Genomic DNA, 57,671 nt, shown 5'->3' on the forward strand with positions numbered 1-57,671 from the left:
CTGGAACTGGACACGGATTTTGTAGTTTCCATTAGCAGGAACAGGGCAGAAAATATGTTCTACACTATCAACTTCACTAATAGAAGCACAAACAACAGCAGAATCTGTATCGTTGGTATCCGCTTTTACTAAATAAAGATCCAGATTATTTAGCTGGCGATCGCGGAAATTTTCACCTACATCAAATTGCTGATTTTTATTAGTATCATTTAATTCTACCAAACGGTTCCAACTAAGAGTAATAGCAACAAAACTATCTTTCTTGAGTGGCCTTGTTAACCCATACTCAACAGACTTCCCTACATCTACTTGTCGATAATCCCAGCCAATACCTGGAACTGGTGCTGTTGGTTGCCATTGACCAGCGCTAAATTGCTGATAAGCACGAAACGCATTTAAATGACCCGTTCCCATTTGGGCATCCAAGGGAATTTTCGGGTCTTGATAGGCATCAGAAGACAACCAATCTTGGCTTTGTTTATCAATAAGTGTGCGAGTCATGCCCAAGCGTAAACCATCACCACTATCTTGAATCTTTTCGGCTGAATTGAGTAGTACTGCTTTCATCACTTGCTGACGACGGCTATCAATGCTCCAATTTGGTTTTTTGGTGCGTAACTGTCTATCACCAAACTCTTGTAGCAAAGCCACGGTAGCGGTGAGATGCGGCGCAGCAAAACTTGTACCTGTAACTTTGTTCAACTTGCCATCAGGATTGAGCAAGTTAATATTACTACCAGGCGCTACTATACTCACAGCGCGACGACCATCTATATTAAATTCCTTACCAGCCAAGCGACCGCTAACACCTTGGTTAACACCTGCTAGGTTAGAAACGTCAACTTTATTAAAAATTCCCCCTCTCCGGGATGAAAAAGCCACGTTGATTCCGTTAAAATTATCTGTAGGGATAGGAATACCACCTTTACCCTGATTGCCTGCGATCGCATACACGACATCATGAACACGACTCGACCAGTCAACACACAAGGTAAGTAAAGCATTCCCATCTAAAACAGCCTCTGGTCGAGGGTCACGGTTAAGAGGTTCACCAAAGCTAAAGTTAATAGCGCGGACATCACCACCATTTTGTAATGCTATGTGCTGGGCCGATAAACACTCTTCCGGTTGACCCATATTTTTAGTAGAACCTACCGCCGATGAATATAATCTCGCGGCTGGTGCAACCCCAGGTAAACCTTTGTCCCTACTGACCATCACACCAGCCACATTATAAGCATGGGGGTCAACACCATTATTAGATTTAGCTGGGCCATTGCGTAAAAAAACAGCCGCCAGCGAAACGGCACGATTTTTAGACACAGCCTTATCCCAACCAAACATCCCCGGACGACCAATTTCCACCTGACCGATAGCAATCTTTCTACCAAGCAAATTATAAGGAGGTTGGTGTAACTTCAAAGCATCAATACCGTTAGTTCCCAAAGAACTTTGTAAAGCCGCAGCCAACACAGGCACACTTAAACAAGAAGCACTTAATCCGCAAATTATCCAAGTTAGTTTTTTCATTGTTATTAGTCAGTGGTCAGTTGTCATTGGTCAATAGTCAATAGTAATTCTTCCCCTACTCCCCAGTCCCCAATCCCCAATCCCCAGTCCCCAATCCCCAGTCCCCAATTTCTAAAAATCCTCAATATTTTGTTACAGTATTTTGTTACAATGCTTACAGACGAGGACGCTTAAAAACCCACCAGCCATGACCCAAAACCGATCTGAAAAACCCATAGTAATCTCTCCATCTATCCTATCAGCCGACTTTAGCCGTCTAGGTGATGAAATTCGTGCTGTAGATGCAGCTGGAGCTGATTGGATTCATGTTGATGTAATGGACGGTCGTTTTGTACCTAATATTACGATAGGTCCTCTGGTAGTGGAGGCAATTCGTCCAGTTACAAAGAAACCTCTGGATGTCCACTTGATGATTGTGGAACCAGAAAAGTATGTAGAAGATTTTGCTAAAGCAGGGGCTGATATCATTTCTGTTCATTGTGAACATAATGCTTCGCCACATCTGCACCGCACCCTGGGACAAATCAAAGAATTAGGTAAACAGGCAGGTGTCGTACTCAATCCTGGTACACCTTTAGAACTCATTGAATATGTTCTAGAACTGTGCGACCTCATACTAATTATGAGCGTTAACCCCGGCTTTGGTGGTCAAAGCTTCATTCCTGGCGTAGTACCCAAAATCCGCAAGTTGCGTCAAATGTGTGATGAACGCGGTTTAGACCCCTGGATTGAAGTAGATGGCGGACTAAAAGCTAATAATACTTGGCAAGTTTTAGAAGCAGGCGCGAATGCAATTGTGGCTGGTTCTGCTGTATTTAACGCTAAGGATTATGCAGAAGCGATTACCAATATTCGCAACAGCAAGCGTCCGACACCAGAATTAGCTAAGGTTTAATTTAGTTTCTCATCGTTAACAAAAAAAGGCGATCGCTTGTGCGATCGCCTTTTTTTTATGATGGAAATTTATAACTCAAAATCTATTTGCGGCTACCCAACCACTTAGCGGCGGCGATACCAATTAGCCCTGCAACTACCGGATTGCTGAGGAATTTCATAATTCCTGGTTGTTCTGCGAGGACTTCGCGGAAAATGTCGGGGTGGTTGTGATAGGCGAAGGATGCAAGTTTGCTGACATCATCAGCATTCATACGGCTGGCGTGGTGAGTGCTAAGTCCTAGTTGTTGTTCTAGGTGCTTATCATCTAATCCCCTTTGCTTGAAGTGTTTGAAAAAGGCGCGGGCGACATCATCCCGTTCGTTGGGCTTGATTTGGGCGATCGCTTTTTGTAATTCTGGTTCCATTTGGCTGGAAGGGATCTGATCTGGCTGAAAAGATCGACCAAACAATTGACGACGCTGATCTGTGGTTGTCCGTTGAGCGAAATCGTCAAAGGTTTCGTATTCAGTCGCAGGATCACCCGTTGGGCTATCTAAAGATTCGACATTACCTTCACCCAAATCTCTTAGGACTTGCCGTCTATATTCTTCGCTACTTGTCACTTTTCTCTTCTCCTTATTAATGCCAATTCAGCGATTAGGTATACTGAATTTGGTTAGTCTGAACGTCGTACTTAGCCGTCAAAATCAACTTTTTATCAGGCCCATACACGAGAACAGTTAAATCTTGATTGGGAAAGTTTTTGCGGAAACCTTGGGTTAAAGATTTGACTAGAGGTCGCACTTCATTAGGACGTACTTGACGCGAAATCACAACTCCTAGCTTGTTGTTATCACGCACATACGCATCTTGAATTAATCCTTGAGAAGTCTGTACAACCCAGTTACCAAAAGTTTGTCCAGATGGCGAGTTTCCCCTCTCTAATTGGGAATAAGCTGTACCACTACCAATCGCTGATGGGGTGCTTGTCCGGTCAAGCTGAGCTACGTTTCCGCCACCGCAAGCAGTCATAAGCATCAACATAAAAACTAAGACAACAGTAGTCAAGATTTTCCTGCTCTGCTGAACCCAAGTCATTTTTTATCCCTCCCATTTACATACGATTTATAACAAGCTATTTATTAAGGTTATTGATGTGATATTTATCAAATAATTAGCTCAGAGAAACTTTTTGAAAAATGTAGAGATATGACGAATCAAATCTCTACAACAGCCTTATAGATTAGCCTCCATCTCCCAAACTAAACCTTTCACCAATAGGTAATAAAAAGACTATTGTCTTTTGTCAAATCACCAGCTTTAGTCTATCTTTTTCTTTACGTTGTCCTTGACATCTTCAACAGCATGACGGACTTCACTTTCGGCTTGTTTAGCTTTGCCTTCAGCTTTATCTTTAGGGTCACCAGTTACATTACCTAAAGCTTCTTGAGCTTTACCTTCAATATTTTTAGCAGTGGCTTTTGCTTTATCTTCTAAGCTCATTTTCCTCTCCTTAGTTTTATAGATTTTAGTTGCAAAGTTATTAGTAAACTTTGAATTGTTTGTTATCACATTTACAAAGTAGCTTAAAACTTTTGCCATAGCCTTCTGTCACAAGACATATTCATCTACTATGCAAAAAGAGTGAAAAAACGAAAGCAAAACAAAAGATCCCCGACTTTTTAGAAAAATCGGGGATCTAATTTATCACCTATAAATTAATAGAATTATTTTCTGGACTAATCTATAAAACCCATCAGACTATCAGAATCATCAATAGTATTTGATGCAACCGGACGATCGCCCATCGACGAGTAGGTGCTAGACAGAACCAAGGAACTGGAAGCAATTGGACGAATTCCAGATAGGTTAATACTGTCTACGATATTGAATGTATGGGCTGTAATTGGACGAAGTCCCATTATATCAATTGTTTCAACTACTTCCAAAGTACTAGTACTAATTGGACGTAAACCAGCAATTGAGATTGTTCCAGCTATCTCCCAGTTACTACCGGTAATGGAATGCGCTCCAGCAACAGCAAGTTTTCCGTGAATCTGTTCTTGCTCTGATGCTTCCACTGACAGTTCAGCATTTGGCTCGACTTGCTCTTTATTCAAGCTCTGACCCTGATTATTTTCTACTTCCACTGTTGTTTCTCCTTTGAGCTTGGCGCGTTTTTGCCGAGGACTGACCGTTTTGCCGGTACTGCTAATGGTCATAATTAAACACCTCTGGGTTTTAACTTAACTTTACAATACTTAAGGAAAAATCAAATTATTTCCTATATAAGTGAGTTTACCCTTAAAGCATCTTGCATATATATAAGTATCTTCAAAAGTGACATATAAGTAAACTTAAATTCTGAAAATTTGTAAAAGAAAATTGCTAATTGAAAAGGTGGGGGAGCAGAGGTAAGAACAATTACTATGGACTGTTGACTGCTGACTGTTGACTGTTAGCTGTTGAATAGGAACTCAGTACTTAGCACTAGCCTTATTAATTTATCGCTAACATGAGATAGGGTATCTTTAGTACAGATGTATGACAGAATTTGGTCTGCAAGCTCCCTTTAGTCCGACAGGCGATCAACCAAGCGCGATCGCCCAGTTAGTTGCTAGCATCGAAGGTGGCAACCGTTACCAAACCTTATTAGGTGCTACGGGAACAGGTAAAACATTTTCCATCGCCGCAGTGATTGAGAAAATTGGGAGACCAACGCTAGTTCTGGCGCATAACAAAACTTTGGCGGCGCAGCTTTGTAATGAATTGCGCGAGTTCTTTCCCAACAACGCTGTTGAGTATTTTGTCAGTTATTACGATTACTATCAACCAGAAGCCTATATTCCCGTTACCGATACCTATATTGAAAAAACGGCGGCGATTAATGATGAGATTGATATGTTACGACATTCAGCTACGCGATCGCTATTTGAGCGTCGTGATGTGATTGTTGTGGCTTCTATTAGTTGTATTTACGGCTTGGGTATTCCCGCCGAATACCTTAAAGCTGCTATTCCTCTGCAAATTGGGATGGAAGTAAATCAGCGTGAGATTTTGCGGGATTTAGCCTCTGTACAATACAGCCGCAACGATGTGGAAATGGGGAGGGGACGTTTCCGTGTCCGGGGTGATGTATTAGAAATTGGCCCCGCTTACGAAGACAGAATCATTCGGGTAGAATTTTTCGGCGATGAAATTGACGCAATTCGCTACATTGACCCCGTGACAGGGGAAATTATCAACAGTTTACAAGCAGTAAATATCTATCCTGCACGTCACTTTGTTACACCAGAGGAACGTTTAGAGGTAGCTTGCGAAGATATCGCCTACGAATTAAAACAGCGCAAAGCAGAATTAGAAGAAGCTGGCAAATTGGTAGAAGCACAACGCATCGACCAACGCACCCGCTACGATTTAGAAATGCTGCGGGAAGTGGGTTATTGCAACGGTGTAGAAAACTATTCTCGCCATTTAGCAGGAAGACAAGCAGGAGAACCACCAGAAAGTTTAATTGATTATTTCCCTAAAGATTGGCTGTTAGTAATTGACGAATCTCACGTTACAGTTCCGCAAATTCGCGGAATGTATAACGGTGACCAAGCTAGGAAGAAAGTTTTAATTGAACATGGATTTAGGCTTCCTAGTGCTGCCGATAACCGTCCTTTAAAAGCAGAAGAATTTTGGCAAAAAGTTAACCAGTGCATTTTTGTTTCTGCTACCCCAGGAAATTGGGAATTAGAAATATCAGAAAATCGCATAGTTGAGCAAGTAATCCGCCCCACAGGTGTAATTGATCCAGAAATTTCCGTGCGTCCCACAGAAGGACAAATTGATGATTTATTAGGAGAAATTAAAGATAGAATCGACCTTCATGAAAGGGTATTGATTACCACTTTAACTAAGCGGATGGCGGAAGATTTAACAGAATATCTGCAAGAACACGGCGTAAAAGTGCGGTATTTACATTCAGAAATCAATTCTATTCAGCGTATTGAAATATTGCAGGATTTACGCCAAGGTAGCTTTGATGTGTTGGTGGGTGTGAACCTACTACGGGAAGGTTTAGATTTACCAGAAGTTTCCCTAGTAGCGATTATGGATGCTGATAAAGAAGGTTTCTTACGCGCGGAACGTTCTTTAATTCAAACCATTGGCAGAGCAGCAAGACACATCAGAGGACAAGCAATTTTATATGCTGATAATATGACAGATAGCATGATTAAAGCTGTTGAAGAAACTGACAGACGGCGCAATATTCAAGTTGCATATAATAAGCTGCATGGAATTACACCACAACCGATTGTCAAAAAATCTAGTAATGCGATTTTGTCTTTCTTGGAAGTGTCTCGACGGTTGAATGCAACAGACTTAAAAGTTGTTGAAGAACATATTGATGAATTGCCATTAGAGGAGATTCCCAATTTGATTGACAAATTAGAAGCACAGATGAAAGAAGCATCGAAAAAACTGGAATTTGAAGAAGCGGCAAAATTGCGCGATCGCATCAAGCAATTGCGAGATAAATTAGTAGGCAGATAATTTGTAACTCAAGTATCTGTAGGGTGGGTAATGCCCACCATAACCCAAGTGCCAAGATTGTGAGTGTGCCAAAATAAATATCAGTAAAACTACGGTTTTGAGCAATGGTGTGGAATCCAGGGCGGCATTTATTTGGCAGCCGCTACATAATCGAGAGAAAATTGGGTGAAGGTGGCATTGGTATTACCTACCTGGCTAAAAATCCACAAGGCAAACTGCGGGTAATTAAAACCCTGCGTGAAGAAATACTCAATCATCCAACTTGGATACCCCATCAAAGTAGACTTAAGCAAGACTTTAAAGAAGAAGCATTACGCTTGGCTTTATGTCGCCATCCCCACATTGTAGAAGTAGAGAATGTTTTTGATGATGGTGACTTACCCTGCATGGCGATGGAATACATCGAAGGGGAAGATTTAGGTAAGCGGATAACTGAAAAGGGAGCATTACCAGAAGCAGAAGCACTGCAATATATTCGGCAAATTGGCGATGCTCTGATGCTGGTTCACGACAAAGGCTTGCTGCATCGGGATTTAAAGCCGAGTAACATTATGATGCGTGCAGGTAAGCCAGGCCAGAAGCAGTGCTGATTGATTTTGGACTGGCTAGACAATTTATTTCTGGTACAGTGCAACAACATACACAAAGCTTTACCCCTGGTTATGCGCCACCGGAACAGTATGCACCCATAGAAGAACGGGGAGAATATATTGATGTTTACGCCTTAGCTGCCACATTATATTCTTTGCTGACTGGGCAATTGCCAATGCCAGCACCAGCTAGACTGCAAAATTTTACCCTACAACCACCAAAGGATTTGAATCCCAGTGTGAGCGACAGGGTGAATGAGGCAATTATGAAAGGGATGGCGTTAAATTACAAATTCCGTCCCCAGTCGGTGCAGGAGTGGTTGGATTTGTTGGGTGCGGGGATAGTAGTACCAACACAACCTGTAATATCTTCATCTAATACATATTTATCTGCGAAAATATCACCAACACAACCTATAACATCCGTATCCCAGATATCCTCATCGTGGGAATGTATCCATGTCATCCCTGCTGTGTCTGGAAAAATAGCTTTTAGTCCCAAGGAAAATATATTAGCGAGCGTGTCTAGTGGTGGTTGGGACAGCAATATCAAACTATGGGAAGCCCTAACAGGTAGAGAGATTTACAGCTTAACAGGACATTCTTGGTCAGTTTACGCGATCACCTTCAGTAATGATGGACAAATCCTCGCTAGTGGGGGTGGAGACGGAAATATTAAACTATGGGAAGTTGTTTCAGGACAAGAAATTCGCACATTGACTGGTCATTCTTGGGCGATTTATGCAGTTACTTTCAGTAGTAATAGAGTAGTTCTAGCTAGTGGTAGCGGAGACAAAACTATCAAACTTTGGGATTTGGCAACAGGTCAAGAAATAAGTACCCTGACTGGTCATGCCGAATCAATTAATTCCCTAGCATTTAGCAATAATGAGTTAACCTTGGCTAGTGGTAGTGTAGACAAAACTATCAAACTCTGGGATTTGGAGACGGGCAAAGAAATTTATACACTAACTGGTCATTCTGGAACAGTTAACTCTATTTGTTTGAGTAATGATGGACAAATATTAGCTAGTGGTAGTGTAGACAAAACTATCAAACTCTGGGATTTGGAGACGGGCAAAGAAATTTGCACCCTTATAGGTCATTTAGAATCGATTGAATCTGTAACTATCAGCAGCGATGGGCAAATACTGGCTAGTGCTAGTGTGGATAAAACTGTGAAAATTTGGGAAATGGCAACAGGTAAAGAAGTTTTCACACTTAGTCATTCTAGCAGTGTTAATTCTATCGCCTTTAGCCCTGATGGGAATTTACTTGCTGCTGGAGATTCTGGCGGAAATATCAAAATATGGCGACGCAGCTAGTCTGGCAATAACAGCGTCAAAATAGTATTAGAACTACCGAACAATAAAAACAACATAAAAGCATATGAATTTCCTGCCAATGTCACCGATGAAGGCGAAATAAAATTACCGAATGCTGTTTTGCAAAAGTTAGTAAATAACCAGCAGGTAAAAGTAATTATTCTTGTCAATGAACCCACAGAAGAAGAACAAGAAGAAGCAGCTTGGCATTGTCTTGCAGCCGAGCAATTATTAAAAGGCTACAGCGAAGATGATGCTATCTATGACACGATTTAAGTAATGCAAAATTATTAATCTGGTTCTGTTATATTGCTCAAACGGCTATTTTCCGATACCGTATCATGGTTGTGGTGGGCAATGCCCACCCTACTTGGGAATGCGCCCACTAACATTCTCAAAATCCACGTTAAAAATTAATAATTTGTCTGTAAAAGGCTCAACTGTCAGGTTCAGAGGTTCAACCGTCAGCCTCAAAGGTTCAATTGTCAGCATCAGAGCCTCAACTGTCAGGCTCAAAGGCTCAACCGTCAGCCTCAGAGCCTTAACTGTCAGCCTCAAAGGCTCAACTGTCAGCCTCAGAGCCTTAACTGTCAGCCTCAAAGGCTCAACTGTCAACATCAAAGGCTCAATTGTCAACATCAAAAGCTCAATCGTCAGCCTCAGAAGCTCAATTGTCAGCCTCTAAACCTCAAAAATATCTTGAATATGGGCAGTTGGAACTATAAAAACAAAATTTGCCCGTGTGGGCTAAAAAAATTTGTAGGGAATATATATAAGAGGGACACAAAAATTTTGTGTCCTTATCTCAATCATTGGTGCGATCGCCTATATTAAATCTTATCCAGCGACAACCTCGGCTTTCTTTTTCTTAGAACGGCGGGTAAACCTACGTCCCATCTCGTCAATCACTGCATCTAAACCAGCCACATCACCACTAGCTTTGGCATAGTTATAAACTGCTAATGCTGCTGTGTATGCTTCACTACCAGATGCCATACAGGTATCATCCACGAGTTCTTGCAGTTGGGTTAAAGACAATAGCACTGGATACAACGCTTCATACAGTGTTAAATCCCGACGCATTTCTTCTATATCAAAAGAACGGGGTAAAAAATTGGGGTTTTGTGTGGCTACTTCCAAAGCTTTGCTCACAAATGCTCGACTTTTATCTCCCATTTTGACTATTGTGCGGCGATCTTCCGTTGTCAAATCAATTAAAAACGGTAATTTTTCGCGGATAGTAGCAATCGCCTGCATAACTGCATCCCTATCGGCTGCGGATAGGTTGGCACTGATACGATTTTCTGGCATATTTAGTACAATCTTATATACTATTAATTTCAGTATTCCCCAAGTTAATTAGTACTCTATAGTTACTTTTAAGCAATTAAGGAAAATTATTTATACTAATGAAAACACGGCATTTTGCTTTTTACCAGCCTTAGGAGGCGTTTGGAAAGTCCTTGGCAATGTATCAAATACTTTTAGCTCCCCTAAATCACCCTTTTTAAGGGTGATTTAGGGGAGCTAATGACTTGTGTGTACACCGTAGGTTCTGAAGGAGAGGAGTCCTAAAGCAATCTAGGCATCGGCTCTAATCACTGCTAGGTTAAATTACTTGCTTTCTTAACTGCTTTCTTTAACTCTTCAAAGGTAATACTACCGTCTTGGTCTGAATCATACTGTACTAGCAACTCTTGGGGGCTATTGGTATTCGTTTCTGATGAGATGACTGCACTTAAACCAGGACTTAAAAAAAGCTCATTAATGGAGATTTTGCCGTCTTGATCACGATCTAAGGTATTAAAAAGAGATTGAAGCTCTTGCTCGGTTGTCATAAGTTTTTATCTGAATTAATGTTTCACTTTAATATTTCAGAATTAAATAAACTTATATCCTTAGAAGTAGAAATAAGTATCGCTGGGGCTGAGATTAGTGAAATGGGAATGTGAGCATGAAACACCGTTTAGTCTAAAAAACGGGAAATATAACTTAAATACACCCGTTGAAATAGGTTTTACTTTATGATTTTTGGTTTAAAAAGTCTGACTAATTTATCGATATTACTGATATTAGTCGGCAGCAACAATTTTCATCCGTCGGCTATAGCTAAGACCAATAATCAACCGCAGCTATTAGCACAACGACCAGCTAGAACAGCTAATTCTCAGCCACACAAAGTTTTTCAACCGATTTTGCCGAAGTTAAAGCAAAAGAGTCAAATTAAGATTTTATTGCCTAAATACATTCCTGAGTCGGATGGGACAAACCCAATTTACGCCATTGTGGAAACTTCTACACCTAAGAAATATGAGATTCTGTTGGGTTTCAGTCCTGACTGTACTGGTGGGACGGCTTGTCGTTTAGGTGTGGTTTCGGCGGAGGCTGTCACGCGTTCAACACCGCGCCTCACGGGGAAACGGGTAGCTTTAGCTAAGGGTATTGCTGGCTATTTTGTGGATTTTCGTTGTGGGGCTAATTGTTCTGATGCAACTTTGACGTGGCGACAACAAGGGGTGCAGTATAGTTTTGGGTTGAAGGCAGGCGATCGCAATTCTCTCATCAAAATGGCTAATTCTGCGATCAATCCTTAATGTTATGGCTGGGGATTGGGGATTGGGGACTGGGGACTGGGTAAAAATCTTTTTGTGTCTAGGTTGTATCATCTATTGATGTCCTAACACTACTGGCGACGGCTATACATTCCCATTAAAACCAATACAGAAGAAGACGCGATTCATCGCGTCTCTACATGGTTATTTGGCGTTATTTTGGTCTTGTGAAATCACCAATAAATTAATATCCGCCTTCTTCTTCGTATTCTGGCTGTCTTTCTTTGACCTTCTTGGGAATATTCACGGGTTGGGGTGGTACGTCTTCCCACGCATCGCCTTCTATGTCGTCATCATAATCTTCGTAATCTTCGGTGTAGGGTTTGCTGTAGGGTTGAGACGGGGGCTGATATCTGTCTCTACCTGTGGCTTCACTCCAGTTGTCTTCTTCGTCTTCTTCGTATTGAATTGACTCGTATTGTCGCGCCTTCATGACTTGGCGCTGTGGTCTTTCTTCTTCGATGTAGTCCTCAGTCCATTCTTCCTCGGCTACGGGTTCGGGGGTGCGGACTTTGGGTTTTGGTGGCTGTAAGGGTACGCCGCTAGGTAGCTGATTTGATGGTGCAACGGCGCGGGGTGCAGAATAGCCATATTCTTCTTCTGTATCCCGTTCCCAAGGTGCTTTACCAATACCCAGGCGTTCGAGAACACCTACTGTTAACTGATTTACCCGTTCTTCGGCTCCTTCAAAGACAATTAACCTGTTGGGGCCGGTGCTGACTACTTCTTCTATGGATATTTCGTAGGTGCTTAAGAATTGGTCGGGAATTTGGGGGAGTCCCAAGGAGGCGATGACAATGGTGTTGAGCTTACCTGTTTCGGCTTCAAACCTAAAGCCCCTGACTCTACCTAAAACTTCGCCTGTTTCGGTGATGACTTCCCAGTTAATTAAGTTACTGAGGGCTTCAACTTCAATATCTTCGATGACATCTTCGTTATCCACTAAGATTACATCGCCATATTGGTGGATGCTGCTAAGGTACATATAGCGGGGCAGACCAGAGATGGAGATCAGGCTGTCTCGCAAACCAAGAGCCACAACCTCTCTTTGATCAATATCCACCCAAACTTGACTGACGATTCCTAACCGTTTGCCGTTGTCGCGGGTAATTACCTGCGTGTTTAATATGTCGGAACGCCTAATTATTTGTTCAGAGGTCATTCTATACGGAGTCCTGATCTCGAATCCGGTTTATCTATACACTATTATTAACAAAAACTCAAGCAGATGTATTCGAGGATGATAACTTAATTCCCAAAACTTGAGTATAAGCTCCTCGTGCTTGAGTAACGCCGATTGTGCGTTCGGCTGATTCTATCATCGGACGGCGCAAACTCACAACTATGAACTGTGCCTGTTGGGCTTGTTGTTTAATCATTCTTGACAATCGTTCTACGTTTGCCCCATCGAGGAACATATCTACTTCATCAAAGGCGTAAAAGGGTGAGGGGCGATAGCGTTGCAGGGCAAAGATAAAGCTTAAGGCGGTGAGGGATTTTTCACCACCGGACATGGAGGCGAGTCTTTGGACTGGTTTTCCTTTGGGGTGGGCGACTAAGTTCAAGCCACTGTTAAAGGGGTCTTCTGGGTTATCTAATTGCAGGTAGCCGTCGCCGTCAGACAGGGTGGCGAAGATGGATTGGAAATTTTCATTTACAGCGTCGAAGGCTTCTTTAAAGGCGATTTGGCGCAAGGTGGTGAAGTTTTCAATGCGGAGGAGTAATTCGGTGCGTTCTGCTTCTAGGGTCTCTAATTTTTGTGTGAGTTCTTCTAGACGCTTTTGGGTGCGTTCGTATTCTTCCAACGCCAGCATATTCACAGGTTCCATTGCTTGGAGACGTTTGGAGAGCGATCGCAATTCTTTCTGCAATTCTTCTAAGTCTACCTTGTCTGGGACTTCTGGCAAAGGGTTGGGCAGTTCTGGGATTAGTTCCTGTAACTGGCTTTGTAAGGCGGTTACGTCTTCCCGGCGTTTGAGTTGGGTTTCTTCCAGCTTTTGGATTTCCCATTCTAATTGTTGCTGACGTAGGAGATGCGACCGCACTTCTTGTTCAATTGTGTCGCGTTTTTGTTTTTCTACGCCCAGGTGTTGTTCTAGTTCGCTGAGTTTGGCGCGGGTTTGGGTGATTTGTGCGTTTATGGTTGTGGTTTGTTGGGAGACGCGATGAATCGCTTCTGTAGAAGTGGTTTGTTGGGTTTGATATTCGGTGATGCGTTGTTGGGCTTCTTGGATGCGTTCTTGTAAACGCTGTTGTTGATTTTCCAGATTTTTTAGGCGTTGTTCGGCTTCCCTAAAGGCGGTTTCCCGTTGTTGTATTTGTTGTTCTTGGGTTTTAATTGTCGCCTGAATTTGTTGCCATTCGCTGGGGGTTTGGGAGGCTTCTAACTCGGCTAGGGTATGGCGTAGTTGTTGTAATTGGCTTTCTTGTCCTGGTAACTCCCTATCCAGAATTTCCAGACGAGATTGGGCTGTGGTAAATTTTTCGGTGTTTTGGGTGAGTTGCGATCGCGTCCCTGCTAATTGGGCTGTTAAAGTTTTAATATCTTTTTGTAACTGTTCCAGCTGTAACTGCTGTTCTCGCCTTGCTTGTCGGGTTTCGGTGAGTTCTTGGGATAGTTGTTTGGTTTTGATGGATAAATTAGCGATCGCATCACCACAACGGTTTAAAATCCGATCAATATCGGCTAAACGCTGTTTTAAACCAATGGCTTCATCTGATTCTGCGGCTTCGGTGTTACCAAACCGTAGGGAGGAACGCTGGTTACTACTTCCCCCAGTCATCGCGCCACTGGTTTCTAGTAGTTCCCCATCCAAGGTGACGATGCGATATAAGCCGAGATTTTTCCGCGCTGCTTCCAAGTTGGCGAAGACTACTGTATTACCAAAGACGTAATTGAAGATGTCTTTATAACGGCGATCGCAGTCTACCAAATTCACGGCATAGTTAATGAAACCATTAGCTAAACGCAGCGTTGCATCCTGGGTAAATTTGTGAGCCTGAATTTTATTTAACGGTAAAAACGTTGCTCTCCCAGCCCGTTTTTGTTTGAGTAGTTCAATCCCGGCGGCTGCTATACCATCATCTTCCACCACAATGTGTCCCAGCCGCGCCCCAGCCGCAATTTCTAACGCTAATTGAAACTTGGGTTCTACCCGTCCCAAATGTACCACCAAGCCGCACACCCCAGGCATTCCTGACTGGATAATCACCTTACTGGCTTGAGTTCCTTGTACCTCTTGCTGTGCTTGTGCTTGCGCCTCAATTCTATCTAGCTGACGTTGTTTGTCTCGTTGTTCTTGCAATAGCCGCTTTTGGGTATCTTGCTGGATTTGTAATTCCTGTTCTGTGGCTGCAAGATTTTGGGCTAAATCTTGGATGGGTTCACTAGAAGAGTTAAATTCTGTTTCTATGCGTTCACAATCAGCTTGTTTCTCCGCCAATTGCGGTTCCAAATTAGCAATTAACTCTGTTTGCTCCCCAATTAACTGCTGTAACTGGTGATTCCGTTCCCGCAGTTGCGCCTGTTCTGTACGTTGCGGTTCCAGAGTTTGCAACACAGCCTCAATTTGCCGGTTTAACGCCGTTTGTTGTTGTACCCAGGCTTCCGAGGCTGAGGCGATTTCTGCTGCGGCTTCACGGGACTTTTCCAAAGCTTGTTGTGCTTCATCCCGTTGCTGCTGACAATAAACAATCGATTGTCTTTCTAAATCCTGTGCTTGCGCCAGTTCACCCAAACCTTGCTGATGTTGTTGGATATCTTGCTGAGTTTGCGTCAAACGTTTGGTAGTTTCTTGCAAAGCCGTTTCTAACTCCGTTTGCTGACGCTGGAGTTGCTTTCGTTCCGCTTCTTGGGTAGCTAGGGTAGATTGTACCGCCAGCAGTTCCTCTTCCCCCATTGCTTTCACATGAGCATTTAGCTGTTCCAATTCAGCCGTTTTTTGAGAAATTTCCGTATTTAAGCTTGCCAGATGAGTTGTCAGTTCCCCATAATGGCGATCGCCTGCTTGAATATCTGTAACTAACTTCTCTTGTTGTGCTTGTAGGGAACGCCAAGATAATACCGCTTCCCAACATTGCTTTTCTAAAAACTCCGTGCGTAACTTTTGATACCTCTCCGCCTTCGCTCGGTCTTGGGAAAGGCGATCGCGTTGTAAAGTTAACTCAGACTCAATAATCCGACAACTATCTTCCTTATCCTTCACCTCATCCAAAGTTCCCTTGGCTTGGTGAATCTTCCTATCAAAGGCCGCCACCCCCGCCAACTCATCAATAATTTCCCGCCGTTCCTTCCCCTTCATGGAAATAATGCTGGTGACATCCCCTTGCAACACCACGTTATAACCTTCAGGGTAAATCCGCAGCCTCTCCAACTCCTCATGTAACTCTGTCTGCGTCGCCGCAACCCCATTGATGTAGTAATTCGAGGTATAACTACCCTGATGGGTCACCCGCAGTTTCCGAGTTACACTCCATTCTGTGGCTCTGTGACCATTCCCATTTACACTAGGCGCTTCATCCTGGGATAATTCTTCATCACCACTGACAGATGAAAATTGATCACTCGCATCCACCAAATCAGATAAATCAAATGTCACCGTCACCACAGCTTCCACCGCCGAGCGACTTTTCGCCGTTTGAGTATTATTAACCAAATCGGGTAAGCGGTCTGCTCGCATCCCCTTAGAACTAGCCAGTCCCAAACAAAACAACAGCGCATCCAAAATATTAGACTTACCCGAACCATTAGGCCCAGATACGACAGTGAACCCCGACAGCAATGGGACAGAGGTCGTACCGCCGAAGGATTTGAAATTGGTAAGTTCTACGCGCTTAATATGCACCATGCAGTGCTAGTTAACTGAATGTTAATGAAGAACAAGTGTATCAATTAATGAAAAATTCTCAAGTAGTCTCAGGGAAAATTTAGAATAGTCACACTGCCGAGGCTCAAAGAACCCATAGCAGGTAAAGAGAGTTTAACAGCGAATTGCCGCAATTGGTATAGTTTCAATCAGCTGAGTCAGCTGAGATTTTAGTTACCAAAATTGTCAACTATCATTTTTTCACGCTGTTATTGACTGGTTTGCCAACAGTTGTTAGATGTGATTTGATGAACCATTCGTCTGCGATTCCCGAATTTCTTGGGAGAAAATATTCTAATTTCCCCTGAACAGCAGAATATTGATGAACTAATTTTAATTGCGGAAGAACTTTTTGATAACGAGTATCAAAACCTAATTACCTTTGCCTATAACAAAGCGGGGATTCTTACCCTTCAACTGCATAAAGCTTATCACCCAAAATGATAACTAATACAACTATGTAACTTAAATTACTCAATGTTTGTCTTTTTGGTAACTTTAAGCAATTTTTTATATGTTCAAAATAAACAGAAATAATTGTGACATTTTTGATACAAATTTGTTAAGAATAGTTACAGCACTCGTAACACTAGGAAATAATTCTTATGGTTGAAGCACTTGATAACAACCCACCACATAAAGTTGTGATTGTCGGTGGCGGTTTTGGTGGATTGTATGCAGCAAAAGCCCTGGCTAAAGCTAAAGTAGACGTGACTCTCATCGACAAGCGGAACTTTCACCTATTTCAGCCACTACTTTATCAAGTTGCAACAGGGACGCTATCACCAGCAGATATTTCCTCGCCTTTACGCGCAGTATTAAGTAAAAGCAAGAATACCCAAGTATTGCTGGGAGAAGTGAGCGATATTGACCCAGAAGCACAAGAATTGGTCATGGGTGATGAAAAAATTCCCTACGATACCTTAATTGTCGCCACTGGTGCAAAGCATTCCTACTTTGGTAAAGATAACTGGGAAGAGTTTGCACCTGGGTTGAAAACTGTAGAAGACGCTATCGAAATGCGTCGCCGCATCTTTACAGCTTTTGAAGCAGCCGAAAAAGAAAAAGACCCCGCAAAGCGTCGTGCTTGGTTGACCTTTGTGGTTGTCGGTGGCGGCCCTACTGGTGTAGAGTTAGCAGGAGCGATCGCAGAATTAGCCTACAAAACCCTTAAAGAAGATTTCCGCAACATCGACACCACCGAAACCCAAGTCATCCTCCTGGAAGGCTTAGATAGAGTCCTCCCTCCCTTTGCACCAGAATTATCCCAGGAAGCGGAAATATCCTTAAAGCAGTTGGGTGTGGTTGTCCAGACAAAAACCTTGGTAACCAATATTGAGAATGATATCGTCACCCTCAAACAAGGTGAAGAAGTAAAACAAATTGCCTCCAAGACTGTATTATGGGCAGCAGGTGTGAAAGCATCAGCTATGGGTAAAGTTTTAGCTGAACGAACTGGGGTAGAATGCGATCGCGCTGGCCGAGTCATCGTAGAATCAGACTTAAGCATTAAGGGACACAGCAATATTTTTGTTGTGGGAGACTTAGCCAACTTCTCTCACCAAAATGGTAAACCCCTCCCTGGTGTTGCACCCGTCGCCAAACAAGAAGGTGAATACGTCGCCGCATTGGTTCAAAAACGCCTGCAAGGTCAAACTTTACCAGCATTTAACTACACTGATAAGGGTAGTCTAGCGATGATTGGACAAAATGCTGCCGTTGTCGATTTAGGCTTCATCAAACTTAAAGGCTTCTTTGCATGGTTGTTCTGGTTAGTGATTCACATCTACTTCCTCATTGAGTTTGATAATAAGTTAGTAGTCATGATTCAATGGGTATGGAATTATGTGACTCGCAATCGTGGCGCTAGATTGATTACAGGCCAAGAAGTCGCTCTAGAGGTAAAAGCTGTCAACAATAACGGTCATTATCAGGCTACAGAAAAGAGGTTGCCGGTTAATGTCTAGGATTAAACAGGTAATTGGTAATGCTTAAAATAGTTACCGTGTGACCGAAGAAATAAAAGTAGGGTGGGCAATGCCCACCTTATTATGGTTTTGGTGGGGCAATACCCATCCTAAAAATACTTAATACCAATTCAATTAATGATTGCAAAACATCCTTAGGTGAAGATGCGATGAATCCTTTGGATGAAGAAGACGCGATGAATCGCGTCTCTACAAATGGTTTATTTGTCGCATTTTTTTTCAAATTGGTATAACTTTTTATAGCTATCGCCAGTAGTGTTAGGACATCAATAGATGATACAATCTAGACACAATAAAACTTTTAACCCAGTCCCCAGCTATAATTCATTCTTTCTAATTACTTATTAGCCTGAAATTTGTGGAATAGGTATCTTGCTTTATGGAGGCAAAATACTTATTCCACAATTATTTTTAGCTTATAAGTTTACATATATTTCTTAATATATTTGAGAGTATTTGCTCACTATTAATAAAAATAATTAGTTAGATATTTATTCTCAATAAAAACATAGTTCTGGCAAGAAAATTAAACATGATTTGGTCAATTATACCTAATAGATAAACTTTAAGATGCCTACAAAATAGGAGTTTCAATATAGCAAATAGAAAATAACGTCTTGTGAATAGTAAATTTGATTAATTTAATTATTTTTACAATTGTTCAAAACAAGCGGTAACAAATCTCATAACTTTGTTACAAATCAATTAAGAATAGTTACATTTCTCTGAACGCAAGGAAATTTTTATTATGGTAGCTTCACTTGAACCACATCAGGTTGTAATCGTTGGTGGTGGCTTTGGTGGACTGTATGCAGCAAAAGCACTGGCTAAAGCTAATGTAAATGTTACTCTCATCGATAAACGTAACTTTCACTTATTTCAGCCACTTTTATATCAAGTTGCGACAGGTACGCTATCACCGGCTGATATTTCCGCACCATTGCGCTCTGTACTCAGCAAAAGTAAGAATACAAAAGTGTTGCTGGGAGAAGTTAATGATATTGATCCCAAGGTACAACAAATTATTGTTGGTGATAAAGTAGTCCCTTATGACACCTTAATTGTCGCCACAGGTGCAAAGCATTCTTATTTTGGTAAGGATAATTGGCAAGAATTAGCGCCTGGCTTGAAAACTGTGGAAGATGCGATAGAAATGCGTCGCCGGATATTTGGCGCATTTGAAGCCGCAGAAAAAGAAACAGACCCCGAAAAACGCAAGGCTTTCTTGACTTTTGTGATTGTGGGTGGTGGCCCTACAGGAGTAGAATTAGCTGGAGCGATCGCCGAGTTAGCATACAAAACTCTCCAAGAAGATTTCCGCAATATTAACACCTCAGAAACCAGAATATTACTATTGCAAGGTGGCGATCGCATCCTCCCACACATTGCACCAGAATTATCCCAAGCAGCCACAACATCTCTGCGAGAGTTCGGTGTGGTTGTCCAGACAAAAACAAGAGTGACAAGTATTGAAAACGACATCGTTACCTTTAAGCAAGGCGATGAATTGCAAACAATAACCTCCAAGACAATATTATGGGCAGCAGGTGTGAAAGCATCGGCGATGGGGCAAGTTTTAGCCCAACGAACTGGGGTAGAATGCGATCGCGCCGGACGAGCGATCGTTGAACCAGACTTAAGTATTAAAGGACACAAAAATATTTTTGTTGTGGGAGACTTAGCTAACTTCTCGCACCAAAACGGTCAACCTCTTCCTAGTGTTGCACCAGTCGCCATCCAAGAAGGTGAATACGTCGCCAAATTGATTAAAAAACGCTTGCAAGGTAAAACTCTGCCAGCCTTCAAATATAATGATCACGGTAGCCTAGCGATGATTGGGCAAAATGCAGCCGTTGTAGACTTAGGCTTAGTCAAGTTGCAAGGCTTCTCTGCATGGGCATTCTGGCTATTAATTCACATCTACTTCCTCATTGAGTTTGACAGCAAATTATTAGTCATGATTCAGTGGGCGTGGAACTACTTCACTCGCAAACGTGGTTCAAGATTGATTACTGGAAAAGAATCACTAGCATTTGCCAACAATTTTGACGATAGCAACGCTACAAATAATTACGCAGCAGCCAGCAATAGACAGCCACTAAATGTCTAGTTGTTCCATGATTAATTCCGTCGTAGGGTTGTGCAAGTGTACAACCCTACACTTATTGATATAAAAATTTTAGTCTGTATAGAAATTATGCGATCGCCTAACTATCCATGAGAGGCGATCGCATTTATAAAAATATTTCCCTTCTTTAGCCCCTGTCCTCACCAAATCGTTTTTGCAACGTCAACCAATCCTGTGGCTGCATAATAAATTTGGAAATAGGTAAGCGTTTCCACTCACCATCTTGTTTGAGTAATATCTTTTTGTGTGCTATTTTTACGTCTTCAGGAGCATTGTAACCGTAGACGCGTTGTGGCCATCCTAAAGGTGTGTGAATAATAAACTGTTTATCTTCGACGGTGATATAAGGTTTATGCCAATATGCCCACCCTAAGAAGATGATGATAATTCCAATGATGATGCTAATGCTGAATTGACCTCTAACCAGGAGAATGCCGCCCAAAACTAAATTTAATAACCCTAAGGGAATGAATATATAGCCGAAAGTTTTGTTGTAATGCAGTCTCATCATCAAGTTCTCATTGGCTTGTAATTGATCTGATCAAAGATAACAGCCAGACCAAGCCATAGTCAGGAGTAAAACAGTTAAAATCTCGGTGCGAAAACTAACAAAATCAAAGACACAACCATGATTGACCTTTACTATTGGACAACCCCAAACGGCCACAAAATCACTATCTTCTTAGAAGAAGTCGGCTTACCCTACAACATCATCCCCATAAACATCGGTGCTGGCGACCAATTCCAGCCAGAATTTCTCAAAATCTCCCCGAATAATCGCATTCCCGCCATTTTTGACAATGAACCAGCAGATGGGGGTGCAGCGATTTCTGTGTTTGAGTCTGGTGCTATATTGTTGTATTTGGCAGAAAAAACCGGAAAATTAATTCCCCAAAGTATTAGGGGACGTACAGAGGTTCTACAATGGCTATTCTGGCAAATGGCAGGATTAGGCCCAATGGCCGGACAAAACCACCACTTTAGTAGTTATGCACCTGAAAAAATTGAGTATGCCATTAACCGCTACGTCAATGAAACAGGGCGCTTGTATGCAGTGTTGGATAAACGCCTTGCAGATAGAGAGTTTGTTGCTGGTGAATACTCTATTGCCGATATCGCTGCTTATCCTTGGATTGTGCCTTATGAACGCCAAAGCCAAAATTTAGAAAATTTTCCCCATCTCAAACGTTGGTTCGAGACAATTCAAATACGTCCGGCGGTCATTCGCGCCTATGAAAAAGCAGAAGCTTTTAAAAATCAGGCGCTAGATATTGAAAAGTCCCGAAACTTGTTATTTAACCAGTCAGCGAATACTATTCAGCGCTGAAGTATGAGGGAAATTTGATAGTTTTCTTAATTATTCTTCTTTTTGGTCGAGTTACTTATGTCCTGAGTAGGGTTAAACACCTGATCTGTGTTTGTTACGGTTGCTAATGACATTCGTTCATAGCAATCGTAATCATTATGACTTTTACACAAACAGGTGATCCCACTATTCGTAAATATGTCCAATCATGGCAGAAATTGGATGTAGACGAACAATTGGCTTTGTTTTGGTTTATCTACAAAGAAATGGGCGGCGCAATTACACCAGCAGCCCCTGGCGCTAGCACCGTTTCCCCAGCAATTGCCGAAGGTTTATTTAATCAAGTCAAAGAATTGAATCATGAACAGCAATTGCAATTACAACGCGACTTGATTCGACGTGTAGATAACCAACTAAGCCGCGAATACGGCTCTTTGGGTGATACCACTAAGCTACTGTTTTGGTATCTTTTATCTCAAGGTATGGAAAATGCAACGATAGTTCCTTTTCCTGCTGGTTATACACTGTCTTCAGAATCCCAAGAACTGCTGGAAGGAATCAAAGGCTTAGGTTTTGAACAGCAGATTACTCTTTTCCGTGATTACGTTTCTCCAATGGGTGCTGAAGCAAAAGCAGGTGCGGAAATTTAGGATTTTCCGATAGGGTTCATATTTTTTGAAATACAGATAGCAATGCCCACCTTATTATGGTATTGGTGGGCATTGCCTACCCTACGTACTGACCACACAAGGCTTTCTAGTCTGTCAAGTCGCTTCGCTCCAATTCAAAATTCAAAATTCAAAATTAAAGACCCCACAGATAAATCCGGGGGCTTGTATCCTTTTTTTGTTCGGTCAACAGCTATATATTATGTATCAGAAGATTTTGGTAGCAGTAGAAAACTCTGAGATAGGGCAACATATTTTTGAGCAGGGTGTAAATTTAGCCAAAGTAAGCAACGCTGAAATCATGTTGCTGCACGTTATATCTCCTGTGGAAGACCCATATATTACTCCTATATTTTTGCAACCAGATACTACTTATCCAGCTTGGCAAACAGAATCAATGGATAACTATATCCAGCATTGGGAAAAACTTAAACAGGAAAAACTAGAGTGGTTGCGATCGCTCACCGACACAGCGATTAATATCGGTGTGAAAACTGGATTTACCCAAAAAATGGGTGATCCAGGTAGGACAATATGTGAAATAGCCCGTAGCTGGTCGGCTGACCTAATTATGGTTGGTAGGCGTGGTCGTGCTGGACTCAGTGAGTTTTTATTAGGTAGTGTGAGTAATTACGTGTTGCATCATGCTCATGGCTCAGTTTTAGTTATACAGGGAAAAACTTTGTCGTAAATAGCCTGCGACTGGCAATTAGGCTTGGTGCAACATATCATCCGCAATTTAACGATAGAGCCAAACTCGCAATAAAGACAGTAGCTGTTCTGTATCTACTGGTTTAGCGATGTAGTCGGAAGCGCCGGCGGCGATGCACTGATCGCGATCGCCTTGCATGGCTTTGGCGGTGAGGGCAATAATTGGTAAGGCTCTAAATTGCTCTTTTTTCCGAATCAATTGCATGGTTTCGTAACCGTCCATTTCTGGCATCATCACATCCATTAACACCACGTCAATATCTTGTGTATTTTCTAATAAGCTAATTCCTTCTCTGCCATTTTCAGCGTATATTACCTGCATTTGGTAGCGTTCTAGCATACTGGTGAGGGCGAAAATGTTGCGGACATCATCGTCTACAATCAGGACTTTTTTACCAACTAAGGAATAATCTTGAGAATGGAGTTGTTCGAGGATTTCGCGTTTGGGTGTGGGTAAGTTTGCTTGGACGCGGTGGAGGAATAAGGCGGTTTCATCTAGGAGACGTTCGGGCGATCGCACATCTTTGACGATAATTGTCTCAGCAATACGTCTGAGTTCTGTTTCTTGGGTTTTGCTGATTTCTCTACCGGTGTAAACAATAATTGGTAAGGTTGCGCCGTTGGCTTCTCGCTTAATCTGTTCCATGAGTTCAAAACCTGTCATGTCAGGTAAGCCTAAATCGAGGACTAAGCAATCAAACTGCTGAGTACGAATCGCCTCTAAGGCGGCTGCACCTGTACCGACGGCAACTGTGGCTACATCGCTGTTACCAATGAGTTCCACAATGCTTTGGCGTTGTAGTTCGTCGTCTTCGACTACTAGTAAATTCTTAACCCGACGTTCTACGAAACCTCTAATTTTGTCTAAGGCTTCGGATATGGCTTCACTGGTGACTGGTTTTTGTAAATAGGCGATCGCCCCTAATTGTAAACCCCGTTGTCTTCCTTCCTCGACGGTCATGATGTGTACGGGAATATGGCGGGTAGTGGGGTCATGTTTCAAGCGGTCTAGGACTGTCCAACCGTCCATTTCTGGTAAGCGGATATCGAGTAAAATTGCCATCGGCTGGAAGTCCTTGGCTAGTTTTAGTCCGGCTGTCCCAGTTTGGGCGCTGAGTACCTGGAATCCGTGTTGTCGTGCCATATCTACCAAAATCCTGGCAAAATTAACATCATCCTCGATAATTAGCAGAATGTTATTATCTGCTGATGAATTAGTGATGTTGGTGCGATCGTCAACAAGGATTGAGTCGTACTTTGTAGAGACGCGATTTATCGCGTCTGCCTGGGTCAGCGTAGATTCAGCACTAAATTGCGGTAAATAGAAGGTAAATGTACTACCTTGACCAGGATAGCTGGTAAGTTTAATTTCACCACCCAAAAGATGAGCAATTTCTCGGCTAATAGACAAGCCTAATCCCGTACCGCCGTATTTGCGGCTAGTTGTACCATCAGCTTGCTGGAATGCCTCAAAGATAATCTTTTGCTTATCGGCTGCAATGCCAATACCTGTATCACTCACAGCAAAAGCAATGACATTTTGAGCAGAGTTTAAAGGTTGTTGGTTAGAATTCCATCCTGGCTTGGCTACTTCAATTTTGAGGCGGACTTCTCCACGTTCTGTAAATTTAAAGGCGTTGGAGAGGAGATTTTTTAATACCTGTTGTAGGCGTTTGATATCTGTATTAACGGTGGTTGGTAACTCAGGGGCTAATTCGACTGCAAAAGTCAGTCCTTTATTTTGCGCTACTTGCCCAAAGCCGCGTTCAATTTGTTCAGCCAACTCTGACAAGGGAATTGGGGTCGCATGGATGGACATAGTTCCCGATTCGATTTTGGCTAGATCCAAAATATCGTTAATTAAGGCTAATAGTTCATTGCCGGCTGAGTAAATTGTTTGGCTGTATTCGACTTGTTTCGCTGTCAAATTGCCATCGACGTTATCTGTCAACAATTTCGCCAATATTAATAAGCTATTTAAAGGTGTCCGCAGTTCATGGGACATATTCGCCAAAAATTCGGATTTATAGCGGGATGAGAGGGCAAGTTGTTCGGCTTTCTCTTCTAAAGACCGTCGCGCTTGTTCAATTTCCCGATTCTTCCGTTCTACTTCTTTTTTCTGTATAGCTAACAATTCTGCTTTCTCTTCTAACTCAGCGTTGGTTTGCTGTAGTTCTTCTTGTTGTCCCCGCAGTAAATCTTCCGAAGCTTTGAGTGATTGGGCTTGTTGTTCTAGGCGTTTGTTGGTTTCGCGGAGTTCGCTTTGCTGGGTTTGTAGTTCCTCGGCGAGGGATTGGGATTGCTTGAGTAATTCTTCGGTACGCATCGAGGCGGCGATGGTGTTGAGAACGATCGCAATACTTTCGGTGAGTTGGTCGAAGAATGTCAAATGAATCTCACTAAAGCGGCGGAAGGAGGCTAGTTCAATCACCGCCGTCACTTGTCCTTCAAATAATACAGGCAACACCACGGCATTTAGGGGGTTGGCTTCGCCCAAACCAGAGCTAATTTTTACATAATCACTCGGCACTTCTGTTAACAAAATTCGCTCTTTTTCTAAAGCACACTGTCCAACTAAACCCTCACCCAACTGGAAGCGGTTAGCTAGATGTTTGCGTTCCCGATAAGCATAGGTGCTGAGTAGTTGTAGGTAGCTTTGATTTTCTGCACCTTCCATTAAGTAGAATACGCCGTGTTGTGCGCCTACCAGTGGTGCAAGTTCTGAGAGAATGAGTTTGGATACGGTTTCTAAGTCGCGCTGACCTTGCAGCATCCGGGTGAATTTGGCGAGGTTGGTCTTTAACCAGTCTTGTTCTGTATTCTTCTGGGTTGTCTCCCGCAGATTGGCAATCATCTGGTTGATGTTGTCTTTGAGGATTGCTACTTCTCCTTGAGCTTCTACAGCGATGGAACGGGTTAAATCGCCCTTGGTGACGGCTGTAGCAACTTCGGCGATCGCTCTTAACTGGGTGGTGAGGGTAGCCGCTAGTTCGTTGACGTTGTCGGTCAAATCTTTCCATGTCCCCGCCGCCCCTGGAACCTTAGCCTGACCGCCCAATTTTCCTTCTATCCCCACTTCTCGCGCCACTGTTGTCACCTGATTGGCAAAGGTGGCTAGGGTATCAATCATTTCGTTAATTGTCTCTGCCAAGGTTTCGATTTCCCCTTTGGCATCTAACATCAGTTTACGTTTCAAGTCGCCATTCGCCACCGCCGTCACCACTCTGGCGATCCCCCGGACTTGGGCTGTCAAGTTCCCCGCCATTGAGTTGACGTTATCTGTCAAATCTTTCCACGTCCCCGCCACACCTTGGACTACAGCTTGACCGCCTAATTTCCCCTCGGTTCCCACCTCCCGCGCTACCCGCGTCACCTCTGAGGCAAAGGAACTGAGTTGATCCACCATTGTATTAATAGTGTTCTTTAAGTCGAGGATTTCCCCTTTCACATCCACGGTGATTTTCTTCGACAGGTCGCCATTGGCTACCGCCTTCGTCACTTCGGCAATATTTCTGACCTGGGCTGTAAGATTCCCCGCCATCGAGTTGACATTATCTGTCAAATCTTTCCACGTACCGCCCACACCTCGGACATAGGCTTGTACACCCAATTTCCCCTCACTACCTACCTCCCGCGCTACCCTTGTCACCTCTGAGGCGAAGGAATTGAGTTGATCCACCATTGTATTAATAGTGTTTTTCAACTCCAAAATTTCCCCTTTCACATCCACGGTGATTTTTTTCGACAAGTCGCCATTGGCTACCGCCGTCGTCACCTCGGCAATGTTCCTTACCTGGGCTGTTAAACTCCCCGCCATGAAGTTAACGCTGTCGGTCAAGTCCTTCCACGTACCAGCTACACCCTTCACCTCTGCTTGTACGCCCAATTTCCCTTCTGTTCCCACCTCCCGCGCTACTCTGGTGACTTCCGATGCAAAGGAGTTGAGTTGATCTACCATCGTGTTGACGGTGTTTTTTAATTCGAGAATTTCGCCCTTCACATCGACGGTGATTTTTTTCGATAAGTCGCCAGTCGCTACCGCCGTCGTTACTTCGGCAATATTTCTTACCTGGGCTGTCAAACTCCCCGCCATAAAATTTACACTATCGGTCAAGTCCTTCCATGTACCCGCCACACCCCTAACATCGGCTTGTACACCTAACTTCCCTTCGCTGCCTACTTCCCGCGCAACTCTGGTAACTTCCGATGCAAAGGAACTCAGTTGATCCACCATGATATTGATGGTGTTTTTCAACTCCAAAATTTCGCCCCTCACATCCACGGTGATTTTCTTCGATAAGTCACCATTGGCGATCGCTGTCGCCACTTCGGCAATGTTCCGCACCTGTCCTGTCAGGTTCCCCGCCATCAAATTCACATTATCTGTCAAGTCTTTCCACGTCCCAGCCACCCCGCGCACTTCTGCTTGTACGCCTAGTTTCCCCTCCGTTCCTACTTCCCGCGCTACTCTGGTAACTTCTGAGGCAAAGGAATTAAGTTGATCCACCATTGTATTAATAGTGTTTTTTAACTCCAAAATTTCGCCCTTGACATCCACGGTGATTTTTTTCGACAAATCACCAGTCGCTACCGCCGTCGTCACTTCGGCAATATTTCTTACCTGCGCCGTCAAACTCCCAGCCATAAAGTTGACGCTATCAGTCAAGTCCTTCCACGTCCCCGCCACCCCTCGCACTTCTGCTTGACCCCCTAATTTTCCCTCTGCGCCCACCTCCCGCGCCACCCTGGTAACTTCTGAGGCAAAGGAATTAAGTTGATCCACCATGATATTGACGGTGTTTTTCAACTCCAAAATTTCACCCTTGACATTGACAGTAATTTTCTTCGACAAGTCGCCATTGGCTACCGCCGTCGTCACCTCGGCAATATTTCTTACCTGGGCTGTGAGGTTCCCCGCCATCAAATTCACATTATCAGTCAAGTCCTTCCAAGTCCCCGCCACGCCCCGAACTTCTGCTTGTACCCCTAACTTCCCTTCCGTCCCTACTTCCCGCGCCACCCGTGTAACTTCCGATGCAAAGGAATTAAGTTGATCCACCATTGTATTGACGGTGTTTTTCAACTCCAGAATTTCCCCCTTCACATCTACAGTAATTTTCTTCGATAAGTCACCGTTAGCGATCGCCGTCGCCACTTCGGCAATATTCCGCACCTGTCCTGTCAGGTTCCCCGCCATTAGGTTGACATTATCAGTCAAATCCTTCCAAGTCCCCGCCACACCTTGGACTTCGGCTTGTACCCCTAATTTCCCCTCCGTTCCCACCTCCCTGGCTACCCGCGTCACCTCACCCGCAAAGGAACTCAGCCTTGTCACCATTGTGTTAACTATATTGGCAGTTTGGCGAAATTCACCTTTGAGGGGTCTACCGTCAATTTCTGTGGCGATCGTTTGTGATAAATCCCCATTAGCTACAGCCCGAATTACCCGCGTAGTTTCTGCTGTCGGCTGGACTAAATCTGTAATCAGAGTATTGACAGAATTAACACTATCTGACCAAGAACCGCGTACATTTCCCAAAGAAGCGCGTTCAGTAATCTTGCCTTCTTTGCCCACAACAGTACTAATGCGCTTTAGCTCTGCTGCCATGCGCTCATTCTGGTCAATAATATCGTTGAGCGTATCAGCTATCTTACCAGCTATACCTGTTTGGTCTATGGGCATCCGAGCAGAAAAATCACCTTTTTTGACAGCAGTTAAAGTTTTTAATAGCTGTTTTAAGTCTAATTCATCGCTTTCTCTAGTTAAATGTTCGGTTGCCATAGTCTAGACCTTTAAAAATTACCGTTTATTTTTACCCCCACAAATATTTGAGAGTAATTTGAGGTGGAAATTTTATCTTGCTGTATACTCAGGATTTCTTAATCCCAGTCCCATACTAGATAAAAAATGCTATTTCTAACACTTATTGGTGAAAAATATTGCAGCATGAAGACACCAGAAACAGAGATAAGAAAGATTTTCTTTGATTTTCCTGTACGCAATACATGACGACTGACTTAGACAAGACAGAAGACAGAAGGCGGAAAATAGGAGGAAAGAAAGCTTTTTCATCCCTTTTGGTGTGAGTGGTTCATGATGGCTACTTAGGAAATCATAGCCGCTATTTAGTCTCTGAAGTAGTTGCTAGTAAAATTTTTGATATCTACAAAATAATAGTTTTATTACCTATGGCGTATATCTTTAGACATAGAAGGTTGTAATATTAACCAAAAACTTTAAAAAACAAAGAAAAACAAAGTGGTAAACATGATTATTGCCCTCATTTACCACCAGGCAAGAAGGGAAACAGGCAACTTTCACAGGAGTTATTGAAAATTTTGAACTGGTTCAAGTCTGGGCTGAATTTTGGGAATACTTGATGTAACCAGGTGAGTGTCTACCTTTCTACTAAGTATCGCTTTGCATAAGTCCGCAATTTTTCAAACTCACACTAGAGCATTTCTACAAATCAATGAAATGTAATCATTTATCTGTTGTCGCCTTTTTCCTAACTTTTAACTGTTTACCACTTTCTGCTGCAACGGTACAGAAGACGCAGGCGCAGTCATCCCATACCCAACACGGTTGGCAGATTAGTCAAGCTTTTAAGCCACCGAAACGGCAAGGCCCCCCTGTCAGCGCTGGCGGTTCTAGCCGTGGTTCCTCCTGCATTACCGGGAATAAGTCCATCACTCCCCTTATACCTAGAAATAAATTAGGATTGACACTTACCCAACGCCCGACATTGTTTTGGTATATCCCATCATCTCCAGCGAAAACGGCTTATCTGGTGCTGTTGAATGATGCGGACAAAAAGGTATTTTATAAAACTACGCTGACACTACCTGACAAACCTGGCATCATCAGCTATACCCTTCCTGCAAGTTCGCCCCCATTAGAGACAGGTAAAAGTTACCGATGGTATTTAACACTGGTTTGTAGTCTGCAAGATTTTAGTACTAATTCTACAGTTGATGGTTGGGTAGAACGGATTCCAGCAGAATCATCTTTATCACGGGCGTTAGCCAAAGCAGATGCCAGAAAGTTACCCTCTATCTATGCAGAGGCGGGAATTTGGTATGAAGCGTTAGCTAGTTTGGTGCAGTTACGCCGTCGTGAACCTAAGAATTTAACTTACCTCTTAAACTGGCGGCAATTTTTACAGTCAGTCAAGTTAAATGCGATCGCCTCTGAACCACTTCTCGATTGCTGTAAGTCGGAAGTTGCCAATAAAATATGATTTGGGCAAAGCTAAAACCCCTATTTTGGCAATGGCGCGGGGTAATATTCGCAGTTCCAAATATGACAATATTGGTAATTGGTTTACGGTTGACAGGTCTGTTGCAGTTACTAGAGTTAGCAGCATTAGACCAGTTTTTTTTACTGCGATCGCCAGAACCACCAGATACCCGCATTGTGATAGTTGAGATTAATGAGGCTGATGTCCGCAAACAGACACAATGGCCGATGTCTGATGCTGCAATGGCTACTGTATTAGATACGATTAAACAACAACAACCACGGGCGATCGGGTTAGATATTTACCGGGATTTACCTGTCAATCCTGGGCATGAAATTTTAGTTAAATTGTTTGCATCCACGCCTAACTTGATTGGGGTGCAGAAACTCTCTGACACTAGGGATAGTTCGGCTGTGAATGCGTCTCCTATACTCAAGGAAAATAACCAAGTTGGATCAAATGACTTACCGCTAGATGGGGATGGGAAGATTCGCCGGGGATTGTTGTATGTCGATGTGAATGAGGACGAGGTTCTCGAAAGTTTTGCCCTAAAATTGGCATTGCTGTACTTAAAGCCGGAAAAGATTACAGAAAAACCAGCCGCCAATAACCCTGATTATTTGCAGTTAAATCGCGGTGTTTTCCCAATTTTTGAGGCTAATGATGGGGGTTATATCCGCGCCGATGCGAGGAGTTACCAAATCCTGCTAAATTACCGGGGACGCATCCAGCAATTTACCACCGTCACCCTCACGCAAGTGCAACAGAAGCAGATTCCCCCAGATTTGATGCGGGGAAAGGTAGTATTAATTGGGGCAACGGCTGAAAGTTTGAAGGATATATTCTACACACCATACAGCAGTAATTTATTTACGCCTCCAGAACGAATGGCTGGTGTGACAATTCACGCCAATTTAGTCAGTCAAATTTTGAGTGCAGCTTTGGATAGTCGCCCCCAAATCCAGACTTTACCTGAGACTGGAGAATGGCTATTAATTTTGGCTTGGTCAATTATTGGGGCTAGTTTATGTTGGCAGCAACGCAGTAGTAAACGTCAAAAGATTGTTGTAGCTGTGGGTGTTCCCCTGATGAGTGGCGCTGTCATTGCTGGTAGCTTTTTGGCGTTTGTGGCTGGTTGGTGGATTCCCGTTGTCCCTTCTTTGTTGGCATTTGGGGGATCTGCGATCGCCGTTACTCTCTACATCGCCCAAAGCGCCGGGGAAATGCGAAAAAATCTCGGACGCTATTTAACTGATGAAGTCCTGGCTAATATCCTAGAAACTCCATCAGGTTTAAAGTTGGGTGGTGAACGGCGCAAGGTGACGCTGTTATTTTCCGACTTGCGGGGTTTTTCTGCCATGTCTGAACAATTATCCCCTGAACAGGTGGTACAGATTCTCAATCTGTATTTGGGGGTGATGACAGATGTGATTAACCAATACAAAGGCACAATTAATGAGTTTATCGGCGATGGGATTTTTATCATGTTCGGCGCGCCTATCTGTCGTCCTGATGACTCCCAAAGAGCGATCGCCTGTGCAATTGCCATGCAACAAGCGATGCAGCAGGTGAATGCTCAAACTCGCCAAATGAACCTTCCTCAGCTAGAAATGGGCATTGGGATTAATACTGGTGAAGTTGTCGCCGGCAATATTGGTTCACAAAAACGCGCCCAATATACAGTTATTGGTAGTCATGTTAATTTGGCTGCCAGAATTGAGACTTACACTGTGGGAGGACAGATTTTAATTTCTGCCAATACTCGCCAAGATGCTAAGACTGATTTGCAAATAGCTGGGCAAATGCAAATCGAACCCAAGGGAATCAAGGAACCAATCACCATCTATGAAATTAGTGGTATTGGCGGTGCATATAACCTGTCTCTACCAGAAGACAAAGATGTGATGGTGAAATTGAAATCACCTGTGCCTGTGGAATATCAAGTTTTGCAAGGTAAACAGGCAGTGGGTGAAGTATTTCGGGGTGAATTAGTCAGCGTTTCTGAAAAAAAAGCCCTGCTACACTCACCCCATCCTGTAGAAAAATTAGCTAATCTCAAGCTCAAGTTACTACATGAACCGGAACTAGCAACAGCAGATATCTATGCAAAGGTGATGAAACAATCTGATGCAGATTTGTTTATCATCCGGTTTACGAATATTCCACCACAGGCGATCGCATCTCTTAATTCTCTACATCAATAACGCTTACCTATTCAAACAAACTTGCTCATAACGCATACCAGCTATATCCCAGGTAAATTCAGCTTCCACCAGTTTTCTGCCATTTTGGGATAATTGCGATCGCAGTTGGGGATTCTCAAATAATTGACTAATAGCATCAACATATTCTGCTGGCTTATTAGCTCGCAATGCTGCTAAAGCTGTATTATCACCATCAACGGCTAATCCCTCTAAACCGCGATCGCTAGCTACTACAGGCACACCAGCCGCCATTGCTTCTAAAGTTTTATTTTTTATGCCAAAACCTGTGCGTAACGGCACTACACACACCGTAGATTGATGCAGATAATTTACCATCGAAGCCACGCGACCAGTAACTATGACCCCTGGAATATTATTCAGATTTTCAATTTCTGGTGTTGGTCTAGCGCCGACAATACTAAATGTAGCGTCAGGATAACGCTTTTGTAGTTGTGGTAAGACCTCCATAGCAAAAAAGCGCGCTGCATCGATATTGTGGGAAGCGTCCATTGCCCCCACAAAGATTAAATTATGTCCACCTGGGTCTTGGCAACGATGGGGAAATAATTCTAAATCTACACCGTTGGGAATGACTTTAATATCAATATCGGGGCGGAGTTTGAGAAATTCCTGGCGATCGTCTTGTGTTGTCACCACAATCTGAGAAAATTTACTACAGTATCGCCTTTCGTAACGCTTCAGCACCAGAGAAAGATATAGGCGATCGCGTACTGCATTCTGCGCCGCACCCATTTCTAAATGGTCACGAATCCAGCCGTAAACTGAACTGTGAACATCTACAACTGTAGTTACACTATGACGAAATTCTGGGCGAATATAAATTTCATTGACACTATGTTCACAAGTAATCACATCATATTTTTGAGCTTGAACGCAACTATCAACTAAAGCTTGAATTTCTGGCGAATAGCGATAAAGAACATTGGGTGGTGTCGCCTTCCCCACTGACTCTAGAAAGCGTCCAGTTTTCCCTAACAATTTAGCAATGGCATTTTTCGACTGGGGTTCCGGTGGTAAGGGAAAAATCAGCAGTTCACTGACATATTTACGTAGTTCTGCCACTTCAGTATCTGACACATTCTTGTTATACTGCGTCACTAAAGTCACATCATGATTTTGCTGGAGGTATTTAAGTAAATTAAAAGTTCTAATTTCCGTTCCACCACGGCTAGGCGGATAAGGAAAGGTAGAAGAGAGCATCAGGATTCGCATATAATTGTTATACTCCTTTATTTAATTAAGTACATTTTATTCTCTGTATGATATATCTTGTAAAAGTTGATGTTTATAAAAATAAACTACTCATTTAGTCTATTATTCTTAGCAAGAAAATATTTTTTAAACCTTTCCAGTAATTAGTATTTGTAGTCAAGCTCTCAAAAAATACATATATGTATAGCAACCCTCTTCTAACAATTGTTACTCCAACACGCGGCAATTTTACAGATTATTGGTTAGAGCAATTATTAAGAATTCAAGGAAATGTTCAATTTATTTTAGTTTATCCACCGGAAGGAACTATCAAAAATATAGATGATTCTAGGATAAAGAATCTCAGAAGTCCCTATAAAGGTGAAGTGATTCAAAGATTTACAGGGTTACTCAACGTTGAAAGTGAGTATGTTCTCGCACTAGATGATGATGATTATGTTCATCCTGATATTTTAGATTTAACATTTAAATATTTCCGGCTCTTTCCCGAAAGTTGGGTTTTAAGATTAAAGATTGAAAATATTCAATATACAGATGAAGTAAGAATTCAAAAAGATTGGGAGCCAAATCCTGATGTTGAACAACTAGAAATATGTAAAAAAACACCGGAAAATCCTTTTCCCTTCCAAAAAGGAAACTACAAAGGTCTATTAGAAGTTCCCATCGCTCCCTTAGATAAATCGGTAGATATTAGACATATAATCTTTCCCTGGCATCAAAGAAAAGACCAAAGCGGGATTCATTTTGAAAACTTTAATAACAGAATTTGGAAAACAGAGCGAGTGAAAGCTGCACTCTACGAATTATCAACCGCAATGAATATTTTTGGTGCTTTAACTTGGATTCCTTTATGGAATTTGGATAGAATGCTGGGTTTATTTGTGCAGGCAAAATTCTACCAAAAAGATGCCATAATTGGTCATGCTACACCAAAACCAGAACAAATTAGATATATTGTTAGAGATAATTCCTTAAAGGAAACTAGATTACACGTAATAGCAGACTTATTATTGCTTAAATGTTATCCGCAATATGGGTATTTGTGGAATCTCATACTCTGGCAAATATACGCCATACCAAAAGTCTGGGGTAGGGCAGTCAAATTAAAGTTGATGAAGTTGAGGCAATAGATATAGCTGGAAGGGACTGGGGACTGGGTGAAAAGTCTTTTTGTGTCTAGGTTGTATCATCTATACACTACTGGCGACAGCTATACTAGTGTGATCGCTAAAGGATGAGCTTTCCAAAAGCTTAACTGTCCTTTTTGATAAGCAGTATTGGCTATGCTTACTTCTCGTTTAGCATCTTCTAGTTCTGCAAATCTATCTTGTCTAAAAGCGATTTCTAGAATTTTTATTTTTTTCGGCTGTATGGGAATACTATTTGATTTTTGTGGGCGTGGTATGCGCTACGGGTTTCTAAAATTCCGTAGATATCCATATATATTCTATTTATCCAAGTAATATTATTGCATAATCACTCTCAGAATTAACCTCAGTAACTTGTCTGTTATTGATGGGAATATTCAAGAATAAATCCCCTTCTTTTTCCATGTTTAACTGCACAACGTCTCTCACCCAATCAGAACTGAAATCAGCGATCATTCGTGATCCCCTGATCATCAAACCGGAGACAACGGTGATGGATGCGATCGCCCAAATGAGTGCCGTGCGGGCTATCTGTGATACAGATAAACTGGATGAAGTCCATCTAGAGGCACGATCAAGCTGCGTGTTGATAGTGGAAGCTGGGAGACTATTAGGTATCTTCACAGAGCGGGATGTAGTCAGACTGTGTAGCCAGAGGCGTTGTTTGGAGAATTTGGCGATTCGAGAGGTGATGATTCACCCAGTTGTCAGCCTGCATGAGTCTGAGTTTACCGATTTGTTTTTTGCTGTTAATTTGCTTCAACAGTACCGTATTCGCCACATCCCTATTCTAGACGAGGAGGAGCGGGTGGTGGGGCTGCTAACCAATGAAAGTCTACGGCAAACTTCTCGCTCTGTGGATCTGTTGCGGTTGCGTCTGGTGTCGGAGGTGATGACCTGTGAGGTGATTTGTGCTGCACCAGATAGTTCTATGTTGGCGATCGCCCAACTCTTGACAGAGAACCGTGTCAGTTCCGTGATGATTGTGCAACTTTGTGAGTGTCCAGCCAACCCCCAAAAAATTCCGGTGGGAATTGTCACCGAGCGGGATATTGTCCAGTTTCAGGCATTAGGCTTGAATCTGGAAACCTGTCAGGTTCAGACGGTGATGAGTACGCCGATTTTTGCCGTTAGACCAGACTATTCTCTGCGGTTCGTACAGCAGATAATGGAGCAGCGTTTGATTCGTCGGTTGGCAGTGACAGGAGAGCAGGGGGAGTTATTAGGCATCGTTACCCAAAGTAGTTTACTGCAAGCCCTTAACCCTTTAGAGGTATACAAACTAGCCCAGATGTTGGAAGAACGGGTGGTGAGGTTAGAGACAGAGAAGGTTCAACTGCTGGAAAATCGCACTGTTGAGCTAGAGCAGCAAGTTGCAGATCGGACAGCTAGCCTCAAGGCTAAGGCAGGTCGGGAACAGATTTTGTCTGATATCTCCAGACAAATTCGCTCTTCTCTCAGTTTACAAACCATTCTGGATACAACCGTGGAGCAGGTGCGGCAATTGCTGGGTTGCGATCGCGTCAACATTTGGCATTTTGAAGCAGAGTGGGAAAGCATCGTGATGGCAGAGTCTACCACATCTTCCAGATCATTACTGGGCAAACGGATTCAGGAAATCTGCTTTCAGCAACGCTGCGCGGAGCTTTATCGCTATGGGCGGATTCGCATCGTCCCAGATATCTACACCACAGAAATGACAGACTGTCACCGGGAGTTGCTAATCCGCCTCCAAACGCGAGCCAAAATTTTAGTACCCCTGCTGTGTGGCGATGAACTGTGGGGTTTGCTCAATGTCACCGAAAGCCAGCACGCCCGCGAGTGGCAAACTGAAGAAATCGAACTGCTGCAAGGGTTATCTGTACATCTGGCTATCGCCATTCAGCAAGCTACTACCCACCAAAAATTGCAGGAGCAACTAATCGCCCTTCAGGAAGGGTCAGATCGACTACAAGAAAGCGAACAGCGTTATATCGCCCTCAATCAAAACCTAGAAGCTAAAGTTGAAGAACGCACGGCTGAACTCCAAGCACGAGAAGCACAACTCCAGAAAATATCCGAGCGCCTGGCTTTGTCCCTCAAATCTGCGGCCATCGGCTGTTGGGACTGGGATATTGGTGAGAACACCATCTTTTGGGATGAGCGGATGTACGAACTCTATGGTGTTACCAAAACAACTGATTCACGTTTAGTCTACGACACTTGGGCAAATGGGCTACATCCTGATGACCGCACCAATACAGAAATATTAGTCCAGCAAGCAGTTTTAGGACAAGCAGAATACGATACTGAATTTCGTGTCATACATCCTGATGGCAGTATCCACTTCATCAAAGCCTATGGTGTGGTGGTGCGAGATGCTGAGGGTAATCCCCAGAAAATGATTGGAGTCCACTTTGATATTAGTGATCGCAAAAAGGCTGAGGAAATTATTCGCCAACAGGCAGAAAGAGAGAAACTGCTGCGAGAAATTACCCAGAGGATTCGTCAATCCCTAGACCTCCAGACCATTTTTGACATCGCTTGCCAGGACATCCGTCAAGTGATTCAGGCTGATCGGGTGGGCATTTTCAAGTTCTATCCCGAATCCAACTTTAATGACGGCGAATTTGTGGCTGAATCTGTTGTAGACGAGTTTCCCTCAGTCATCGCAATTCGGGTACACGACCAGTGCTTTGGGGAAAACTATTCCTCTCTCTACGCTTTGGGCAGGTCTTATGTGGTTGATGATATCTATAACAGTGACATGACAACCTGCCACACTGATATCTTGGCTCAGTTTCATGTGCGTGCCAATGTGATTATGCCCTTACTTTGCGGTGCTGAGTTATGGGGTTTGCTGTGCATTCATCAGTGCGCGACAACTCGCCACTGGGAGCAGTCAGAAATTGATTTTACCCAACAACTTGCCACCCAGTTAGCGATCGCCATTCAACAAGCAAGTCTGGTTGAGCAATTACAGCAAGAACTGGCCGAAAGACAACAGGCAGAACTCAAGCTCACCCAGAGTAATCAACAACTAGCCATTTCTAACCAAGAACTCGCCCGTGCTACTCGCCTCAAAGATGAATTCCTGGCTAACATGAGCCACGAACTCCGCACCCCCCTCAACGCCATTCTCGGCATGACCGAAGGGTTACAAGAAGGAGTTTTTGGCATGATCAACGATAAACAATTCAAAGCCTTGGAAACCATTGAGCGTAGCAGCTCTCATTTACTGGATTTGATCAACGATATTCTCGATGTAGCGAAAATTGAAGCCGGACAGATCAAACTAGATTGCACTGCAATTTCAGTAGCGGCTCTGTGTCAATCCAGTCTGGTATTTATCAAACAGCAAGCATTGCAAAAACGGATTCAAGTGGAAATCAAAATTCCGCTCAATTTACCTGACCTGTTTGTTGATGAACGCCGGATTCGTCAGGTGTTAATTAACCTGCTCAATAATGCGGTCAAATTCACGCCGGAGACAGGACGCATTTCCCTAGAAGTTACCCAAGTTTCCCCCGATATATCCACAGTGCAGAACTTTTTGCAAATTGCCGTGATCGATACAGGCATTGGCATTATGCAGGAGAATATCAACAAGCTATTTCAGCCCTTCATCCAAATTGATAGCGCATTAAATCGTCAATATGAGGGTACAGGCTTGGGATTGGCATTGGTGAAAAAAATTGTCGAACTCCACGGTGGTAGGGTGGGTTTAACCAGTGAGCTGGGTGTAGGCAGCTGCTTCACAATTGAACTACCTTGTACTCCCAGTACTCCCTCATCACCCGAACTAATTCGGGATTTATTAACTACCCCTAATTCAGAACTGGACTTTGCCAATGCTGAAGAAGCCGCAAGCCTTGCCCCTGTAATCTTGCTAGCCGAAGATAATGAAGCCAATATCAAAACATTTTCTAGCTACCTCAGTGCCAAAGGCTATGGCATTTTGTTAGCAACAAATGGTGAACAAGCCCTAGAACTGGCCACAATCCACCAGCCCGACTTGATTTTGATGGATATCCAAATGCCGGGAATCGACGGTCTAGAGGCAATCCGACAGATTCGCCTTGATCCTGAGTTGGTGAATATTCCCATTGTGGCACTCACGGCCCTGGCAATGACTGGCGATCGCGATCGCTGTTTACAAGCAGGAGCCAATGACTACCTGACTAAACCAGTTAAGCTCAAGCAACTGGCCACCACCATTCAACAGCTTTTAATGGAAACAAAAAAATGAATCTGCCCTCTATTCTTGTAATTGACGATCTACCAGATAACTTTGATGTTATTGAAACCCTCTTAAGTGAGCAAGACTATACACTACATTATGTTGCTAGTGGTCAAGAGGCGATCGCCTCCCTCAACCTATTTCAGCCAGACCTGATTTTGCTAGATGTGATGATGCCGGGAATGGATGGGATAGAAGTGTGTCAGCGAATTAAAGCCATGCCCCAATGGCAGTCAGTGCCGATCATTATGGTAACAGCCCTCACCGCCAAAGAAGACCTCGCACGCTGCTTAAAATCTGGTGCCGATGACTTCATTAGTAAACCTATCAATGCTCTGGAGTTGAGGGCGCGCCTTCATTCAATGCTGAGGATTAAGCAACAGTATGACAAAATTCAAACTTTATCGAATATCCAAACAAGCACCATCAAAGTATTGGAAAGTACACTTGATGAACTGCGCGGCAATTTAGCTGCTGCCTTACCCCATGAACTCAATACACCACTAAATGGTATTGTCGGAACTATCAGTATACTCATGGCAGATATTGAGAACATGGACACTGGTGAAATCCAGGAACTTTTAGGCTGGGTAGATTTATCTGCCCGTAACCTAGAAAGATTAATCAAACAATTGCTGCTCTATTTAGAACTAGAATTATCAACAAACCAACAGCAAAACATCGCCTCTGAGTCAACCCACTTTTCCATAGCAGTAATTGAAGCAATTTTACAATCTCATGCTCCAAGTGTTAATCGCCGCGACGATCTCATGTTTGCAATTGAGGAAGCTGAAGTGTCAATCTCGGCTCGATATCTAGCGATTATCATCTATGAATTAGTTGATAATGCGCTCAAATTTTCCCGGCGAGGGACAACCATTAAAATCAGTAGTCAGGTAGTAGCAGGAATGTTAAATGTCTACATTCATGATTTCGGCCGGGGTATGACAGAAGAACAGATATCTAAAATCGGCGCTTTCATGCAGTTTGAACGCAAAACTTATGAACAGCAAGGTATAGGTATGGGCTTAAAGCTTGCCAAACAAATCATCGAAAGTCATGGGGGATTGTTCTCAATTTCCAGTGTCTATAAGAAGGAAACAATGGTACATATTGCTTTACCTATTGCCTATTCTAGATACTTAAGTTAGCGATCAACTACGGTGGGCGCTTGTGCCATTATTCGTCTAATTGTAGAGGGCTTGAAAGCCTTGTTTTTTTCAGGGTTTTATCTTGGCTTGATGTCCTAATATATCTGGCTACGGCTATATGTTGAATATTTTGGAAGTAATAGATTTAGTTTAACTAACAATGTAAAATTTTGTGTCAGCTTTCAACATTTATGCGTGACCAGATATCAAGAATAACTACCATTTTTTCAGAAGTTATACCTTTTTTTTGTGTTTTCCCATTAGGAATTTTTACACGCTCAATTACATCACTCAAAGAAGAAAATTGTCTCTTTTTTCGTTCTTTTTCTATACTTGTAAAAATTTTATTAGCTACTGACTCATTAATACCTGCATTAATCAACTTCAAAGTTAATTTAGTTTGATCTAGAGTATTGAATATCTCTAAAGGCGAAATTTGTTTAGGCGTTGTAATTTCAATATTTTTTATTTTATCTGCTGTTTGTTGTCTTTGTTGATTTAGCTCTGATTTAAACTCATTTATTTGTTTTTCAAGGCGTAGCTCCAAATTCGCTAAACGTGATTCTAATTTTTTTATTTCAGTTGTTTCAGTTGTTTCAGGTAATGTTTTCCCACCTTTATCAAGTAACTCTATACCTCTGATAGCTGATGCTTGCTTTATAACTAAATCTTCTAACTTGGGGGAAATTACAAAAGCATTTACCATTTCACCTTTTCGGGGGTTCTTTTCTCTCGCTCTAACAGCAACATAATATTCAAAATGCCCCTCAATTACTGCATAGTTCTCTGCTCCAGTTGCTTTAACTATCAAAGGTCTAATGATGCCTCCTGTCTCTAGAATAATATCAGCTAATTGATCTAAATCAGCTTCTGCAAAACTAGAACGTGGGATATCAGTTGTAATACTTTTTACATCTACTAAAGAAAAATTAATCATTAATTCACTCCTATATTGTGTAGTACCTCATCTGCTAATACGTTAAACTCCTCAGCCGATATTTGTGCAGAAGTTTTAAGTTCAGCAAATTTCATAATAGATTTTGGATCAGGATATTCTAAATCTCCAACTTGTAGAGATTGATTCATACATTCTGATAATGCGGTTCTATCATAAATTACTGCTTCCATGAGTGGTAGCTGGTAACGTTCCGAAATTACTTCTCTTTGTTTGGGAAATGTGTATTGTAAATATTTAGCATTAGTTGAAATTTTAGAAGCAAGAACACCCATAATTTTAATAGGTTGTTTAGCCATCACTTCTCTTGATTCGTTAATTTCGTTCACAAAATCTTTCACTGTTGGTAAGCCTTGATTGGCAAAAGGTTTTAAATCTGAAGGAATAATCAAATAATCAGATGCAATAAGTGCCACTTGAGCATATAAATCTCTTGATGGCGGTGTATCAATAATAACTATGTCATAATTATTTTCAACTCGTTTCAGTTTTGACACTAACCTACTTCTACTGGCTAAAATTTTGTTAAGTTTCTCTTGTTCTTGAATCAAAGTGATGTGAGAAGGGATAACATCTATTTCTGGATTATTGAAATAATCAGATTTACGAACTACATCAGGAATAAAATTGAAATCCCCTGATTCTAATAAATGAAATACATTGCGTTCTCTTAAATCATCATCTTCCTCAAATTGAAATTTTATTAATCCTGTGGCAAAAGTCGTATTTGCTTGAGAATCTATATCAATTAAAAGAACGCTTTTACCTTTTTTGCTTAATGCTGCCGCAAGATTGGCGGCTACAGTAGTTTTTCCAACTCCACCTTTATTATGGTAAATAGCAATGATTTTCATCGTATTTTGATCCTGAACTTGTAAATTTGGTTGTTTGACTTCGACTTGATTAATTTTTGATTGATCGATTAACTGTATTTCTTTTAGACTTTCTCGACTAATTAAATTTTGAATTTCCTCTAACTTTATTTCAACTTCCTTTCCTGAACACTGGAAAACTAGCTGAACATAATTTTTAACCTTTTCATAAATCCTAATTTCCTTACCATTAGTTAATAAACCATACCTAACATTCAGACTGGTTAAATAGTGCCTGAGCCTGGGGACATGATTATTTAAATTTTGTTTAGGATGCTTTGCTTCCATCACCACACTCAACGGCGAGTTAGCATCTAAAACAAAGGGAAGGACTTGTGCAGCAAATGCTAAAAAATCTAGTCGAATGCTACCAACGGCAACTTCTTGATGCCAAGTGTCTGGAGTATATCCTAGCTGCGGTAATAAATATTGCACAATCAGTTTGCTTTCAACTTCGCTTTCGTTACGGCAAAGCTCAGGATTAAACCCCACAACTGTTTACTCCTAAAAGTAAATTTAGATTTTTGGTCAAATTTTTTCTGTGTTTAATTATCTCATAGCCTCAAGTATTTATAGCATAATAATTACCTAATGATATGTATATATATTTTAGTCAGTCTAGTATTTATACTTATTATTAAATGTAGTTAAAAGTTAATCAAATTACTTTGCAGTGACTTTTGGAAATCTCCCACTACATCCGCAGGGTTAGCGGGAGAAGATGTCAAGAAGTTGACAAGACTATCAAAAAACAGATGAGTAATAAACCTAGTAGGAGTAATAAAGCTTGATTGCGTTGCATCCAACTTTTGATAGATGCAGTAGGAGTATTAGCGGCTTGCTGTTCTTCTAATTGAGCGTTTCTCTCGGCGATGTTTTGGTATAGGGTACAATCTTTAGCGTAGGGACGCTTGGGAAATGTACAAGTATCGTCAGCATGGTAGGTACAGGTGTCGCATAGATAGGTGTCTTTGGCGGCACGATGTAAGGTAATGCCAGGATGACCGTAAGCTTTGAGTGTTGTACGACAGTAAGGGCAGATAAGAGCCTGACTATCAACTTGCTGATGGCAGTTGGGACAAGAAATATTAGCCACGAATTAAATATCAATCATATAAGCAAATAATCTGATTTTAACCATTAATTCCAGTTGCTAGATGGTCTGTGAATGTGGTAGGGGGTAATAGGTGATCGGTAATTGGAAAGAAGCCAATAGGGCGATACACAGCATATCTAAGTTTTGGTGGGCAATGCCTACCCTACTGGGTAAAATTTCTGTACTTATGAATTGCGAATAGTATTACTGCTATGTCTAATTTAATGCCGATCGCCTATAAAAATATTAATCAACTTTGGGCTTATGTTTTCACCGAAACACTCAAGCGGTTAGGATTGGCTTATGCAGTAATTTGCCCTGGTTCTCGTTCCACTCCCTTGGCTGTGGCCTTTGCCCAACAAGCACCAGATATTGAAGGGATTTCTATACTAGATGAACGTTCTGCGGCTTTTTTCGCCTTGGGTTTAGCCAAAGCAACTAATCGTCCTGTGGCGATTGTTTGCACTTCGGGAACTGCGGGGGCAAATTTTTATCCAGCCGTTATCGAGGCTCAAGAAAGTCGTGTACCACTGTTATTATTAACCGCCGATAGACCCCCAGAGCTAAGAGATTGTCACTCTGGACAAACTATAGATCAGGTGAAACTCTTCGGTAGTTACCCAAACTGGCAAACGGAGTTAGCTTTGCCAGTATCAGACATGGGGATGCTAGGGTATCTGCGACAAACGGTAATTCATAGTTGGTACAGGATGCAAGCGCCAACACCGGGGCCAGTACATTTAAATATCCCCTTTCGTGACCCCCTTGCACCGATTCCTGATGGTGCAGATTTGAGCTATTTACTGACTAAGTTTCACCCAGAAGAATTTTTTGCGGGAATAACAGATACTACCTCACTCCCTGATCATTCCCAACTGTCCATTCCCCCAGAATGGTTAAAATCTCAGCGAGGAATCATCATTGCTGGTGTCGCCCAACCACAACAGCCACAGGAATATTGTAGAGCGATCGCTCGACTTTCCCAAACTCTGCAATGGCCTGTGTTAGCTGAGGGACTTTCCCCAATCAGAAATTACGCTGACCTAAACCCCTATTTAATTTCCACCTACGACTTGATTTTACGCAATCAACAATTAGCAACAAGGCTAGCACCAGACATGGTAATCCAAATAGGTGATATGCCAACTAGTAAAGAACTGCGTACTTGGATAGATACTCACCAACCCCGACGCTGGGTAATTGATCCCAGTGACCAAAACCTCGACCCTTTGCATGGAAGGACGACCCATTTAAGAATTAGGGTGGAAGAGTTGGGGTGTAAGGGGGTAGAGGAAGACAAATCTTCTGTCTCAGAGTATCTGCAATTGTGGTGTAATGCTGAAACCAAAGTTAGGGTCAATGTGGATGAGACTTTGGATAAGATGGAAGACTTGGTAGAGTGTAAAGCCGCCTGGTTACTTTCTCAGATACTACCACCAGAAACGCCCTTATTTATTGCTAACAGTATGCCAGTGCGGGATGTAGAGTTTTTCTGGAAACCGAATAATTTAAGAGTGCGATCGCATTTTAACCGAGGCGCAAACGGTATCGATGGCACATTATCCACCGCTTTAGGAATCGCCCACCGTCATCAAAGTAGTGTGCTAATCACAGGAGATTTAGCTTTATTACACGACACCAACGGTTTTTTAATTAGAAATAAGTTTGTCGGACATCTGACAATTATCTTAATCAACAATAATGGCGGGGGAATTTTTGAAATGTTACCCATTGCTAAATTTGAACCGCCATTTGAAGAATTTTTTGGTACGCCCCAAGATATTGATTTTGCTCAGTTATGCACCACTTATAATGTCCAACATGAATTAATTCATTCCTGGGTGCATTTACAGCAGAGATTAAACCCACTACCAAATACAGGGATTCGAGTTTTAGAATTACGCACAAATAGAAAAATAGATGCTCAATGGCGACGTGATAATTTAAGCAATTTTGCGGCGGATAATATCATCTAACTAAGCCATTAATCACAAGACGTAACAGTTGCCGCTTTTGTATGGTTTTCTGGATATGAGAGAATTGGTATAATTTACCTTTCAATTACCAATTACCCAATTTTAATTTGACTTAACAGCAATATCCTCAAAGTCTGCCAATGCAAAAGCAAATTCTCGGAAAGCTGTTTTAATCAAGTCCTCTTTCATATTTCTATTTAAAGAGGTATCGCGGATCATATCGGCTAACTCTATAAATAATAGAGAAAAAATAAAGCGGTCTTGTCGATCAACCTGTTTTAAGCAAGCTAATATGAACTCATACAACTCTGTTTTTCTGGGCTTAGTTTGTTCTTCCCAAATTTTCATTCCTAGACAGAAGGTTTTTAACCTGATCTCATTGATGTTGTAGGAGGTATCTTTATAGCGAACTGATACCCGTTGAGGCATTTCCATAAGTTGAAAAGATATATTTACTGTATGGTATATATTCAACTTTAAGCAGGCTCATCCGGAAAGTTTTGTTATGGAAATAGCATAATTTTCAATTATCTAGAACTTACGCATAAATGTTTCAAACCCTTACCCCTCCATAACCCAATACGGTTCAGTTAAGAGAATAGTAGGTTGGGTGGAGCGATAGCAGAACCCAACAAAGTGTTGAGAATGTTGGGTTCCGTTCCTCCACCCAACCTACACCTTACGCATGAATGTTTTAAACCCTTACACCCAGTCTCAACAGACAACCTGGATGCGTAAGTACTGATTATAATTAACTACAGAAACTTAGTATATGTTGAGCCGTAATTCCTGGTTGTTCTAAATGTGGAATATGACCACAATCTTGAATCCAAATCAGTTGGCTATGAGGAATTGCTCTTTTAAATCTTTTACCGTCCTCCGTACCCAAAATCCTATCAGCATCACCCCACAAAATCAGGGTTGGTGAGATAATTTCTGCTAGTTGCTTAAATCTAAAAGCTGTGTACCCACCACTTTTGGTAAAAGCAATTAAAGCTTCAGGCCAGCTAGGCATTTCTAAATGTAATGCACCACAACATAAAGCATCGACAGTAGCAAGGTTCGGATTTTTGTAAGCAGCACGAGAAACGCGATCGCGCACTTTTGGACTACGTAAAAATTGCGCTGCTAAATAATCCAACGGGGGAAACATGAATTTACTTAGCGGTGAACCCCCTCGCAAGCCAGCACTGTCAATTAATACTAGTTTCTGAACTGCTTCTGGATAAGTCAGAGTAAAATCAATCGCGGCTGCACCCCCCATTGAAGCACCAACTAAAATCACAGGTTGGTTAATCAGGGTTTTCCAGAAGGAATACAAGTGAGTTCTAATGGCAACAGGGCTAAATTTTATCCCTGCAAGCCTTTGGGTAAATCCAAAACCCAACAAATCCACCGCCCAAGTTTCATTCTCTTTCCCTAGCAGTGGCAAAAGCCGACGAAATTCTAAGACAGAACTATCGAAGCCATGAATTAATAAAATTGGTGTACCACCGCTACCTTGACGTACATAGGCTGTGGTGATTGGTTGATTACTCAGGGGAGTAGCGATCGCTTGAGTTTGAATAGTCTTAGCTAAGGCGATCGATTCAGATTCAGTAAGTTGCCCGACTGCGGCAGGTAAAAAACTTGGAAACATAAATCCTACTTTACCAGAAGCAGGCCTATAAGGAATTGGTCAATCCCCAATCCAAGGCAAAAGTCAAAAGAAAAAATCTTTCACCTTTTTACTTTTTACTTTTTTGTCCCCAATCCCCAATCCCTACAAAAGAAATTTCCTCCTCGCCATCACAATGGTGTCTAAAGCCACGTACAATTAATATCACTTAACTTTTTTTATCAGGAGCTAATGCCATGCCAATGGCGGTTGGCGTAATCGAAACTTTAGGATTTCCGGCTGTGCTAGCGGCAGCAGATGCGATGGTAAAATCTGCCGCAGTCACCATTGTCTATTATGGTCAGGCGGAGAGCGCCCGCTTGTTAGTTGCAGTGAGGGGACACGTTGCAGAAGTAAGACGAGCCGTTGAGGCGGGAATTGAGGCTGGTGAGCAAGCACACGGTGGTGAAGTCATCACCCACTACATAGTTCCCAATCCTCCCGAAAATGTGGTAGATATTCTCCCCATTCACTTTACTGAAGAATCAGAACCCTTTCGGATGTTCTAAGCAATTGTGTCATCAACAAATGTAGCGAAGCTTCATACAATGAACTGGTGCGCTCCATAAATTTATTATTCATACAGGAGATTATTAAATGTCATCACTACAGGCAGTGGGAGCATTAGAGACTAAGGGTTTTCCGGCTGTGTTAGCAGCAGCAGATGCTATGGTCAAAGCTGGCCGTGTCACCCTTGTGGGTTATATCCGGGTTGGTAGCGCTCGTTTTACAGTCAATATCCGTGGAGATGTTTCGGAAGTTAAAACGGCAATGGCGGCTGGTGTGGAAGCCGCACAAAATGTTTACGGTGGTACATTAGAATCCTGGGTGATTATTCCTCGTCCCCATGAAAACGTTGAAGCAGTCCTACCTATTGGTTATACGGATGCTGTTCAACAATATCGAGATTCTGTAGAAAATCCCATTATCCGTTCATCCAACGGACGATAAATAAGACCAATTCAAAATTCAAAATTCAAAATTCAAAATTCAAAATTAAGAAAGTCAGATTTGGTCTGGTTTTTAAGGTTTGGATGTGTTACTTGATTTTGGAGAATTGGTATAAATCACAATTAAACATTAAAGCAAAACCCCGATTTCTTAGAGAAATCGGGGTTTTTAGATCGAACATTGTTTTTACCAACCACCAACTTTAGTCTCATCCCAGACTTCCAGTTCCAATTCCTGTAGATAGTTCAGTCCACTTTGGATTTGTGTATTTGTACCTTGCAAATCCAAATCGAACCAGCCATCTCCAACAGCATTGGCTCCTAAAATTGCCGCAGCGATATTTACTGTCAGACCATATTCCGAAACTAGCCGAGAAATCACGGGTTCCTGGTGATAGTCTTTAGGAATCCGTACGCGAATCCTTTTATTGCTGAGTGTGTTGTCACTAGCCATATATAAACCATTGGTTGATTTTTACTAAGGAGTAGGGTATTGGCTAATAATAGGTATCAACAATTACCAATTACCCATTCCCAATTAATCCACATCTTTAATGCGAGTTTTGCGTTCTACAATCTCTTTCAATACTAAGGTAACTACTGCTAGTAGTGCTAAAAGTACCGCCGCAGAAAAAGCTGCTTCTGTTTCATACTGTTTATAAGCATCCTCTACAAACAATGGCAAACTCTGGGTTTTATTGGCGATATTTCCTGAGACTACGGAGACTGCACCAAATTCACCCATTGCTCTAGCATTGGTCAAAATTACGCCATATAGCAAGCCCCAGCGAATTCCTGGTAGGGTAACTCGCCAAAATGTCTGCCATTCATTGGCACCCAAAGTTTTAGCGGCTTCTTCCTGGTCTTTACCAAATTCCTCTAAAACAGGAATTACTTCACGGGCGACAAAAGGCATACTCACAAATGCTGTGGCTAAAACCATCCCCGGAAAGGCAAAGATAATTCTGATGTCATTTGCCTCCAGTAAAGGCCCAAACCAGCCATTACGTCCATAAAGCAGCACCAGCATCAAGCCAGCAACTACGGGCGAGATAGAAAAGGGTAAGTCAATAATACTTAAGACTAAAGCACGTCCAGGGAATTTATGACGAGCGATCGCCCAAGCTGCACATAAACCAAATACTGTATTTAAAGGTACGGCAATTAATGCCAACAATACAGTTAATCTGGCAGCACTAAGAAAGTCGCTATGGGTGAGGTTCTCCAAAAATGGCCCCACTCCTTTACTGAAAGCTTGGACAAAAACGTTGATTGCCGGGATATATTGAATTAACGCTAAATAGGCGATCGCTACAAAAATTAAAATTGTGGGAACCCAACTCTTTTTTTGTGGTGGTTTAACTTTGTCTGTATTAGTCCCAGATGAGTGCTGTTTCGGCTCACTTATTGTCATATCTTCTTGACCACCCTTGTAACAGATTAATTCCTAATAGCATTACCAAAGAAATCGTCAGTAAGACTATACCAATCACTGTTGCACCAGAATAGTCGTACTGCTCTAACCTCTGGAAAATCAATACTGGTGCAATCAAATCTTGAAAGGGTGTGTTAGAAGCAATAATTACAGTCGAGCCATACTCACCAACAGCACGGGAAAAACCCAAAGCCACACCAGTTAAAATCGAGGGAAACAAAGGTGGTAGTATCACTTTCGAGAAAGTTTGCCACTGAGAAGCACCCAAAGACCAAGCTGCTTCTTCAACATCATGCTCCATCTCTTGCAGTACAGGTTGCACTGTTCTGACTATAAAAGGTAAGGAAATAAATACCATCGCTACCCAGACACCCAAACGGGTGAACGATACCTTAATCCCTAGTGGTGCTAACAAAGAACCAATCCAACCATTATCGCTGTAAACAGTTGCTAATGTTAAACCTGCTACTGCCGTTGGCAATGCGAAGGGTAAATCTACGGTAGCATCTACTATTCTTTTAAGCGGAAAGTCATAGCGTACCAAAACCCAGGCTATCAATGTACCAAATACACCGTTGAGTAAAGCGGCAAGTAACGAAGTCACAAAAGTAACATTATATGTTGCTAATGCAAGTTCACTAGTAGCTATTTCCCAAAACCTAGCAGGTGATTCTGTACTGGCTTTGAGAAACATGGCAATGATGGGGACAAATAACATTACCGTTAAATATCCAATAGTAATTCGCCATGTCCAAGGCAAATTCACCACTTTATGAATAAACACTTGCCAGTTAGAAGTTTTAATGTCTACTTTCGTAGTAGGAGATAAAGTCATAAACAATTCAAAATGAAAAAAACACAGAATATTTAGCTTGATGTGCTGGTAATTAGTAACTGGTAATTGGTAATTGCTCAAAAATTTTACCCATAGGATTACTATGTTTATTTTTGAGTTATGCGTTATATGATCATTGCCAAAAGTATCAGAGTGTTGGTGGGCGATGCCCACCCTACACATACTTAAGTATCTATAATCATCACATTAAATTCCTCTATTACCCATTACCTATTACCCATTTACCGCTTGTTTTTGGCTTGAATTTGGTCAAAAACACCACCATCAGCAAAGAATTTTTTGTCAATTGTTGCCCAGCCTCCTAAGTCTTGAACAGTACCTAGAGTATCTACTTTGGGAAACTTATCTGTTACTTCTTTCGTTTGAGCAACTTTCTCATCTACTGGTCGAAAACCTAATTTCACAAACTCTTCTTGTGCTTCTGGGGTATATAAGAATTTGACAAATCCTTCGGCTACTTCTCGATTACCATGCTTATCAACATTCTGATCTACGACAGCGATAGGATTATCAATAGAAATATTGACACTAGGAATTACATAATCCAACTTTTCACCTTTTTGCTGTGCCAAAATGACTTCATTTTCGTAATTAATCAGAGCGTCTCCTTGGCCTTGTTTGGCAAATGCGTCAGTTGCTTCCCGCGCATCCTTGGTTAAAATTGGCACGTTTCCATAAACCTTAGTCACAAACTCTGTTGCCTTAGCTTCATCACCACCAGTTTTGATCACGGAGTTCCACAAAGCTAAGAAGTTCCAGCGAGCAATACCTGAGGTTTTAGGATCAGCAGTAATTACTTTAACATCGTCCTTAGCCAAATCTGCCCATGTTTTGATACCTTTGGGGTTGCCTGGACGGGTAATGATTGCTGCTACAGATTTGGAGACAATTCCATCATTAGGAAGTTCTTTTTCCCATCCTGGTTGAATTAACCCTGCTTTCTCAATTTTTTGCGTGTCTAAAGCCAGTGCTAAGTGGACAACATCTGCTTCTAAACCATCGATAACGGCACGGGTTTGAGAACCAGAACCGCCATAACTCTGTTTAAATGTGACAGTTTGGTTATGTTCTTGCTTCCATTTTTCTACAAATTTAGGAATAATTGCCTCATGTGCTGCCTTGGTAACAGCAAAGGATACTAGAGTTAATTCCACGTTTGGTTTGTTGGCTGCAACAGGACTAGCAACGGGGTTTGCGGTGGAAGTATTGTTTTCACTACCACCAGTGCAGGCTGCAAGCGCCACACTCAAAACAGCCCCAACTAATACCAGTGACACAAAGCTTTTCAGGGAGTTAAATCTGAACCTATATGTCCTCTGCTCTGCTAGCAACCACAATTTTTTCAGGGGACGCTGCCACTCACTCATTGGTATCTCCTCCGTACAAATCTACAGTTAATTGGTAGGAATATTGTTATTACAGTCTAAGGTATTTAGGCAAGTAAAAAATAAAAAACTTCAGATTCTCTATCGAGAATATGGGGAATATAGGAATTTTACCAGTTTGCTCAGCAATTAAAAACGCTATGGCTTTTAAGTGTCAAATAGCTATCACATTTAACTACTTTGTGTTCAAAGTAACCTGATACTAGATGCCTGAGGATTGTATGAGGTCTATATTTCACCAGTGAATTTGTCTATTATTTTTGGCTAATATCCTTTTTTGGCTTGGGTTGTAGCTTATTTCCTCGTGATATGGCAATGACTACTTCATAGTTCAAAGATTCGTATATTCCGAATTTTTTTTCTTGACTTTACTTTTTTATAACATCGTTCTACGATAGATAAACCGTAAATTCTAAGTAAAAAAACGGGGCAATAAGTTGTATTTTCTAATACTCTTATTGCCCGAAGTTCATATTGTCTTTGTCTGGAATTTGCATCAACTAATTGCGTTAGCCACTCAGTGAAACACATCCCATGACACCTAAAATTCTATCAAGACTTAACTCAATTGCCGAGGCGAAAAAGCAACTATTCACTACGTGGAAGCCACCTCTGAGTCAACCTTCAGCCCTGATACTAGCAGCCGGTTTGGGTTTAAGTGCTTTAATGCCCTTTACCACGACAAATTCTCAAGTTGCATCTGCAAACCAAAAGACTCAACTGATTAGCCAAGGAGGCCAGAAAGTTGAAATCACGCTGGTTTCTTATGCAGTGACAAAGGCTGCTTACGAGAAAATTATTCCTCAGTTTGTCGCTAAATGGAAGCGAGAAAAAGGCCAGGATATAGTCATCAAGCAGAGTTACGGTGGTTCTGGCTCTCAAACCCGTGCTGTAATAGATGGTTTAGAAGCAGATGTTGTTGCTTTAGCGTTGGCGCTAGATACCAAAAAAATTGAACAAGCAGGGTTAATTAAGCCAGGTTGGGAGCAAGAAGCGCCGAATAATTCTATTGTGACTCGTTCAGTAGTAGCGCTAGAAACCAGAGAAGGAAATCCAAAAAATATTAAAACTTGGAATGATTTAGCTAAACCGGGAGTCAAGGTAATTACAGCCAACCCGAAAACTTCAGGTGGTGCGCGCTGGAACTTCTTGGCTTTGTGGGGTGCGATCGCTAAAAATAAGGGTAGTGAAGCTCAAGCTCTAGATTTTGTGACTAAAGTCTATAGAAATGTGCCTGTATTACCTAGAGATGCGCGAGAAGCCAGCGATGCCTTTTACAAGAAAGGTCAAGGGGATGTATTACTTAACTATGAAAACGAAGTTATCCTAGCTGCACAACAGGGGAAAACATCACCGTCCTATACTATTCCTCAAACCAACATTTCCATAGATGGCCCAGTTGCAGTTGTTGATAAGGTCGTCGATAAACGTGGTACTCGTGCAGTTTCTGAGGCTTTTGTGAAATTTCTTTTCACTCCAGAAGCCCAACGCGAGTTTTCCAAAGTTGGTTTTAGACCGGTTAACTCTGCTGTAGCTAAAGAAGTCGGGAAAAAATTCCCTAAAGTTGCCAATCTTTACAATGTTCAAAGTTTAGGCGGCTGGAACACTGTACAGAAAAAATTCTTCGATGACGGAGCTATATTTGACAAAATTCAAAGTGGACGACGTTGAGAAAGCCGTTTGAACTACTTATAAGACAAAGCTGTTTATGATTGTCATTTCATAGACAGCTTTGTCTTTTGCTTAAGTAGAACAATGCAACAAAACCAAAGATAATTTCTAACATCGAGCTACTTATTTAAGTAGGGTACAGTATTTAAAAACTATTTTAAGGAGATTGGCAACTTGACTATAAAAGTCGTTCCATCTGTTAATGATGGCAGACACTCCAAACTTCCTTGATGTTTTTCTACAATCTGGTAACTTATTGATAAACCCAAACCTGTACCTTTACCAACTGGCTTAGTGGTAAAAAACGGGTCAAATATTTTGCTTATAATATTACCATCGATGCCAATCCCGTTATCCGTAACGCGAATAACTGCTTGTTTAGTATCATCTACAATTGAACTAATCCAAATTGTTGGACTAAAACTTATTTCTTGACCGTGATATGATTTACATTTATTTTTTCTTTCTAATAGGGCATCAATAGAGTTAGTCAGCAGATGCAGGAAAACTTGATTTATTTGACTAGCATCACAGGTAATTTTAGGTAAGTCGCCGTATTCTTTGATAATTTGAATATCTGGTAGCCTTTGCTGCAAAATCATGAGGGTATTATCGATACCTTCATGAATATCAACTTCTTTAATTGCTGACTCATCTAATCGTGAGAAGTTGCGTAATGATATAACTATATCACGAATACGTTCTGCTCCGTTTTTCATCGAAGTGAGCAGCTTTGGCATATCGTCTTTAATAAAGTCTATATCATATTCATCCGCTATTTCCAGAATTGTTTCTTGAGAGTCTGGGTACTCTGCTTGATAAAAATCGATAATATCTAGTAAGGATTTACTATAATCTTTGATGTGAGTTACATTACCATAAATGAAATTGATAGGATTATTAATTTCATGAGCTACACCTGCTACCAATTGCCCTAGTGAAGACATTTTTTCATTATGAATTAATTGGGCTTGTGTACGTTGTAGCTCCCCCAGAATAGTTTGTAATTGATGATTTTTATCCTCTAGTTCTTGGGTTCGCTGTTGAACCCGCGTTTCTAATGTTAAATATAAACGCGTATTTTCTAGAGAAATAGCGGCTTGTGCTGATAAAACTTGTAATACCTCTAGTCTATCTTCAGTAAAAGCATGACTAGTGAGATTATTCTCTAAATATAGAATTCCCGTCAGTTTCCCTTGGGAAATAATTGGTGATACAAGTATTGATTTTGGTCGATAATTGATAATATAAGGGTCTTTATTGAAATCTTCAGCATGAGTTACATCATCTAAAACTAAAGGTGCCTGAGTTCTTTTTACATAATTAATTACAGAGGCTGGTAATGCTTGACTATTGGTAATGGGTATGGCTTGTAATGTTTTAATAATTCCTTCCTCCATTAATGAGCCTTCAATAACTAATTTTTCATCTTTTTTAGCAATAAAAAATACCTTCTGCGCCCCTGCATTTTCCTTAGCTAAAAACATAAGTTTTTCTAGTAATTTTTCTAAAACTATTTCGCTACTTAGTGCTTGAGAGGCTTTAACCACTGTGGAAATATCTAGAGATAGATTCCTTGTGGAAGTTGTAGATCCTTTAGTAAGAGTAATATGTGATTGGGTTAGCGTCCCTGTTCTCGTGAGTAAATTAGAATAACGTTTTTCTAAGTCTTTGGCTTTGGCGATCGCCCCCCAACTTATATAATTATAATGAGCTTCATCCATATAGCTTTTAGCTAGCTTTGTCCTACCCAATTGTGAGTAAAATATAGCAGCTAGTTCATTGGCGATCGCCATCTCTTGGATATAACCCTGTTCTTGAGCAAGAGTAATAGCACGGTCATAATAATCCATAGCTTGGTAGTTTTTGCCCTGAATTTTATATATTTCTGCTTCGACTAAATAGAATTTGTGTAAAAAATTCATGGGAGCGGATTCCGCCCATTTTCTCATCTTCTCCTGGTTATTTTGTACTTGTGTAAGTATACGTTGTTGCCCAGATTCGGCTTCATTAGTATAAATTGCTAATTGTGTCAGCGAATCATAAAAGTAGAAGATAGGCACAACAAATTGTGCCGTAGCACCACTAATATTTTGAGCCGCTATACCTGCATGAATCCTGGCTTGCTCATGCTGACCAAATAGATAATTCAGAATGGTTTTATATAAATGAAAATAGTAAATCCCTAAGTAGTCATTAACAATTTCATATTGTGTGAGAGATTCCTGTTCATTATAATTTTCACCAATTAAACAACAAGCATCTTGAGAATTATCCATCAAGTTTACAACAACTTGATAGAGCATATATTGATGACTTAATGGTTGTTCTTGTTTTGTTTGACGAATAGCACAATTGGCGTTTTCTATTTTCTGCTTTAGATTACTTAATTCCTCACCTTGCCAATATAAAGAACAACACCCAAATTGGTAAAACCATGCTGTATATTCTAAATCTCCACCCTCAAGACTGTATTTCGCTCCCATTTTAGAAAAGTGTAGAGTTTCTCTAAGATGGGTTTTCCAATGAAAAATAAAGTTACTCACATAAAATAAAATCTTGCCCTTGATAAATGGGCTTAAATCTGCTGTTAAATCCAGTGCTACTTTGCCTAATTCATAACCTAATTCACTATCATTAATTACACCGCACAAAATCAGCGCATAAGCTGCATAAGCTATGGGAGAAGAAGCAGAGTTTCCATAAGTTAAAGATAATTTCACTCGTGACAAGTTAATCAGCAGCATCAGCTTGGGAGAAGCTGAATAAGCAGCAGTGGAAATTGTATCTAAAATATCCATAGCAGCCAACGAGTTAACATCAGTCATCTCAGGTAGGTGCAGCAGACTTTGAATGTTATTTCTAGGGATTAAGGAATTGGTTTCTAGTAGCACTTGATTAACAAAATCATCAGTCGGCTCTTCTGGAAAATTAATTCCTAGTTGATTCAGTAAATTCAAGCCAAGACTCAAAGCTTCTTGCAACTGTTTTTGAGCTATAGCTGTCAGAATTTTTAGATTATAAACCTTGGTTTTCTCTTGTAAGTTATGAGCATTATTAATCACAACATTTGCCAAACCCTGCATTTTATCAAACTGTCCACAGAGATAAGCCGCTTCTGTTGCTTCTTGATATAGATTCAAGATAGTTTTGTAATTAGTTAACCATGATGATTCACCTATAAGTTTTATAGCCATCATGAAATAACTAAGAGCAGGTTCATAGGCTGTTGCCTGTTGTGATTTATGTCCAGCAATGAAATTTAATTCTATTAGTCTATTTTTTTCTGAATCATCAATAACAAGATCAACACTCTTATTCAACTGATTCACAATATCAAAAACATGGTTTTCTATATCTTTTTCTTGGATATTGTTAAGCAATAAGCGACCTATTTTAAGGTGAGTATATTTTTTTTGATTCTCAGGAATCAACGAATATGCAGCTTGTTGTACCCTATCATGTAAAAATTTATAGAGGATTTGTTTACTATCAAATAAAATATCATCTTGAGCGTCAAATAGTAGGGGTATACGATATGTCTCACTCAAAGGTAAAATAAGACCACATTGCAGAGCATCATCAAGCTCATGTGCAGTATCAAATACCGATTTTTCATTTACTAATGATAGGACATAAAGGTTAAAATTGTCGCCAATACAAGCTGCTAACTGTAATATTTTCTGTGTTTTTTCTGGCAATAATTGAATGCGGCTACACACTAATTCAACTACGCTCTTATCAGAAAGACCAACGGTAATAATTTTCTCAATTTCCCACTGCCACTGCTGTATATTAAAATCGAATACAAGTAGTGATTCTTGATGTAATGCCTTGAGTAGTTGATTAATAAAAAAAGGATTTCCCGCAGTTTTGTTAAAAACAAGTGTAGCTAAAGGATAGCATCGGGTAGTATTATCATGTAGGGTATCTTGAACAAAATGAACTACATTAGCTAGATCCAACGGTTGTAGCTCAATGTTGTTGATAATAATGCCAGATTTTTTAATTTCTTCAATAGTGCTGATTAGAGGATGAAGTTTGCTAACTTCATTATCACGATATGCTCCAATTATTAGTAAATATTTAATCGTCTGGTCACAAATCAAAGACTCCATCAAGTTTAATGTTGCCGAATCTGCCCATTGCAAATCGTCTAAGAAGATAACTAATGGATGTCCACAACAGCAAAAAACCTGAATAAAACTTTGAAAAATCTGATTAAATCTATTCTGTGATTCATGAGGACTTAGTTGAGATACTTCTGGTTGTTTACCAATAATCAATTCGACTTCTGGTATGACATCAATAATTACTTTTCCATTACTACCAACTGCTTGCAGTATATTGCTGCGCCACATTTCTAGTCTTTCTGTAGATTCTGTTAAGAGTTGGCGCATTAAGGAAGAAAAAGCTTGAACGAGGGATAAATAAGGTATATCTCGCTTGAACTGATCAAACTTACCGCTAATAAAATATCC

Annotated in this window: 44 protein-coding genes (2 of these 44 cut by a window edge); 22 read left to right on the forward strand and 22 right to left on the reverse strand. The window is 41.5% G+C overall.

All coding sequences use genetic code 11. The features are described from left to right. Positions 1 to 1,530, reverse strand: partial view of a S8 family serine peptidase gene (locus tag GSQ19_RS03155; protein WP_011321337.1) — the 5' portion only. It extends 60 nt beyond the left edge of the window; 1,530 of the gene's 1,590 nt are visible here — the first part of the coding sequence; it begins with the start codon at positions 1,528 to 1,530; its stop codon lies off the left edge, out of view. Between the two features lie 187 nt (positions 1,531 to 1,717). On the opposite strand from GSQ19_RS03155, the gene rpe reads away from it, so the two are divergent. After that, entirely contained in the window at positions 1,718 to 2,425 is a 708-nt protein-coding gene (rpe, locus tag GSQ19_RS03160) for a ribulose-phosphate 3-epimerase (RefSeq protein ID WP_011321338.1), read from the forward strand. A gap of 82 nt (positions 2,426 to 2,507) precedes the next feature. Here the strand turns inward: rpe and GSQ19_RS03165 are convergent, their stop codons facing one another. The 4 genes from GSQ19_RS03165 to GSQ19_RS03180 all read right to left on the reverse strand — a co-directional run bounded on the left by GSQ19_RS03165 (position 2,508) and on the right by GSQ19_RS03180 (position 4,628). Continuing rightward, positions 2,508 to 3,029, reverse strand: a complete 522-nt coding sequence (locus tag GSQ19_RS03165; protein WP_011321339.1) for a hypothetical protein — start codon at positions 3,027 to 3,029, stop codon at positions 2,508 to 2,510. Positions 3,030 to 3,063: 34 nt separating this feature from the next. Beyond that, positions 3,064 to 3,504 (reverse strand): hypothetical protein, encoded by a 441-nt coding sequence (locus GSQ19_RS03170; protein ID WP_011321340.1) that lies wholly within the window; start codon positions 3,502 to 3,504, stop codon positions 3,064 to 3,066. Between the two features lie 222 nt (positions 3,505 to 3,726). Beyond that, positions 3,727 to 3,909, reverse strand: coding sequence for a CsbD family protein (locus tag GSQ19_RS03175; RefSeq protein WP_011321341.1), 183 nt, complete (start codon positions 3,907 to 3,909; stop codon positions 3,727 to 3,729). A gap of 236 nt (positions 3,910 to 4,145) precedes the next feature. Further along, positions 4,146 to 4,628: a hypothetical protein gene (locus tag GSQ19_RS03180; protein WP_011321342.1), complete on the reverse strand. Its 483-nt coding sequence runs from the start codon at positions 4,626 to 4,628 to the stop codon at positions 4,146 to 4,148. Between the two features lie 322 nt (positions 4,629 to 4,950). Here GSQ19_RS03180 and uvrB point away from each other — a divergent pair, with 322 nt between their 5' ends. From uvrB to GSQ19_RS03200, 5 genes are all read left to right on the forward strand, one after another. Beyond that, entirely contained in the window at positions 4,951 to 6,948 is a 1,998-nt protein-coding gene (gene uvrB / locus GSQ19_RS03185) for an excinuclease ABC subunit UvrB (RefSeq protein ID WP_011321343.1), read from the forward strand. Between the two features lie 104 nt (positions 6,949 to 7,052). After that, on the forward strand, positions 7,053 to 7,538 hold the full coding sequence (locus GSQ19_RS30435) for a serine/threonine protein kinase (protein WP_011321344.1): 486 nt from the start codon (positions 7,053 to 7,055) through the stop codon (positions 7,536 to 7,538). After that, positions 7,532 to 8,863, forward strand: a complete 1,332-nt coding sequence (locus GSQ19_RS03190) for a WD40 repeat domain-containing serine/threonine-protein kinase (RefSeq protein WP_011321345.1) — start codon at positions 7,532 to 7,534, stop codon at positions 8,861 to 8,863. The genes GSQ19_RS30435 and GSQ19_RS03190 overlap by 7 nt, the downstream gene beginning before the upstream one ends. Positions 8,864 to 8,983: 120 nt before the next feature. Then, the gene (locus GSQ19_RS03195) at positions 8,984 to 9,139 is read left to right on the forward strand and encodes a hypothetical protein (RefSeq protein WP_011321346.1); all 156 of its coding nucleotides are present in this window, start codon (positions 8,984 to 8,986) and stop codon (positions 9,137 to 9,139) included. Positions 9,140 to 9,284: 145 nt separating this feature from the next. After that, a complete protein-coding gene (locus GSQ19_RS03200) occupies positions 9,285 to 9,548 on the forward strand; it encodes a hypothetical protein (protein WP_153228343.1) in 264 nt (87 codons plus the stop codon). Positions 9,549 to 9,700: 152 nt separating this feature from the next. Here GSQ19_RS03200 and GSQ19_RS03205 read toward each other — a convergent pair whose 3' ends face one another. Both GSQ19_RS03205 and GSQ19_RS03210 read right to left on the reverse strand, forming a co-directional pair. Next, entirely contained in the window at positions 9,701 to 10,174 is a 474-nt protein-coding gene (locus GSQ19_RS03205) for a hypothetical protein (protein WP_011321348.1), read from the reverse strand. 293 nt (positions 10,175 to 10,467) lie between these two features. Then, positions 10,468 to 10,701, reverse strand: coding sequence for an EF-hand domain-containing protein (locus tag GSQ19_RS03210; protein WP_011321349.1), 234 nt, complete (start codon positions 10,699 to 10,701; stop codon positions 10,468 to 10,470). Between the two features lie 186 nt (positions 10,702 to 10,887). Here GSQ19_RS03210 and GSQ19_RS03215 point away from each other — a divergent pair, with 186 nt between their 5' ends. Beyond that, positions 10,888 to 11,457 carry a hypothetical protein gene (locus tag GSQ19_RS03215; RefSeq protein ID WP_011321350.1) on the forward strand — a complete coding sequence of 190 codons (570 nt, stop codon included), beginning with the start codon at positions 10,888 to 10,890 and terminating at the stop codon, positions 11,455 to 11,457. Between the two features lie 202 nt (positions 11,458 to 11,659). Here the strand turns inward: GSQ19_RS03215 and GSQ19_RS03220 are convergent, their stop codons facing one another. Next, positions 11,660 to 12,637, reverse strand: a complete 978-nt coding sequence (locus GSQ19_RS03220; protein WP_011321351.1) for a PRC-barrel domain-containing protein — start codon at positions 12,635 to 12,637, stop codon at positions 11,660 to 11,662. Between the two features lie 58 nt (positions 12,638 to 12,695). Then, entirely contained in the window at positions 12,696 to 16,322 is a 3,627-nt protein-coding gene (gene smc, locus GSQ19_RS03225) for a chromosome segregation protein SMC (RefSeq protein ID WP_011321352.1), read from the reverse strand. A 297-nt stretch (positions 16,323 to 16,619) separates the two neighbouring features. Between smc and GSQ19_RS03230 the strand changes: the two genes are divergently transcribed. The 3 genes from GSQ19_RS03230 (at position 16,620) to GSQ19_RS03240 (ending at position 20,438) form a co-directional block, all read left to right on the forward strand. Beyond that, complete coding sequence (locus tag GSQ19_RS03230) at positions 16,620 to 16,784, forward strand: hypothetical protein (protein WP_153228344.1); 165 nt, start codon at positions 16,620 to 16,622, stop codon at positions 16,782 to 16,784. Between the two features lie 161 nt (positions 16,785 to 16,945). Then, entirely contained in the window at positions 16,946 to 18,307 is a 1,362-nt protein-coding gene (locus GSQ19_RS03235; RefSeq protein ID WP_011321353.1) for an NAD(P)/FAD-dependent oxidoreductase, read from the forward strand. Between the two features lie 769 nt (positions 18,308 to 19,076). Further along, entirely contained in the window at positions 19,077 to 20,438 is a 1,362-nt protein-coding gene (locus GSQ19_RS03240; RefSeq protein ID WP_011321354.1) for an NAD(P)/FAD-dependent oxidoreductase, read from the forward strand. Positions 20,439 to 20,583: 145 nt separating this feature from the next. Here the strand turns inward: GSQ19_RS03240 and GSQ19_RS03245 are convergent, their stop codons facing one another. Continuing rightward, on the reverse strand, positions 20,584 to 20,967 hold the full coding sequence (locus GSQ19_RS03245; protein WP_011321355.1) for a hypothetical protein: 384 nt from the start codon (positions 20,965 to 20,967) through the stop codon (positions 20,584 to 20,586). Between the two features lie 117 nt (positions 20,968 to 21,084). Between GSQ19_RS03245 and GSQ19_RS03250 the strand changes: the two genes are divergently transcribed. The 3 genes from GSQ19_RS03250 (at position 21,085) to GSQ19_RS03260 (ending at position 23,121) form a co-directional block, all read left to right on the forward strand. Beyond that, on the forward strand, positions 21,085 to 21,783 hold the full coding sequence (locus tag GSQ19_RS03250; protein WP_011321356.1) for a glutathione binding-like protein: 699 nt from the start codon (positions 21,085 to 21,087) through the stop codon (positions 21,781 to 21,783). 137 nt (positions 21,784 to 21,920) lie between these two features. Next, positions 21,921 to 22,412, forward strand: coding sequence for an orange carotenoid protein N-terminal domain-containing protein (locus tag GSQ19_RS03255; protein ID WP_011321357.1), 492 nt, complete (start codon positions 21,921 to 21,923; stop codon positions 22,410 to 22,412). 220 nt (positions 22,413 to 22,632) lie between these two features. Beyond that, positions 22,633 to 23,121 carry a universal stress protein gene (locus GSQ19_RS03260; RefSeq protein WP_011321358.1) on the forward strand — a complete coding sequence of 163 codons (489 nt, stop codon included), beginning with the start codon at positions 22,633 to 22,635 and terminating at the stop codon, positions 23,119 to 23,121. Between the two features lie 48 nt (positions 23,122 to 23,169). On the opposite strand, the gene GSQ19_RS03265 is transcribed toward GSQ19_RS03260, so the two are convergent. Further along, complete coding sequence (locus GSQ19_RS03265; RefSeq protein ID WP_011321359.1) at positions 23,170 to 28,923, reverse strand: HAMP domain-containing protein; 5,754 nt, start codon at positions 28,921 to 28,923, stop codon at positions 23,170 to 23,172. Positions 28,924 to 29,614: 691 nt separating this feature from the next. Between GSQ19_RS03265 and GSQ19_RS03270 the strand changes: the two genes are divergently transcribed. Together GSQ19_RS03270 and GSQ19_RS03275 are read left to right on the forward strand one after the other, a co-directional pair. Beyond that, positions 29,615 to 30,382, forward strand: coding sequence for a DUF928 domain-containing protein (locus tag GSQ19_RS03270; protein ID WP_011321360.1), 768 nt, complete (start codon positions 29,615 to 29,617; stop codon positions 30,380 to 30,382). Continuing rightward, a complete protein-coding gene (locus GSQ19_RS03275; RefSeq protein WP_011321361.1) occupies positions 30,379 to 32,586 on the forward strand; it encodes a CHASE2 domain-containing protein in 2,208 nt (735 codons plus the stop codon). The genes GSQ19_RS03270 and GSQ19_RS03275 overlap by 4 nt, the downstream gene beginning before the upstream one ends. A gap of 3 nt (positions 32,587 to 32,589) precedes the next feature. Here the strand turns inward: GSQ19_RS03275 and GSQ19_RS03280 are convergent, their stop codons facing one another. Next, positions 32,590 to 33,819, reverse strand: coding sequence for a glycosyltransferase family 4 protein (locus GSQ19_RS03280; protein ID WP_011321362.1), 1,230 nt, complete (start codon positions 33,817 to 33,819; stop codon positions 32,590 to 32,592). A gap of 179 nt (positions 33,820 to 33,998) precedes the next feature. Between GSQ19_RS03280 and GSQ19_RS03285 the strand changes: the two genes are divergently transcribed. From GSQ19_RS03285 to GSQ19_RS03295, 3 genes are all read left to right on the forward strand, one after another. Continuing rightward, positions 33,999 to 34,949 (forward strand): glycosyltransferase family A protein, encoded by a 951-nt coding sequence (locus GSQ19_RS03285; RefSeq protein ID WP_011321363.1) that lies wholly within the window; start codon positions 33,999 to 34,001, stop codon positions 34,947 to 34,949. A 421-nt stretch (positions 34,950 to 35,370) separates the two neighbouring features. After that, positions 35,371 to 39,195 carry a GAF domain-containing protein gene (locus tag GSQ19_RS03290; protein ID WP_011321364.1) on the forward strand — a complete coding sequence of 1,275 codons (3,825 nt, stop codon included), beginning with the start codon at positions 35,371 to 35,373 and terminating at the stop codon, positions 39,193 to 39,195. Next, the gene (locus tag GSQ19_RS03295) at positions 39,192 to 40,337 is read left to right on the forward strand and encodes a hybrid sensor histidine kinase/response regulator (RefSeq protein ID WP_011321365.1); all 1,146 of its coding nucleotides are present in this window, start codon (positions 39,192 to 39,194) and stop codon (positions 40,335 to 40,337) included. Before GSQ19_RS03290 ends, GSQ19_RS03295 begins: the two co-directional genes overlap by 4 nt. A 175-nt stretch (positions 40,338 to 40,512) precedes the next feature. Here the strand turns inward: GSQ19_RS03295 and GSQ19_RS03300 are convergent, their stop codons facing one another. From GSQ19_RS03300 to GSQ19_RS03310, 3 genes are all read right to left on the reverse strand, one after another. Continuing rightward, positions 40,513 to 41,274: a ParB N-terminal domain-containing protein gene (locus tag GSQ19_RS03300; RefSeq protein WP_011321366.1), complete on the reverse strand. Its 762-nt coding sequence runs from the start codon at positions 41,272 to 41,274 to the stop codon at positions 40,513 to 40,515. Then, on the reverse strand, positions 41,274 to 42,656 hold the full coding sequence (locus tag GSQ19_RS03305; RefSeq protein ID WP_011321367.1) for an AAA family ATPase: 1,383 nt from the start codon (positions 42,654 to 42,656) through the stop codon (positions 41,274 to 41,276). Before GSQ19_RS03305 ends, GSQ19_RS03300 begins: the two co-directional genes overlap by 1 nt. Positions 42,657 to 42,888: 232 nt before the next feature. Beyond that, positions 42,889 to 43,260: a zinc ribbon domain-containing protein gene (locus GSQ19_RS03310; RefSeq protein ID WP_011321368.1), complete on the reverse strand. Its 372-nt coding sequence runs from the start codon at positions 43,258 to 43,260 to the stop codon at positions 42,889 to 42,891. A 212-nt stretch (positions 43,261 to 43,472) separates the two neighbouring features. Here GSQ19_RS03310 and menD point away from each other — a divergent pair, with 212 nt between their 5' ends. After that, positions 43,473 to 45,236 carry a 2-succinyl-5-enolpyruvyl-6-hydroxy-3-cyclohexene-1-carboxylic-acid synthase gene (menD, locus tag GSQ19_RS03315; protein WP_011321369.1) on the forward strand — a complete coding sequence of 588 codons (1,764 nt, stop codon included), beginning with the start codon at positions 43,473 to 43,475 and terminating at the stop codon, positions 45,234 to 45,236. Between the two features lie 102 nt (positions 45,237 to 45,338). Here menD and GSQ19_RS03320 read toward each other — a convergent pair whose 3' ends face one another. Together GSQ19_RS03320 and GSQ19_RS03325 are read right to left on the reverse strand one after the other, a co-directional pair. Continuing rightward, positions 45,339 to 45,671, reverse strand: coding sequence for a hypothetical protein (locus GSQ19_RS03320; protein WP_010994489.1), 333 nt, complete (start codon positions 45,669 to 45,671; stop codon positions 45,339 to 45,341). A gap of 316 nt (positions 45,672 to 45,987) precedes the next feature. Then, positions 45,988 to 46,875: an alpha/beta fold hydrolase gene (locus GSQ19_RS03325; RefSeq protein ID WP_011321370.1), complete on the reverse strand. Its 888-nt coding sequence runs from the start codon at positions 46,873 to 46,875 to the stop codon at positions 45,988 to 45,990. A 215-nt stretch (positions 46,876 to 47,090) separates the two neighbouring features. On the opposite strand from GSQ19_RS03325, the gene GSQ19_RS03330 reads away from it, so the two are divergent. Together GSQ19_RS03330 and GSQ19_RS03335 are read left to right on the forward strand one after the other, a co-directional pair. After that, positions 47,091 to 47,402, forward strand: coding sequence for a carbon dioxide-concentrating mechanism protein CcmK (locus GSQ19_RS03330; RefSeq protein WP_011321371.1), 312 nt, complete (start codon positions 47,091 to 47,093; stop codon positions 47,400 to 47,402). A gap of 88 nt (positions 47,403 to 47,490) precedes the next feature. Next, positions 47,491 to 47,844: a carbon dioxide-concentrating mechanism protein CcmK gene (locus GSQ19_RS03335; RefSeq protein ID WP_011321372.1), complete on the forward strand. Its 354-nt coding sequence runs from the start codon at positions 47,491 to 47,493 to the stop codon at positions 47,842 to 47,844. Positions 47,845 to 48,030: 186 nt separating this feature from the next. Here the strand turns inward: GSQ19_RS03335 and GSQ19_RS03340 are convergent, their stop codons facing one another. From GSQ19_RS03340 to GSQ19_RS03355, 4 genes are all read right to left on the reverse strand, one after another. Further along, positions 48,031 to 48,297 carry an NIL domain-containing protein gene (locus GSQ19_RS03340; RefSeq protein ID WP_011321373.1) on the reverse strand — a complete coding sequence of 89 codons (267 nt, stop codon included), beginning with the start codon at positions 48,295 to 48,297 and terminating at the stop codon, positions 48,031 to 48,033. Between the two features lie 84 nt (positions 48,298 to 48,381). Continuing rightward, positions 48,382 to 49,257 (reverse strand): sulfate ABC transporter permease subunit CysW, encoded by an 876-nt coding sequence (cysW, locus tag GSQ19_RS03345; protein WP_011321374.1) that lies wholly within the window; start codon positions 49,255 to 49,257, stop codon positions 48,382 to 48,384. Then, on the reverse strand, positions 49,244 to 50,113 hold the full coding sequence (gene cysT / locus GSQ19_RS03350; protein ID WP_041456482.1) for a sulfate ABC transporter permease subunit CysT: 870 nt from the start codon (positions 50,111 to 50,113) through the stop codon (positions 49,244 to 49,246). Before cysT ends, cysW begins: the two co-directional genes overlap by 14 nt. Positions 50,114 to 50,355: 242 nt before the next feature. Next, positions 50,356 to 51,501, reverse strand: a complete 1,146-nt coding sequence (locus GSQ19_RS03355) for a sulfate ABC transporter substrate-binding protein (protein ID WP_011321376.1) — start codon at positions 51,499 to 51,501, stop codon at positions 50,356 to 50,358. A gap of 552 nt (positions 51,502 to 52,053) precedes the next feature. Here GSQ19_RS03355 and GSQ19_RS03360 point away from each other — a divergent pair. Continuing rightward, complete coding sequence (locus GSQ19_RS03360; protein WP_011321377.1) at positions 52,054 to 53,190, forward strand: sulfate ABC transporter substrate-binding protein; 1,137 nt, start codon at positions 52,054 to 52,056, stop codon at positions 53,188 to 53,190. 152 nt (positions 53,191 to 53,342) lie between these two features. Here the strand turns inward: GSQ19_RS03360 and GSQ19_RS03365 are convergent, their stop codons facing one another. Further along, positions 53,343 to 57,671, reverse strand: the 3' portion of a protein-coding gene (locus GSQ19_RS03365; RefSeq protein ID WP_011321378.1) for a trifunctional serine/threonine-protein kinase/ATP-binding protein/sensor histidine kinase. The gene runs 1,098 nt beyond the window's last position; the window shows 4,329 of its 5,427 coding nt (coding positions 1,099-5,427); the start codon falls outside the window, past its right edge; it ends in the stop codon at positions 53,343 to 53,345.

Origin of the sequence: Trichormus variabilis 0441, from assembly GCF_009856605.1 — a bacterium.
GTDB lineage: Bacteria > Cyanobacteriota > Cyanobacteriia > Cyanobacteriales > Nostocaceae > Trichormus > Trichormus variabilis.

What these genes read in the sequence shown, in the direction of transcription:
- GSQ19_RS03220 (WP_011321351.1), bottom strand. Translation starts at nt 12,637, where the DNA reads ATGACCTCTGAACAAATAATTAGGCGTTCCGACATATTAAACACGCAG.
- rpe (WP_011321338.1), top strand. Translation starts at nt 1,718, where the DNA reads ATGACCCAAAACCGATCTGAAAAACCCATAGTAATCTCTCCATCTATC.
- GSQ19_RS03295 (WP_011321365.1), top strand. Translation starts at nt 39,192, where the DNA reads ATGAATCTGCCCTCTATTCTTGTAATTGACGATCTACCAGATAACTTT.
- GSQ19_RS03175 (WP_011321341.1), bottom strand. Translation starts at nt 3,909, where the DNA reads ATGAGCTTAGAAGATAAAGCAAAAGCCACTGCTAAAAATATTGAAGGT.
- GSQ19_RS03215 (WP_011321350.1), top strand. Translation starts at nt 10,888, where the DNA reads ATGATTTTTGGTTTAAAAAGTCTGACTAATTTATCGATATTACTGATA.
- GSQ19_RS03330 (WP_011321371.1), top strand. Translation starts at nt 47,091, where the DNA reads ATGCCAATGGCGGTTGGCGTAATCGAAACTTTAGGATTTCCGGCTGTG.
- GSQ19_RS03270 (WP_011321360.1), top strand. Translation starts at nt 29,615, where the DNA reads ATGAAATGTAATCATTTATCTGTTGTCGCCTTTTTCCTAACTTTTAAC.
- smc (WP_011321352.1), bottom strand. Translation starts at nt 16,322, where the DNA reads ATGGTGCATATTAAGCGCGTAGAACTTACCAATTTCAAATCCTTCGGC.
- GSQ19_RS03240 (WP_011321354.1), top strand. Translation starts at nt 19,077, where the DNA reads ATGGTAGCTTCACTTGAACCACATCAGGTTGTAATCGTTGGTGGTGGC.
- GSQ19_RS03290 (WP_011321364.1), top strand. Translation starts at nt 35,371, where the DNA reads ATGTTTAACTGCACAACGTCTCTCACCCAATCAGAACTGAAATCAGCG.
- GSQ19_RS03205 (WP_011321348.1), bottom strand. Translation starts at nt 10,174, where the DNA reads ATGCCAGAAAATCGTATCAGTGCCAACCTATCCGCAGCCGATAGGGAT.
- GSQ19_RS03300 (WP_011321366.1), bottom strand. Translation starts at nt 41,274, where the DNA reads ATGATTAATTTTTCTTTAGTAGATGTAAAAAGTATTACAACTGATATC.
- GSQ19_RS30435 (WP_011321344.1), top strand. Translation starts at nt 7,053, where the DNA reads ATGGTGTGGAATCCAGGGCGGCATTTATTTGGCAGCCGCTACATAATC.
- GSQ19_RS03320 (WP_010994489.1), bottom strand. Translation starts at nt 45,671, where the DNA reads ATGGAAATGCCTCAACGGGTATCAGTTCGCTATAAAGATACCTCCTAC.
- menD (WP_011321369.1), top strand. Translation starts at nt 43,473, where the DNA reads ATGTCTAATTTAATGCCGATCGCCTATAAAAATATTAATCAACTTTGG.
- GSQ19_RS03245 (WP_011321355.1), bottom strand. Translation starts at nt 20,967, where the DNA reads ATGATGAGACTGCATTACAACAAAACTTTCGGCTATATATTCATTCCC.
- uvrB (WP_011321343.1), top strand. Translation starts at nt 4,951, where the DNA reads ATGACAGAATTTGGTCTGCAAGCTCCCTTTAGTCCGACAGGCGATCAA.
- GSQ19_RS03170 (WP_011321340.1), bottom strand. Translation starts at nt 3,504, where the DNA reads ATGACTTGGGTTCAGCAGAGCAGGAAAATCTTGACTACTGTTGTCTTA.
- GSQ19_RS03265 (WP_011321359.1), bottom strand. Translation starts at nt 28,923, where the DNA reads ATGGCAACCGAACATTTAACTAGAGAAAGCGATGAATTAGACTTAAAA.
- GSQ19_RS03180 (WP_011321342.1), bottom strand. Translation starts at nt 4,628, where the DNA reads ATGACCATTAGCAGTACCGGCAAAACGGTCAGTCCTCGGCAAAAACGC.
- cysW (WP_011321374.1), bottom strand. Translation starts at nt 49,257, where the DNA reads ATGACAATAAGTGAGCCGAAACAGCACTCATCTGGGACTAATACAGAC.
- GSQ19_RS03335 (WP_011321372.1), top strand. Translation starts at nt 47,491, where the DNA reads ATGTCATCACTACAGGCAGTGGGAGCATTAGAGACTAAGGGTTTTCCG.
- GSQ19_RS03280 (WP_011321362.1), bottom strand. Translation starts at nt 33,819, where the DNA reads ATGCGAATCCTGATGCTCTCTTCTACCTTTCCTTATCCGCCTAGCCGT.
- GSQ19_RS03210 (WP_011321349.1), bottom strand. Translation starts at nt 10,701, where the DNA reads ATGACAACCGAGCAAGAGCTTCAATCTCTTTTTAATACCTTAGATCGT.
- GSQ19_RS03255 (WP_011321357.1), top strand. Translation starts at nt 21,921, where the DNA reads ATGACTTTTACACAAACAGGTGATCCCACTATTCGTAAATATGTCCAA.
- GSQ19_RS03285 (WP_011321363.1), top strand. Translation starts at nt 33,999, where the DNA reads ATGTATAGCAACCCTCTTCTAACAATTGTTACTCCAACACGCGGCAAT.
- GSQ19_RS03340 (WP_011321373.1), bottom strand. Translation starts at nt 48,297, where the DNA reads ATGGCTAGTGACAACACACTCAGCAATAAAAGGATTCGCGTACGGATT.
- GSQ19_RS03260 (WP_011321358.1), top strand. Translation starts at nt 22,633, where the DNA reads ATGTATCAGAAGATTTTGGTAGCAGTAGAAAACTCTGAGATAGGGCAA.
- GSQ19_RS03360 (WP_011321377.1), top strand. Translation starts at nt 52,054, where the DNA reads ATGACACCTAAAATTCTATCAAGACTTAACTCAATTGCCGAGGCGAAA.
- GSQ19_RS03275 (WP_011321361.1), top strand. Translation starts at nt 30,379, where the DNA reads ATGATTTGGGCAAAGCTAAAACCCCTATTTTGGCAATGGCGCGGGGTA.
- GSQ19_RS03355 (WP_011321376.1), bottom strand. Translation starts at nt 51,501, where the DNA reads ATGAGTGAGTGGCAGCGTCCCCTGAAAAAATTGTGGTTGCTAGCAGAG.
- cysT (WP_041456482.1), bottom strand. Translation starts at nt 50,113, where the DNA reads ATGACTTTATCTCCTACTACGAAAGTAGACATTAAAACTTCTAACTGG.
- GSQ19_RS03325 (WP_011321370.1), bottom strand. Translation starts at nt 46,875, where the DNA reads ATGTTTCCAAGTTTTTTACCTGCCGCAGTCGGGCAACTTACTGAATCT.
- GSQ19_RS03235 (WP_011321353.1), top strand. Translation starts at nt 16,946, where the DNA reads ATGGTTGAAGCACTTGATAACAACCCACCACATAAAGTTGTGATTGTC.
- GSQ19_RS03250 (WP_011321356.1), top strand. Translation starts at nt 21,085, where the DNA reads ATGATTGACCTTTACTATTGGACAACCCCAAACGGCCACAAAATCACT.